Annotated in this window: 50 protein-coding genes and 1 pseudogene (2 of these 51 cut by a window edge); 34 read left to right on the forward strand and 17 right to left on the reverse strand. The window is 72.8% G+C overall.

The genetic code is table 11. The features are described from left to right. Positions 1-193: the 3' portion of a class II 3-deoxy-7-phosphoheptulonate synthase gene (locus ACFYPM_RS17800; protein ID WP_387197654.1), read on the forward strand. The gene continues 1,214 nt to the left of window position 1, outside the view; 193 of the gene's 1,407 nt are visible here — the last part of the coding sequence; the start codon falls outside the window, past its left edge; the stop codon is at positions 191-193. A 108-nt stretch (positions 194-301) separates the two neighbouring features. Beyond that, a complete protein-coding gene (locus tag ACFYPM_RS17805; RefSeq protein WP_387197657.1) occupies positions 302-1,336 on the forward strand; it encodes a threonine aldolase family protein in 1,035 nt (344 codons plus the stop codon). Between the two features lie 66 nt (positions 1,337-1,402). Here ACFYPM_RS17805 and ACFYPM_RS17810 read toward each other — a convergent pair whose 3' ends face one another. Both ACFYPM_RS17810 and pknB read right to left on the reverse strand, forming a co-directional pair. After that, the gene (locus ACFYPM_RS17810) at positions 1,403-2,272 is read right to left on the reverse strand and encodes a deoxyribonuclease IV (protein WP_387197660.1); all 870 of its coding nucleotides are present in this window, start codon (positions 2,270-2,272) and stop codon (positions 1,403-1,405) included. Then, a complete protein-coding gene (gene pknB, locus ACFYPM_RS17815) occupies positions 2,272-4,254 on the reverse strand; it encodes a Stk1 family PASTA domain-containing Ser/Thr kinase (RefSeq protein WP_387197663.1) in 1,983 nt (660 codons plus the stop codon). Before pknB ends, ACFYPM_RS17810 begins: the two co-directional genes overlap by 1 nt. 177 nt (positions 4,255-4,431) lie before the next feature. On the opposite strand from pknB, the gene ACFYPM_RS17820 reads away from it, so the two are divergent. Next, entirely contained in the window at positions 4,432-4,821 is a 390-nt protein-coding gene (locus tag ACFYPM_RS17820; RefSeq protein WP_357250966.1) for an Rv2175c family DNA-binding protein, read from the forward strand. A 142-nt stretch (positions 4,822-4,963) separates the two neighbouring features. On the opposite strand, the gene ACFYPM_RS17825 is transcribed toward ACFYPM_RS17820, so the two are convergent. The 3 genes from ACFYPM_RS17825 to ACFYPM_RS17835 all read right to left on the reverse strand — a co-directional run bounded on the left by ACFYPM_RS17825 (position 4,964) and on the right by ACFYPM_RS17835 (position 7,499). After that, entirely contained in the window at positions 4,964-6,046 is a 1,083-nt protein-coding gene (locus ACFYPM_RS17825; protein ID WP_387197666.1) for a polyprenyl synthetase family protein, read from the reverse strand. 57 nt (positions 6,047-6,103) lie between these two features. Next, on the reverse strand, positions 6,104-6,523 hold the full coding sequence (locus ACFYPM_RS17830) for a helix-turn-helix domain-containing protein (protein ID WP_387197669.1): 420 nt from the start codon (positions 6,521-6,523) through the stop codon (positions 6,104-6,106). 199 nt (positions 6,524-6,722) lie between these two features. After that, entirely contained in the window at positions 6,723-7,499 is a 777-nt protein-coding gene (locus tag ACFYPM_RS17835; protein WP_387197672.1) for a GntR family transcriptional regulator, read from the reverse strand. 932 nt (positions 7,500-8,431) lie between these two features. On the opposite strand from ACFYPM_RS17835, the gene metF reads away from it, so the two are divergent. Together metF and ACFYPM_RS17845 are read left to right on the forward strand one after the other, a co-directional pair. Continuing rightward, entirely contained in the window at positions 8,432-9,349 is a 918-nt protein-coding gene (gene metF, locus ACFYPM_RS17840) for a methylenetetrahydrofolate reductase [NAD(P)H] (protein WP_357250975.1), read from the forward strand. A 44-nt stretch (positions 9,350-9,393) separates the two neighbouring features. After that, entirely contained in the window at positions 9,394-10,083 is a 690-nt protein-coding gene (locus tag ACFYPM_RS17845) for a CDP-alcohol phosphatidyltransferase family protein (RefSeq protein WP_387197675.1), read from the forward strand. Positions 10,084-10,093: 10 nt separating this feature from the next. Here the strand turns inward: ACFYPM_RS17845 and ACFYPM_RS17850 are convergent, their stop codons facing one another. From ACFYPM_RS17850 to ACFYPM_RS17875, 6 genes are read right to left on the reverse strand one after another with little or no spacing between them, the layout of a single operon-like run. Continuing rightward, positions 10,094-11,581 (reverse strand): phytoene desaturase family protein, encoded by a 1,488-nt coding sequence (locus ACFYPM_RS17850; RefSeq protein ID WP_387197678.1) that lies wholly within the window; start codon positions 11,579-11,581, stop codon positions 10,094-10,096. A gap of 11 nt (positions 11,582-11,592) precedes the next feature. Further along, on the reverse strand, positions 11,593-12,717 hold the full coding sequence (locus tag ACFYPM_RS17855) for a glycosyltransferase (RefSeq protein ID WP_387197681.1): 1,125 nt from the start codon (positions 12,715-12,717) through the stop codon (positions 11,593-11,595). Further along, positions 12,714-13,634 (reverse strand): carotenoid biosynthesis protein, encoded by a 921-nt coding sequence (locus ACFYPM_RS17860; protein ID WP_387197684.1) that lies wholly within the window; start codon positions 13,632-13,634, stop codon positions 12,714-12,716. Before ACFYPM_RS17860 ends, ACFYPM_RS17855 begins: the two co-directional genes overlap by 4 nt. Continuing rightward, complete coding sequence (locus ACFYPM_RS17865; protein WP_387197686.1) at positions 13,631-14,182, reverse strand: GNAT family N-acetyltransferase; 552 nt, start codon at positions 14,180-14,182, stop codon at positions 13,631-13,633. Before ACFYPM_RS17865 ends, ACFYPM_RS17860 begins: the two co-directional genes overlap by 4 nt. Next, positions 14,179-14,949 (reverse strand): monooxygenase, encoded by a 771-nt coding sequence (locus tag ACFYPM_RS17870; protein WP_387197688.1) that lies wholly within the window; start codon positions 14,947-14,949, stop codon positions 14,179-14,181. The genes ACFYPM_RS17865 and ACFYPM_RS17870 overlap by 4 nt, the downstream gene beginning before the upstream one ends. Positions 14,950-15,005: 56 nt before the next feature. Next, the gene (locus ACFYPM_RS17875; protein ID WP_387197690.1) at positions 15,006-15,494 is read right to left on the reverse strand and encodes a YbaK/EbsC family protein; all 489 of its coding nucleotides are present in this window, start codon (positions 15,492-15,494) and stop codon (positions 15,006-15,008) included. 444 nt (positions 15,495-15,938) lie between these two features. Between ACFYPM_RS17875 and ACFYPM_RS17880 the strand changes: the two genes are divergently transcribed. The 9 genes from ACFYPM_RS17880 (at position 15,939) to ACFYPM_RS17920 (ending at position 26,509) form a co-directional block, all read left to right on the forward strand. Continuing rightward, a complete protein-coding gene (locus tag ACFYPM_RS17880) occupies positions 15,939-16,388 on the forward strand; it encodes an SAV_6107 family HEPN domain-containing protein (RefSeq protein WP_387197693.1) in 450 nt (149 codons plus the stop codon). Positions 16,389-16,499: 111 nt separating this feature from the next. Next, complete coding sequence (locus ACFYPM_RS17885) at positions 16,500-17,225, forward strand: hypothetical protein (protein ID WP_387197696.1); 726 nt, start codon at positions 16,500-16,502, stop codon at positions 17,223-17,225. Beyond that, positions 17,222-18,979, forward strand: coding sequence for a DNA polymerase Y family protein (locus ACFYPM_RS17890; protein WP_387197699.1), 1,758 nt, complete (start codon positions 17,222-17,224; stop codon positions 18,977-18,979). Before ACFYPM_RS17885 ends, ACFYPM_RS17890 begins: the two co-directional genes overlap by 4 nt. A gap of 123 nt (positions 18,980-19,102) precedes the next feature. Then, positions 19,103-22,468 (forward strand): error-prone DNA polymerase, encoded by a 3,366-nt coding sequence (locus ACFYPM_RS17895; RefSeq protein ID WP_387197702.1) that lies wholly within the window; start codon positions 19,103-19,105, stop codon positions 22,466-22,468. A gap of 93 nt (positions 22,469-22,561) precedes the next feature. Next, positions 22,562-22,738, forward strand: a complete 177-nt coding sequence (locus ACFYPM_RS17900; protein WP_387197705.1) for a hypothetical protein — start codon at positions 22,562-22,564, stop codon at positions 22,736-22,738. An 18-nt stretch (positions 22,739-22,756) separates the two neighbouring features. Next, positions 22,757-23,506, forward strand: coding sequence for a methyltransferase domain-containing protein (locus ACFYPM_RS17905; RefSeq protein WP_357251011.1), 750 nt, complete (start codon positions 22,757-22,759; stop codon positions 23,504-23,506). Next, entirely contained in the window at positions 23,503-24,672 is a 1,170-nt protein-coding gene (locus tag ACFYPM_RS17910) for an alkaline phosphatase family protein (protein WP_387197708.1), read from the forward strand. Before ACFYPM_RS17905 ends, ACFYPM_RS17910 begins: the two co-directional genes overlap by 4 nt. Positions 24,673-24,734: 62 nt before the next feature. After that, positions 24,735-25,994, forward strand: coding sequence for a DNA polymerase IV (locus ACFYPM_RS17915; RefSeq protein ID WP_387197711.1), 1,260 nt, complete (start codon positions 24,735-24,737; stop codon positions 25,992-25,994). Positions 25,995-26,110: 116 nt separating this feature from the next. Continuing rightward, complete coding sequence (locus ACFYPM_RS17920) at positions 26,111-26,509, forward strand: DUF3040 domain-containing protein (RefSeq protein ID WP_387197714.1); 399 nt, start codon at positions 26,111-26,113, stop codon at positions 26,507-26,509. Positions 26,510-26,800: 291 nt separating this feature from the next. Here the strand turns inward: ACFYPM_RS17920 and ACFYPM_RS17925 are convergent, their stop codons facing one another. From ACFYPM_RS17925 to ACFYPM_RS17935, 3 genes are read right to left on the reverse strand one after another with little or no spacing between them, the layout of a single operon-like run. After that, the gene (locus ACFYPM_RS17925) at positions 26,801-29,278 is read right to left on the reverse strand and encodes a transglutaminaseTgpA domain-containing protein (protein WP_387197717.1); all 2,478 of its coding nucleotides are present in this window, start codon (positions 29,276-29,278) and stop codon (positions 26,801-26,803) included. Between the two features lie 16 nt (positions 29,279-29,294). Beyond that, positions 29,295-30,593: a DUF58 domain-containing protein gene (locus ACFYPM_RS17930; protein WP_387197720.1), complete on the reverse strand. Its 1,299-nt coding sequence runs from the start codon at positions 30,591-30,593 to the stop codon at positions 29,295-29,297. Between the two features lies 1 nt (position 30,594). Beyond that, a complete protein-coding gene (locus ACFYPM_RS17935; protein WP_387197722.1) occupies positions 30,595-31,647 on the reverse strand; it encodes an AAA family ATPase in 1,053 nt (350 codons plus the stop codon). A 402-nt stretch (positions 31,648-32,049) separates the two neighbouring features. Here ACFYPM_RS17935 and leuS point away from each other — a divergent pair, with 402 nt between their 5' ends. After that, complete coding sequence (leuS, locus tag ACFYPM_RS17940; protein ID WP_387197725.1) at positions 32,050-34,890, forward strand: leucine--tRNA ligase; 2,841 nt, start codon at positions 32,050-32,052, stop codon at positions 34,888-34,890. A gap of 392 nt (positions 34,891-35,282) precedes the next feature. Here the strand turns inward: leuS and ACFYPM_RS17945 are convergent, their stop codons facing one another. Genes ACFYPM_RS17945 through ACFYPM_RS17955 form a run of 3 tightly spaced genes read right to left on the reverse strand, consistent with a single transcriptional unit; the run spans position 35,283 to position 37,919 of the window. Continuing rightward, positions 35,283-35,966, reverse strand: coding sequence for a TVP38/TMEM64 family protein (locus ACFYPM_RS17945; RefSeq protein WP_387197728.1), 684 nt, complete (start codon positions 35,964-35,966; stop codon positions 35,283-35,285). Continuing rightward, complete coding sequence (locus ACFYPM_RS17950) at positions 35,963-36,682, reverse strand: glutamine amidotransferase (protein ID WP_357374275.1); 720 nt, start codon at positions 36,680-36,682, stop codon at positions 35,963-35,965. The genes ACFYPM_RS17945 and ACFYPM_RS17950 overlap by 4 nt, the downstream gene beginning before the upstream one ends. Next, on the reverse strand, positions 36,672-37,919 hold the full coding sequence (locus ACFYPM_RS17955; RefSeq protein ID WP_357251425.1) for a MurT ligase domain-containing protein: 1,248 nt from the start codon (positions 37,917-37,919) through the stop codon (positions 36,672-36,674). The genes ACFYPM_RS17950 and ACFYPM_RS17955 overlap by 11 nt, the downstream gene beginning before the upstream one ends. Positions 37,920-38,274: 355 nt before the next feature. Here ACFYPM_RS17955 and mraZ point away from each other — a divergent pair, with 355 nt between their 5' ends. The 19 genes and pseudogenes from mraZ to ACFYPM_RS18050 form a co-directional block, all read left to right on the forward strand. Further along, positions 38,275-38,706 (forward strand): division/cell wall cluster transcriptional repressor MraZ, encoded by a 432-nt coding sequence (gene mraZ / locus ACFYPM_RS17960; protein WP_357251037.1) that lies wholly within the window; start codon positions 38,275-38,277, stop codon positions 38,704-38,706. A 205-nt stretch (positions 38,707-38,911) separates the two neighbouring features. Next, positions 38,912-40,021, forward strand: a pseudogene (gene rsmH, locus ACFYPM_RS17965) (16S rRNA (cytosine(1402)-N(4))-methyltransferase RsmH). Beyond that, positions 40,011-40,616 (forward strand): hypothetical protein, encoded by a 606-nt coding sequence (locus ACFYPM_RS17970; RefSeq protein ID WP_387197733.1) that lies wholly within the window; start codon positions 40,011-40,013, stop codon positions 40,614-40,616. The pseudogene rsmH and the gene ACFYPM_RS17970 overlap by 11 nt, the downstream one beginning before the upstream one ends. A 3-nt stretch (positions 40,617-40,619) precedes the next feature. Further along, positions 40,620-42,827 (forward strand): peptidoglycan D,D-transpeptidase FtsI family protein, encoded by a 2,208-nt coding sequence (locus tag ACFYPM_RS17975; RefSeq protein ID WP_387197736.1) that lies wholly within the window; start codon positions 40,620-40,622, stop codon positions 42,825-42,827. Between the two features lie 91 nt (positions 42,828-42,918). Next, positions 42,919-44,442 carry a UDP-N-acetylmuramoyl-L-alanyl-D-glutamate--2,6-diaminopimelate ligase gene (locus ACFYPM_RS17980; RefSeq protein ID WP_387197739.1) on the forward strand — a complete coding sequence of 508 codons (1,524 nt, stop codon included), beginning with the start codon at positions 42,919-42,921 and terminating at the stop codon, positions 44,440-44,442. Continuing rightward, entirely contained in the window at positions 44,439-45,836 is a 1,398-nt protein-coding gene (gene murF, locus ACFYPM_RS17985; RefSeq protein WP_387197742.1) for a UDP-N-acetylmuramoyl-tripeptide--D-alanyl-D-alanine ligase, read from the forward strand. The genes ACFYPM_RS17980 and murF overlap by 4 nt, the downstream gene beginning before the upstream one ends. After that, positions 45,833-46,957 (forward strand): phospho-N-acetylmuramoyl-pentapeptide-transferase, encoded by a 1,125-nt coding sequence (gene mraY / locus ACFYPM_RS17990; protein ID WP_357251051.1) that lies wholly within the window; start codon positions 45,833-45,835, stop codon positions 46,955-46,957. The genes murF and mraY overlap by 4 nt, the downstream gene beginning before the upstream one ends. Positions 46,958-47,357: 400 nt before the next feature. Then, the gene (locus tag ACFYPM_RS17995; RefSeq protein ID WP_387197746.1) at positions 47,358-48,800 is read left to right on the forward strand and encodes an FtsW/RodA/SpoVE family cell cycle protein; all 1,443 of its coding nucleotides are present in this window, start codon (positions 47,358-47,360) and stop codon (positions 48,798-48,800) included. Further along, positions 48,800-49,906, forward strand: a complete 1,107-nt coding sequence (murG, locus tag ACFYPM_RS18000) for an undecaprenyldiphospho-muramoylpentapeptide beta-N-acetylglucosaminyltransferase (protein ID WP_387197749.1) — start codon at positions 48,800-48,802, stop codon at positions 49,904-49,906. The genes ACFYPM_RS17995 and murG overlap by 1 nt, the downstream gene beginning before the upstream one ends. Continuing rightward, the gene (murC, locus tag ACFYPM_RS18005) at positions 49,903-51,468 is read left to right on the forward strand and encodes a UDP-N-acetylmuramate--L-alanine ligase (RefSeq protein ID WP_387197752.1); all 1,566 of its coding nucleotides are present in this window, start codon (positions 49,903-49,905) and stop codon (positions 51,466-51,468) included. The genes murG and murC overlap by 4 nt, the downstream gene beginning before the upstream one ends. Continuing rightward, a complete protein-coding gene (locus ACFYPM_RS18010; protein ID WP_387197755.1) occupies positions 51,465-52,283 on the forward strand; it encodes a cell division protein FtsQ/DivIB in 819 nt (272 codons plus the stop codon). The genes murC and ACFYPM_RS18010 overlap by 4 nt, the downstream gene beginning before the upstream one ends. A 245-nt stretch (positions 52,284-52,528) precedes the next feature. After that, entirely contained in the window at positions 52,529-53,644 is a 1,116-nt protein-coding gene (gene ftsZ / locus ACFYPM_RS18015) for a cell division protein FtsZ (RefSeq protein WP_387197758.1), read from the forward strand. A 9-nt stretch (positions 53,645-53,653) separates the two neighbouring features. Continuing rightward, a complete protein-coding gene (locus tag ACFYPM_RS18020) occupies positions 53,654-54,397 on the forward strand; it encodes a YggS family pyridoxal phosphate-dependent enzyme (protein WP_387197761.1) in 744 nt (247 codons plus the stop codon). A 189-nt stretch (positions 54,398-54,586) separates the two neighbouring features. Continuing rightward, positions 54,587-55,279, forward strand: coding sequence for a cell division protein SepF (locus ACFYPM_RS18025; RefSeq protein ID WP_387197764.1), 693 nt, complete (start codon positions 54,587-54,589; stop codon positions 55,277-55,279). Between the two features lie 31 nt (positions 55,280-55,310). After that, positions 55,311-55,616, forward strand: coding sequence for a YggT family protein (locus tag ACFYPM_RS18030; protein ID WP_030334503.1), 306 nt, complete (start codon positions 55,311-55,313; stop codon positions 55,614-55,616). Positions 55,617-55,660: 44 nt separating this feature from the next. Next, a complete protein-coding gene (locus ACFYPM_RS18035; protein ID WP_357251070.1) occupies positions 55,661-56,467 on the forward strand; it encodes a DivIVA domain-containing protein in 807 nt (268 codons plus the stop codon). A gap of 80 nt (positions 56,468-56,547) precedes the next feature. Next, a complete protein-coding gene (locus ACFYPM_RS18040) occupies positions 56,548-57,282 on the forward strand; it encodes a hypothetical protein (RefSeq protein WP_387197767.1) in 735 nt (244 codons plus the stop codon). 10 nt (positions 57,283-57,292) lie between these two features. After that, on the forward strand, positions 57,293-57,598 hold the full coding sequence (locus ACFYPM_RS18045) for a DUF167 domain-containing protein (RefSeq protein ID WP_387197770.1): 306 nt from the start codon (positions 57,293-57,295) through the stop codon (positions 57,596-57,598). Positions 57,599-57,620: 22 nt separating this feature from the next. Beyond that, positions 57,621-57,671 carry the start of a potassium/proton antiporter gene (locus ACFYPM_RS18050; protein WP_387197772.1) on the forward strand. The gene runs 1,449 nt beyond the window's last position, so 51 of the gene's 1,500 nt are visible here — the first part of the coding sequence; it begins with the start codon at positions 57,621-57,623; its stop codon lies off the right edge, out of view.

A 57,671-nucleotide genomic window follows, 5' to 3' on the forward strand; every position in this document is an offset into this window, starting at 1 on the left:
GGGGCTGGACACCCACCCCGGTGGCCTGCACGTGGAGTTGACCGGCGAGGACGTCACCGAGTGCCTGGGTGGTGCCCAGGGCATCGAGGACCTCGACCTGCCCGACCGGTACGAGACCGCCTGCGACCCCCGCCTGAACACCCAGCAGTCGTTGGAGTTGGCGTTCCTCGTAGCGGAGATGCTCCGTGGCTGACGCGAGGAGCGAGCCTGCGAGCCCCGCAGTCGGCAGCCGGAGGGACAACAGTGGCTGACGCGAGGAGCGAGCCTGCGAGCCCCGCAGTCGGCAGCCGAAGGGAATCTCATGGCTGATCTGTTCGTGGACCTGCGTTCCGACACGGTGACCCGACCTACGGCCGGGATGCGGGAGGCGATGGCCACCGCCGAGGTCGGTGACGACGTCTATGGCGAGGATCCGACAGTCAACGCGCTGGAGGCCGAGGTCGCCGCGCTGTTCGGGCACGAGGCGGCGCTGTTCGCTCCGAGCGGGTCGATGGCCAACCAGATCGCCCTGCAACTGCTGGTGTCACCCGGCGACGAGTTGCTCTGCGACGCCGACGCGCACGTGGTGACGTACGAGATCGGCGCCGCTGCCGCGTACGGCGGTATCTCCTCGCGGACCTGGCCCGCGGTCGGCGCGGACATCGAGCCGGAGAGGGTGGCCGCGATGATCCGGCCGGACGGCTACTTCGCCGTCCCCACCCGCGCGATCGCCGTCGAGCAGACCCACAACCGTGGCGGTGGCGGGGTGATCCCGCTGGCCATCCTGCGGGACCTGCGCGGGGTCGCCGACGACGCGGGCGTCGCGTTGCACTGCGACGGCGCCCGGATCTGGCACGCGCACGTCGCCGACGGGGTGCCCCTGATCGAGTACGGCCGGCTGTTCGACACGCTGTCGGTGTGTCTCTCCAAGGGCCTCGGCGCTCCGGTCGGCTCGCTGGTGGTGGGCAGCGCGGAGAAGATCGAACGGGCCCGGATGATCCGTAAGCGGATGGGCGGCGGCATGCGTCAGGCCGGCATCCTCGCCGCCGCCGGCCGGTACGCGCTCGCACACCACGTCGACCGGCTGGCCGATGACCACGCGAGGGCGGCTCGGCTCGCCGAGGCCGTCGCGCCGTTCGGTGTGCTGGCCACCACGGTCCGCACCAACCTGGTCGCGCTGGACCTGACGAAGCACGCACTGGACGCGCGTGCCCTGGCCGCCGCCGCGCGGGCCGAGGGCGTACTCGTGTCGGTGCTCGGCCCCCGTACCGCCCGCCTGGTCACCCACCTCGGCCTCGACGACGCGGACATCGACCGCGCGGTAGCGGCCCTGCCCCGCATCCTCACGGCGTCCTAACCCCCCACCCCGCCCACCCCTGGCCCATGATCACCAGGGCGGGGCGGGGGGAGTGGAAGCCCGGCGTTAGGGGTGGGTTAGGCGGGTTAGCGTCGCGATGTCGGCGGTGTGGCCCAGCTGTTTCTCGCTGGGGGTTTCCACCACGATCGGGACGCCTGCGGTCGCCGGGTGGGTCATCAGCTCGGCGAAGGCGGGCTCGCCGATGGTGCCCTTGCCGATGTTCTCGTGCCGGTCCCGGGTGGAGCCGCACAGATCCTTCGAGTCGTTGGCGTGGACCAGCCGCAGCCGGTCCGCGCCGACCGTGGCCACCAGGGTGTCCAGGGTCGCCGTCATGCCGCCCTCGGCGGCCACGTCGTGGCCGGCGGCCCAGGCGTGGCAGGTGTCGAAGCAGACCCCGAGCATGGGGTGCCGGTCCACCGCGTCCAGGTAGGGCCCGAGCTGTTCCACCCGGGAGGCCAGTGACCGGCCGCCGCCGGCGCTCGGCTCGACGAGCAGCATCGGCCCACCGGCGTCGGCGGACCAGTCGAGAAGCGGCAGCAACTCCCGGCGGACCTGTTGCATCGCCGCCTCGGCGTGCCCCTCGTCCACCGAACTGCCCGCGTGAAAGACCACCGCCCGTGCGCCGATCGCGACGCCCCGACGCAGGGCGTGGGCCAGGGTCTGTGCCGACTTCCCGACCGTCTCCGGGGTGGGCGAGCCGAGGTTGACAAGCAGCGAGGCGTGGATGAACGCCGGAATGCCCCGCTCGGCGCAGCCGTCACGAAACAGGGCGTCCTGCACGGGGTCACCGCTGGGCAGCGCCCAGCCCCGTGAGTTGGAGACGTAGACCTGCACCACCTGGGCGCCGGTCGCGTCGACGTACGGCAGGGCGGCCTTGGCCAGCCCGCCGGAGGTCGGCGTGTGCGCGCCCACCGGACGCGAGGTGACCGCCGGCATCAGAAGCACGTGAGGGTGACCGGGGTGCCCGGCGGCACCTGCGAATTCTCGCCCGGGATCTGGATCCGGGCCACGGCGTTGGGGTTGACCACGACCGTCACCGGGAAACCCTGGCTCTCCAACGCCTGCTTGGCCTGCTGACACGGCAGGTCGATCACCCGGGGCACGACGATCGCCGCCGGGCCCTTGCTGACGTCCAGCTTGACCTGGGTGCCCTTCTCCACGCCGGCGCCGTCGGCGGGGCTCTGGCCGAGGATCTCGTCCCTGGGCTTGTCGGAGTCCTTGTAGGTCTCCGCCAGCACCAGGTTGAGCCGGGCCAGGGTGGCGCGAGCCTCGTTGAGGTTCTTGCCCACCAGGTTGGGCACCGTCACCGGTGCTCTGCCCCGGCTCAGGATGACGGTGATCTTCGCGCCGGGTTTGACCTCGGCGCCCACCTTGGGGGAGGTGTCCAGCACGACCCCGGCCGGCAGGCTGTCGTCGTAGCGGGGGGCACCCTTGGCCACCACCAGTTTCACGTTGACCAGGTCCGCCTCGGCGAGCTCGAACTCCTTGCCGATCACGTCCGGCACGGGGAAGCGTTCCGGGCCGAGAGAGAGGGTCAGGGTGATCGCGTCACCCTTGACGATCTTGGTGGAGGACGCCGGGTCCTGCTTCAGCACGCTGTCCTTCGGGGCCTGCTCGTCGAAGCGTGGCTCACCGTACTTGAGGGTGAGCCCGGCACGCTCGGCCTGCGTCTGTGCCTCGGCCTTGCTCAGGCTCACCAGCTGTGGGGCGTCCGTGTAACGGCCGACGCCGAACCACCAACCCCCGATCGCGGCCACCAGGCCGAGCGTCACCACCACGGCCGCGACGGCCAGCCGGCCGCGCGGGCTGGCCAGCAGCGTGCTGCGCAGCGCGGTGAGCCGGGATCCCAGCCCCGCTTCGGGCTCCGGGGCGGCCCGTCGCCGACCCGGCCCCTGGGCGGCGCCCTCGGGCAACCGCGCCCAGGACGGGCGGTCGGAAGGGCGGACCGTCGCGACCACCATCGTCGGCTGGGAGAGCGGCTCGCCGCTCACCGGGCGGAGCACGGCGGTGTGACTGTTGGCGTCGCCCAGGCGATCCCGGGCGACCTGCACCTCGGCCAGCAGCGCGCCGGCGTCGGCGGGCCGCGCGTTGGGATCGCGCCGAGTGGCCCGCTGCACCAGGTCGTCGAGGACCGGCGGCAGGCCGGGCACCAGCGTCGAGGGTGCCGGTACGTCCCGGTCGACGTGCTGCCAGGCGACGTCCACCGGGCGGTCCCCGTCGTACGGCACGCGGCCGGTGAGCATCTCGAACAGCACGATGCCGGCCGAGTAGACGTCGGTGCGGGGATCGGCGCGGCCCTCGGTGACCAGCTCCGGGGCGACGTACGCCACGGTGGCCATCAACTGGTTGCCCTGCTCCTCGTCGGCGCTCGCCTCGACCGCCCGGGCCAGCCCGAAGTCGGCCACCTTGACCACGCTGTCGACCAGGTTGGCCACACCGCCGGTGGGGGCCTCGGCGACCAGCACGTTCTCCGGCTTGACGTCGCGGTGCACCAGGCCGGACCGGTGTGCGGCGGCGATCGCGGCGAGCATCTGCTCGGCGATGGCCAGCGCCTCGTCCGGGTTGAGCCGGCGTCGCTCGGCCAGCACGTCGCGCAGCGTACGGCCGCGGACGTACTCCATCACCAGGTACGGCAGACCGGCGTGCGTGCCCTGGTCGTAGACCGCCACCACGTTCGGGTGGGTCAGCCGGGCGATGGTCTTCGCCTCGTCGGTGAACCGGGCCACGAAGTTGGCGATCCGTGCCCTGGCCTCGGGGGCCTGGGTCGGATGGATGATCTTTACAGCGACGGTGCGCTCAAGGCGCTCGTCGGTGGCGGTGTACACGGTCGCCATGCCACCACGGGCCACGCGACCGCGAATGCGGTAGCGCCCGTCGATCAGCGAGCCCAGCAACGTGTCGGCGACCTGAGTGTCCATCGGCAGGGAGTCTATGTGTCCAGGGGGTGAAGGTTGAACAGGATGCTACAGCCGGACGTCGAACGGGTCCGTCCCGCTGCGCTCACCGCTGCCTTATCCGCGGGTCAGCGGCGCCACGAGAGCGGTCGTCCGGGGTGCCGGTGGCCCGTCGCGACGGTGGCGTGGCAGGGTGGTCGGGTGACCGAACCCGTACCCGACCAGGCCGTGCCCAGCCTGGAACTCGCCGGACCCGCCGACCCGGCCGGCTGGCTGACCCTGCCCGACGTCGCCGAGCGCCTCGACGTGTCGATCAGCAAGGTGCACCAGATGATCCGTGACCGGGAGTTGCTGGCGGTCCGCCGCGACGGCATCCGCCGCATCCCGGCGGACCTGGTCGCCAACGAGACCGCGCTCAAGCACCTGCCCGGCGTGCTCAACCTGCTCACCGACAACGGCTACGACGACGAGGCCGCCCTGCGCTGGCTGTACGAGCCGGACGACACCCTCCCCGGCAACACGCCGGCCGCAGCCCTCTCCGGCGACCAGGCCCGCGAAGTAAAACGCCGAGCCCAAGCCCTGGGCTTCTAGCCCTCCACCCCCGGCCGCCCCGGCCGTTTCTATGCGTCGATCATGAGGTTATTGCCACGACAGGCCGAGGCGAGTGGCGATGACTCCGTGATCGACGCGCAGGAACGGGCCAGGGGCGGGGACGCAGGGGCGGGGGCCGGGGTTAGTCGGCTCGGCGGGTTGCGGCTATGGCCAGGTCTACCAGGGCCTGGCGGGCCTCGGTGTCCAGGTCGACGGCGGTCAGGGCCGTCAGCGCGGCGTCGGTCAGCGTGACGATCCGCTGCTCGGTGCGGGCCAACGCCCCGCTCGCGGTGATCAGCTCGCGGAGCCGAGCCACTCCCCGCTCGTCCAGCTCAGGGTCGCCGAGTTGGCCCAGCAGCAGCTCACGCCCGGCGTCGTCGGTGGCCTCCACGGCCGCCGCCACCAGGTAGGTGCGCTTGCCCTCGCGCAGGTCGTCCCCGGCCGGCTTGCCGGTCAGCGCCGGATCACCGAAGACACCCAGCACGTCGTCGCGGAGCTGGAACGCCTCACCCAGCGGCAGCCCGTACGCCGAGTAGCACGCCCGTACGTCGGCCGTCGCGTCGGCCAGCGCGGCGCCGAGCAGCAGCGGCCGCTCGACGGTGTACTTCGCCGACTTGTACCGGGCGACCTTGCTGGCCCGTTCCACCGAGGTGTCGCCGGTGACCTGCGTCAGCACGTCGAGGTACTGCCCGACGGTGACCTCGGTGCGCATCTCGTCGAAGACCGGTCGGGCCCGCGCCAACGACCACAGGTCCAGCCCCGCGGAGTGCAGCAGCTCGTCGGACCAGACCAGGCACAGGTCGCCGAGCAGGATGGCGGCGGCGTCGCCGAAGCCGTCCGGGTCACCGCCCCAGCCGGCCTCCCGGTGCCGTGCGGCGAACCGCCGGTGCACCGCGGGCTCGCCGCGTCGGGTGTCGGAGCGGTCCATCAGGTCGTCGTGGATCAGGGCGCTGGCCTGGACGAACTCCAGCGCGGCCAGGGCGGTGAGCACCTGGTCGCCGTCGAGCCCGCCCGCGCCCCGAAACCCCCAGTACGCGAATGCCGGGCGAAGCCGCTTGCCGCCGCCGAGCACGAAAGCCTCGATCGCCTCGGCCACCGGGGCCAGGGCGTCGTCCACGGCAGCGAGTCGTACGCGTTGGCCGGTCAGGAACTCGCTGAGGGCTTTGTCGATGCGCTGCCGTAGGCCGGCGCGGTCGACGGGAGAGACGGGGGCAGCGTGGGTCACGTACCGACGCTAGCCGGTCGCCCCGGTCCGCGCCCCAGTGCCACGCTTAGGCCTGTGTCAAAGCCCCTGGCCGGACCGCCGCCTGGCCTCCGCCTCGGTTCGACCGAGGACTGTGACGCAGGCCCTGGTCCCGTCGGTGCGACCGGGACCGGTGCGCCCCGCCGGTCGCGTGCCGGCCGCCGCCGTGCGGCCCGGTCCGGGGGCGCGCGTCGAGCCGGCCCGGCGGGTGCCCGCGGCGGCCTCGGTGAGGGTCACCAGCGGCACGTCCAGGACGACGGCGAGCCAGCCCAGCCAGAACCCACCGGGAACACGACGCTGTCGTTCCCACCGGGACACCTCGTGCCGGCTCAACGTCGGCACCCCGGCGGCGGCGCACAACTCGGCGGCGGCGCGCTGCTGGCTCCAGCCACGGGCCAGCCGGCACCGGGCCAGCAGCGGGCCGAGCTGCGTCGGGCGCGACGATCGGGGCGCGGTCATGGGTCCTCCTGGCGGGCGTCGGCGGTGACGACCCCGCCCGGACGGACCGGTGTCACCGCGTGGTACTGACCCCCGCGCGGGATCTGGGCGCCGCCCCCGCCGCCCTCCCACGCCACCCATTCCTACCTCCGGGGTACGACGCCTTCCGCCCGCCGGACAGCGCGGCACTGTCCGCGAGGTGAAAAACGTCAGGAGCGGCTCAAGTAAGATCAATCCAATAGTCAAGGTCGACCAGGTCGGCACGCCTCACAATGTGTGCCACCTCAACCACCCGCTCGCCAACGTACGTCTGTCGAGTGATCACTACTACGTGAACCCCGGCGGGGATGCGTAGGGCTTCAACCTCATCAGGCGAAGGCAGCCGCCATCGTGGACGTTCACGGATGCCGGTGATGGTGTGCCCGAGGCTGTAGAGCTGCGACGTGTTGCCGCCCGGCCATGGCTCCTTATCGGGATCGGCAACCGGAGTGCCAGCAACCATGTCGAGCAGTAGGCATGAGACCGACATCTGTTGCGGCGCACCATGAGTGCGAAAGAGCAGGTGACGTTCGAGCAGCATCGTGCCTGGCGCTACGCCGAACAACTCGGCTACCGCCTCAGTAGCCGACACCTCGCGAAAGTCCTTGTCCAGACTGTAGGCAGCCCAGTCGACCTGCTGATCGGCGGTGAAAGACGTCCCAAGCTCACCGCTGCGAACCTGCTCAAGCTCCTTGCGGTACCGCTCGGAGGCGAGCCTCCGCACAGGCATTACCGGCCTGGCGTAGGTGCCGCGTCCCACCTCTGTCATGACCAAGCCCTCAGACCGCAGCAGCGCCAGGGCTTCACGAACGGTTCCCCGTGCGACTGAGAAGTCGGTCATCAGGGTTGATTCACTGGGCAACAAAGAGCCAGGTGGGATCGCGCCGGCCTCGATCCGGCGGCGCAGTTCGTCGGCGACCAGCCGGTATCGGCGGGGTGGTACGTGCGGGGTAGGCACGCCCGTCACCGTACTCCCGATCTTCCTAAGTGCTCACGTGCCACGACACGAACATTACCCGTCTAGACAGGTTGCACAGACAGGTTTACGGTTGCGATGTGGCCGGCACGCAGAGTGATCTAGGGGTAGGCGCTCCGTGTCGGCCACCCAAGGACTCTCGGGAGGCAGCACCGTGCGCCGTTGGAAGTGGTTTCAGAGATCTGACGAGCCGATCGACGTTGTCGAACGCTCCGCCTATCAGCCTCTAGCGTGCGGCCCTCCCGCGTCGCGACAAAAGCCAGATGAGACCACCGGCAAGCGCCAGGCCGCGAAGCGCCGTAACCAACGAGACGGCCATCATGATGCTTGAGGAGATCAGACCAGAGCCACCGTTCTTGGTGATCATGGCTGGGTTCATCGTCGATCTACACAACCGAGCCAAATGCCCCGCTTGCCGTCCTGATGGTTCCTGCTCGAAGCTGGACGAAGCGGGGAGGACGTTGAAGATCTGGCGTGCAAGGAAGTCCCGGTGAATGCCGGTGACGTCCTGCGGCTAGACCGAGCGTGCAGCGTTCAGTTCATGCGACCCATCACCGTCCGGGTCATCAGGAAACTCGACTGGATCACCTATGACGGTTGGTGCTGGATCGACTGCTACCAGCTCGACGACACGGGCGACGCTGTCGCGCGACGCTCTCTGTTCCTGATGCCCGAGCACGTGGAGTACATCCCTTCTCCGCCGCCCAGGCCAACCCCCACCCTGCGTAAGCCGGTAATCAGAAAACCCCTGAGGGTTGGCTAGACGCCCCTCTGTGCGGCGAAGCGTCACGCCACCCCTTCCTACCTCCGGGGTACGACGCCTTCCACCCGTCGGACCCGGCAGTCGGTGCGGTAGGTGACCGCGCTGTGGAAAGCACCTGGGCCGCTGTGGCGTCGCCCGCTAGAGTCGGGTCGTGGCGCTCGGTCTTCCCTCGGTACTCCCCAATCCGCAGCCGGCGATCGGGGAGCTCATTCGTGAGCGCCAACCGACCTTCTCGTTCGAGTTCTTCCCGCCCAAGACGGAGGCGGGGGAGACGCTGCTCTGGCAGGCCATCCGCGAGCTGGAGTCGCTGCGCCCGTCATTCGTGTCGATCACCTACGGTGCGGGCGGTTCGACCCGGGACACCACCGTGTCGGTGACCGAACGGATCGCCACCGACACCACCCTGCTGCCGATGGCCCACCTGACCGCGGTCAACCACTCCGTCGCCGAGCTGCGACACGTGATCGGCCGGCTCGCCGGGGTGGGGGTGCGCAACGTGCTGGCGGTGCGCGGTGACCCGCCAGGCGACCCCGGCGGGGAGTGGGTCCGCCACGCCGAGGGCGTGGACTACGCCGAGGACCTGGTCCGCCTGGTCCGCGACGCCGGTGACTTCAGCGTGGGCGTGGCGGCCTTCCCGTACAAGCATCCCCGCTCACCCGACGTGGCCAGCGACACCGCGCACTTCGTCCGCAAGTGCCGGGCCGGCGCCGAGTTCGCGATCACGCAGATGTTCTTCGACGCCGACGACTACCTGCGGCTGCGGGACCGGGTGGCCGCCGCCGGCTGCGACACCCCGATCCTGGCCGGGGTGATGCCGGTGACCCAGATCGGCACCATCGAGCGGTCCGTGCAGCTGTCCGGCGCGCCCTTCCCGCCGGCGCTGGCGGCCCGCTTCGAGCGGGTCGCCGACGACCCGGAGGCCGTTCGCCAGCTCGGTGTCGAGCAGGCCAGCGAGATGAGCCGCCGACTGCTGGACGAGGGTGTGCCGGGCATCCACTTCATCACCCTCAACCGGTCCACCGCGACCCGTGAGGTCTGGCAGAACCTGAAGGTCGGCGCGCGGGTGTGAATGTCCCACCTGCGACACCTGATGCCCGGCACGACGGTTGATCCGTGGTGGGCACACAGCTGAACTGGGACCAGTACGCCACGGCGTGGGCGCGGTTGCACGGCGGGTTCGACCCTCGGGTCGCGGCGCCGGTGGTGCGCGCCTGGCTGCGGTTCGCCTACCACCTGGGGTACGTGCTGGGGCGGCTGCGGGTCAGCCCCACCGCGGTCACCGTGGCCGGGGTGGTGCTCTGTTTCTGCGTACCGTTGCTGGTCACCCGGCCGGGAGACGGGCCGTTCCTCGGTGCGTTGTTCGTGCTGCTCGCCGCCGTGGCGGACAGCGTGGACGGTGCGGTGGCGGTCGCCACCGGCCGCACCACCCGGCTCGGCTACGTCTACGACTCGGTCGCCGACCGGCTCGGTGAGGTGGCCTGGCTGCTGGCGTTCTGGCTGGTCGGCGCGCCGGGAGCGCTCGTCGTCGCGGGTGGCGCGCTGTCCTGGCTGCACGAGTACGTGCGGGCCCGGGCGGTCGCCGCCGGCATGCGCGACATCGGCGCGGTCACCGTCGGGGAACGCCCCACCCGGGTCTCGGTGGCGCTGGCCGGTCTGGTGGTCGCCGGGCTGGCCGGGCTGATCGAGGCGGACCTGGCCGCCGGCACCATCACCATGGCGACCGCGGTGTGGGTGCTGCTGGCCGGCTTCGGCCTCGGGCAACTGCTCTCCAGCATCCGGCGCGCCCTGCTCGACGTCGGCTGAGCGGCTGGCCCTACCAGGCGGGGCCGATCTCGTCGGCGACGATCTGCGCGGAGAGGGTCACCATCGGCAACCCGCCGCCCGGGTGGGTGGAGCCGCCCACCAGCCACAGCCCGTTCGCCGGGCCGCGGTTGGCGGGGCGGAGCAACCCGCCGGCGGTGCCGTAGATCGAACCGCCCGGCGTGCCGGTCGCCGTGCCCAGGTCGGCGGGGGTGCGGATCTCGCGGAACAGCAGCCGGTCGCGCACGTCCACGCCGCGCCGGGCCAGCACCTCCAGGATCCGGTCGGCGTACGCGTCGGCCAGGCCCGGGCGTCGCCAGTCGACCGCGCCCGCCGCGCTGCCGTGGCGGGGGGCGTTGACCAGCACGAACCACGCCTCGTGCCCGGCCGGACGGACCATCGGGTCGTCGGCCACGGTGACGAACACCGTCGGGTCGACCGCCGGCCGGGCCCGTACGCCGCGCCCGGGGTTTCCGAAGACCGCGTCGAACTCCGCGTCGTAGTCGTCCGGAAAGAAGACGGTGTGGTGGGCCAGCCCGGTGCTGCCGGAGACACCGAGCAGCAGCACGAAACCGGCGAGGCTGCGGTCGGTCAGCCCGGCCAGCCGGCGCGGGTGCGGCAGCAGGTCACGGTAGACGGTCAGCGCGTCGGTGTTGGCCACCACCACGTCGGCGGGCACCGGCGCGGTGACGCCGGCGAGGCGTACCCCGTGCACCCGGCCGCCGGTGGCATCGATCCGGGTGACCGTGGCGTCGGTCTGCACGACCACGCCGAGGTCCAGGCAGCGGGTCAGCAGCGCGTCGGCGAGGGTGCCCAGCCCACCGCGCAGGTACCAGCCACCGAAGGCCAGCTCGGCGTAGGGGACCGCGACCAGCGCGGCCGGCGCCCGGCGTGGGTCGGCGCCGGTGTAGGTGGCGTACCGGTCCAGCATCATCCGCAGCCGCGGGTCGGACAGGTGCCCGCGACCCAACCCGCGCAGGGTGCGGCCCGGGGCGATGGCGGCCAGGTCGCCGAGCCGCCAGGCCAACGACGCGAGATCGCGGGGGGAGTCGACGGTACGGCGCAGAATGTCGCGTTCGGAGGCCCGCCACACCCGTTCGGCGCGGTGCCACAGCCGCTGCCATTCGACCGCCGCCCGGTCACCGAGGGCGGCCCCGATCCGGGTGGTGAACTCCGCCGGGTCGGCACACGAGTCCAGGGTCGGGCCGCCGCCGGGAAAGACGTGCCGGACGATCGGGTCCAACGGGACCAGGTCCAGGTATTCGTCCAGCTTCGCCCCGGTCGCCTCGAACAGGTCGTGGAAGACCTGGGGCAGGGTGAGCAGGCTCGGCCCGGTGTCGAAGTGGAACCGACCGGCCGGGGTGTCGTGCGCGTACCGGCCGAGCTTGCCACCGACCGTGTCGGCGGCCTCGAAGACGGTCACCTGGTGCCCGGTGGCGGCCAGCCGGGCGGCGGTGGCGAGGCCACCCACCCCGGCGCCGACGACCACGATGCGCGCCATGCCACGCCCTCCTAGCTGACCGGGCGGCCCCGCCAGGTCAGGCGGCGTCGCTTTCGCAGATGGTACGACCGTAGGGTCAACCAACCGAGGACCACGACCGACACGGGGTGTGCGAGCGCGTCGGGCCACCACCGGCCGCCGGTCGCCCGGGCGGTGAGCACCCGTCCGGCCACTCCGAGCAGATATGCGATGAGCGCAACCACTGACACCCGGGGAGCTGTCGAGGCGAACCCCAGCGCGATCAGTGGCGGGGCGGTGTAGAGCAGCAGCAGCGCCGCCACCACGGCCGCCGCCGCGCCCGGGTGCCCGAACGACGCCCAGAGCGACTTCGCGTACCCGTCGCGCAGTTGCGGCCAGTCGTCGTACATCCGGCAGGTGGCCAGCCGGGAGCCGTCGGCCAGGGCGATCCGGCCGCCGGCGCGCTTGACCGCCCGGGCCAGCTCGACGTCCTCCAGGATCTTGTCGGCGACCGCGGCGTGCCCGCCGGCGGCGGTGTAGCCGGCCCGGTCCAGCACCAGGAACTGCCCGCCCGCCGCAGCCAGCGACGGCCGCCGCGAGCGCTCCATCGCGCGCAGCGGCAGGAAGGTCAGCCACAACCACTGCAACAGCGGCTGCACCAGCCGGTCGGCCGCCGTCGCCACCACGATCCGGGGGTACGGCGACAGCAGCGTCACGCGGGCGTCGCGTAGCTCGGTGACGGCCGCCGCCACCGCGTGCGGGGCGAGCACCACGTCGGCGTCGACGAAGACCAGCGCGGTGGCGTCCGGGTCGGCCCGGGTGGCCAACTGCCAGCAGGCGTGCGGCTTGCCCAGCCAGCCCGGCGGCGGGGCGACCCCGGTGAGCAGCGTGACGCGGGGGTCGTCGCCGACCACCGCGCGGACCACGTCGGCGGTGCCGTCGGTGGAGCCGTCGTCGAGGACCACGATGCGCAGCCCCGGCACACCGCGTTGGGCGAGCAGGGCGCGCAGGCAGGGCGTGACCCGGGTGGCCTCGTCGCGCAGCGGCAGCAGCACGGCGACCGGCTCGGCGAGGGCGTCGGGTCGGTCGGTGGGCCGGCGCAGCCAGCGGGTGGCGTTGAGCCAGGTGTGCCCGGTCAGCGCGGCGACGGCGACCAGCAGGGCGAGCAGGACGGTCATCGGGTCGCGTCGACGCCGGAGCGGTGCGGCTGGTGGTCCTCCCGGCGGATGTCCCGGCCCCGGCGGGCACGCAGCAGGGTCACCGCCAACGGGACGGCGGTCACCGACATGCCGGCGGCCCCCCAGAGCGCCGACGCGGGCAGGTCGAGGAAGACCGCGTGGGCCAGGATGCTGGAGAAGTACGTCCACAGGTAGAGCGCGGCCATCGGGTCGTCGCGCCGGTCGGTGTGCTCGGCGGCCGCCCCGGCCAGCGGACGCAGGGCGCTCATCATCAGCACCGCGAAGAGCAACCAGCCCAGGTAGTTGCTGACCGGAATGCCGGCCAGGCCGGGCAACGCCGCGGTGGCGTCCCGCCAGACCCAGTAGCCCTCGGCCACCATCTGCGGGTCGAGGAAGAGGTCCCAGGCGGCCAGCCCCACGGTGGCCAGCGCGATCCGCCGTACCCACAGCCCGGCCGACCCACCGCGGCCGGTCCACGATCCGCCGCCGTTGCCGGTCGGTGCGCCGTTGTCGCCGGCCCTCGCGCCGTTGCGGCTGGCGCGCGGCGCGCCGCCGCCGGTCAGCCGGACCGCCGCCAGCCAGGCCGGCCAGGCCATCCAGGTCCAGGCCAGCGGAATGATCAGCGGCACTCCGGCCAGCTTGGGACCCAGCTCCCCGGAGTAGTCGTAGCTGCCGAACGGCACACCGGTGGCCACCCCGATCGCCTCGATCGCGAACCCACCGCCGGTGGCCACCGCCACCAGCGCCGCCGCGACCCGCGGACCCCGGCTGAGCAGCGCGTGGCCCACCGAGAGCAGCCACCCGAGTACGACGGTGGCCACGGTGAGCCCGGCCCTGGTGGCGCCGGTGGTGAGCGGGTAGCAGATCTGGGCGAGCACCAGGACGGCGAGCAGTGTCCAGGAGATCCGCCGGGTCATGACGCCGGTGGCTCGAGCGGCAGATCCCGACCGAGTACGCCGAACGGTCGCTCGTCGCCGGGGAAGTGGAAGTTGCGCAGCACGTCGACGAAGCCGAAGCGTCGGTACAACCGCCAGGCCCGCGAGGTCTGCTCGTCGGCCTCCGGGGTGGACAGCAGCGTGGTGTCGCCCTCGGCCATGCCGAGCAGCGCGCGCAGTTGGCCGGTGCCCAGGCCGTGGCCCTGCGCCGGTGGCCGGACGTGCAACTCGACCACCTCGAAGCAGTGGGTGAGCCAGCGCGTACGGGTCGGGGTGTCCAGCGCCCGGTGCACCTGGTCGTGCCACCACTGACCGGAGGCGCCCAGGTAGCCGTAGCCGAAACCGGCGAGGTGCCCCTCGCTGGTCAGGCTGGCGACCGCCCGGAAACCCGGCCGGCGGACGTGGGTGGCGATGTAGCCGCGTCGGGCCTCGAGCAGGTCGGTGCGGTATCCCATCGCCTCGCCGTAGACGGCCACCACGTCGTCCAGCCGCCGGACGAGATCGTCCGGCGTCCAGCGCACCAACCTCATGCCCGTCCACCCTTCACCGTTTCCGGGCCACCGTCGGCGACCCACCCGAGCACCGACCGGTCGCCGACCACGTCGCGCACCTCGAACCGGGCGAACAACTCCTCGGCGTACCAGCCCGCGGTGTGGGTTCGCATGATCGCCGCCCGGTGCTCCGGGTGACGGTACGCGAACGCCACCAGGTCTGTCGGGTCGCGCCACACGCTCACCGTGCCCTGCCAACCCAGCGGTGCCTCCCCGACCCCGAACCGGGCCAGCAACCCGGGCGCGTCGCGCAGAGCGGCGGCCACCGGCGGGATCGCCCGCCAGAAGGTGGCCGCCCGGCGTACCCGCAACCGGGCCCGGGTCAGCGCCAGTACCGGGCCGGTGACCCGGCCGCCCGCGGGCTCGCCGAACGGTCGTTGACCGGACCACTCGCCCCGGCTGGTCAGCGGACGCAGGTCGACCCGGGCCTGGGCGCGGGCGATGCGGGCCCAGGCGCGGCCGACCGGCGAGTCGTCGAAGTCTGCCGCCGCGGCGGGGGAGTCCCAGACGGTCAGCGCCGCCCACCGGGTCAGGTCGGCGTCGCCGGGTCCGAAGCCGGTGCCGGTCCCGGTGCCCAGCAGCTTGCCGAACCGGACGCCCGGGTGGGTCCGCAGCCGGCGCGGGTCCACCGCCATCCGGGTCAGCGCCCGGGGCAGCGCGCCGGGGGAGGTCCGCCAGACGTGCAGGGTGACCAGCTCCGGTACGGCGCTGCCGGGCTCACCGGTTGGCTCGCTCCGCTCGCTCACGTCGCCGCTTCGCGGCGGCGCGAGCGCGTCGCCGCGGTGCCTGCTGGCTCGCTCGCTCACGCCACCTCGGCCGGGGTGCCGGCGGTGATCCGCAGCAGTTCGGCGTAGGTGGTCGGAAAGACCGCCTGCGGTACGCCACCCGCCGCCCAGATCTCGGGGTACGTCGCCAGCGCCGTGTCCACCAGGGTGCGCAGCGGGTGCGGGTGCCCGAGCGGGGCGACCCCGCCGATCGGCTGCCCGGTGTGTGTCCGGACGAACTCCGGGGTGGCCCGGCGCAGCCGGGTGACCCCGATCGACGCGGCCAGTCCGGCGGTGTCCACCCGGTGCGCGCCGGAGGTGAGCACGAGCAGCGGCGCGTCGTCCGCGTCGAAGATCAACGAGTTGGCGATCTGGCCGACCTCGACGTCGAGCGCCTCGGCGGCGGCCACCGCCGTGGGCACCGCGTCGGGCAGCAGACGGATCGTGCTGGGCTCACCGGCGCCGTCGAGCGTGCCGGCGGCGGTGAGCGCGTCCTGCACCGCCCGTACGTTCGGGTGTGGCTGCATCCCGCCATTCTTCCCGGTCCGCTGGCGCCCGGTTCAGTCGGCCGGCACGGGCGGCGCGTCACACGTTGCATTTTCGTCGGAGGGGAGGTGTACTGTCAGCAGCAGTTAGAACGAGTGTTCGATTGCCTCGAACGCCCGTTCCAACCAGCCGGAGCGCGGCGTTTCGCGGCGCCAGCTCCGGCCGGTGTGGCTCCGCGGGCCGCACCTGGGTTTCCGGGCAGTCGCGAGCCTGGTCCCGACAGGCAGGAGCGTCGCTCGCCGCCCACGACCCCCGGGCGGCGGGCGACGCACCCGCCGGTACGCCGGCCGGGTGTGGTGTGGGGAAGCGTCCACACCCGGCCGGCCACACCCGGTGCGTCTTCCTCCGCACCACCCGACCTCGGCGTCTCGTCGGTGGCATCAGCCGCCGGAGCGACGTCTCGGCCACGTGGAGGAGAGACACCCATGCCGATCAACCCGGCTCAGGCACCGACGGTGCCGGCGCACGTGCTGCCGCACCGCACCCCCGCCCAACTCCTCATGTTGGCGCGGCGCGGGCTGGTCGAGGCCGGCCAGACCCGACCCGACGGCCTGCGCTACGCGGCTGCCCACCTGGCGGCGCTGCGGGCGGCGGCTGCCCTGCTCGCCGCCCGGGCCCGGCCCGCGCCCAGTCGACGCAACCGGATCACCAGTGTCTGGGTCCTCCTCTGCGCCGTCGCTCCGGAGCTCGACGAGTGGTCCCGATTCTTCGCCGCCGGAGCCAGCAAGCGTGCCGCCGCCGAGGCCGGCATCCCCCGGGTGGTCAGCGCCCGGGAAGCCGACGACCTGCTCCGCGCCGCCGAACAGTTCGTCACGGTGGTGGAGACCGCGCTCGGCGTGGCCCACCAACCGGCCCTGGATGGCCTCGCCGCATGAGCCCGCCGTGCCACCGACCGCCCCGCGGGGGGAGCCGGGCGGGCGGTGGCACGGCGTGCCGGTCCTGAATGTGATCCACAGCAGCAGCAGCAACGACGGGGGGTTGGTCCAATGGCGGGCCGCATGGTGGTCGGTTCCGCCGCACTGGCCGATCTGGTGCGCCCGGCGAGCGCACCCGACCCGGTCGGTGGCCATCGGGTGCTGCCGGTGGCACCCGAGCTGACCGGTCTGCTGCCCAACCGAGGCCTGCGCCGGGGGAGCACCATCGCGGTCGCCGCCGGCCAGCCCCAGCGCAGCGGCGGCACCTCGCTGATGCTGGCCCTGCTCGCTGAGGCGTCCCGGGCCGGCTCGTGGTGCGCCGTGGTCGGTGTGCCGACGTTCGGTGCGGGTGCGGCCGCTGAGCTGGGCATCGCCCTGGACCGGCTGGCCCTGGTGCCGAATCCCGGCCCGGAGTGGGCCACCGTGGTCGCCGCGCTGATCGACGGGGTGGACGTCGTGGTCACCACCGTGCCGGCCACGGTCTCCGCCTCGGTCGCCACCCGGTTGGCCGCCCGGGCCCGGCAGCGCGGCAGCGTGCTCGTCCCGTACGGCCGGTGGGACGGCGCGGACGTGACACTGCGGGTGGTCCGTGGAGTGTGGGAAGGGCTCGGTCAGGGCCGGGGGCGGCTGCGCCGCCGGGAGGTCACCGTCTCGGCGCGCGGGCGCGGGGCGGCCGCCCGACCCAAGGAGATCAAGGTCTGGCTCCCGGGTGACGAGCTGACCCGGGTCATTCCCCGCACGGTGCCGTCAACCGCGGGCCGACCGGCCGCGCCGCTTGCCCTGGTCGGTCGGGGGTGACCGGTTCTCCACCACGCACCCTGCTGTTGTGGTGCCCGGACTGGCCGGTGCTCGCCGCCGAGATCGTCGACGGGGTGCCGGCGACCAGCCCGGTGGCCGTGCTGCACGCCAACCGGGTGGTCGCCTGCTCCGAGCGGGCCCGCGCCGAGGGGGTACGCCGAGGTCTGCGTAAGCGGGAGGCACAGGGTCGCTGCCCGCAACTCACCGTCGTGGAATACGACCCAGGCCGGGACGCCCGGGCGTTCGAGCCGGTGGTGGCCGCGGTGGAGGAGTTGGTCGCCGGCGTGGAGGTGGTCCGTCCGGGCGCCTGCGCGGTGGCCGCCCGGGGGCCGGGCCGCTACCTCGGTGGTGAGGAGGCGGCCGCTGAGCGGATCATCGAGCATGTCGCCCAGTCGTGCCTGGTGGAGAGTCAGGTAGGCATCGCCGACGGGGTGTTCGCGGCCGGGTTGGCCGCCCGCGCCGGCCGGGTGGTGGCACCGGGCGGGACACCGGAGTTCCTGGCCGGGTTGCCGGTCGAGGCGCTCGGCCGGTCGGCGTTGGCCGACCTGCTGCGCCGGCTGGGGGTGCGTACCCTCGGCGACTTCGCCGCGTTGCCGGCCGGCGACGTGGTGGCCCGGTTCGGGTTCGACGGAGCGTTGGCCCACCGGCTCGCTGCCGGGCGCGACCACCGACCGCTCGCCGTCCGGCAGCCACCGGCCGACCTGACGGTGACCGCCGGGTACGACGAACCGATCGACCGGGTCGACGCGGCGGCGTTCGCGGCCCGGGCGTTGGCCGAACAGTTGCACGAGGGGCTGGCCGGGCGCGGGCTGGCCTGCACCCGGCTCGGCATCGAGGCGGTCACCGAACACGGTCAGGAGTTGCACCGGGTGTGGCGGCACGATGGCCTGCTCACGGCCGCGGCCATCGCCGACCGGGTGCGCTGGCAACTCGACGGTTGGCTCTCCGGCAGCAACGGCCGTACCGGCGCACGACCGGCCCGGCCGACGGCCGGCATCATCCGGTTGCGGCTGGTCCCGGACGGGGTGATCGCCCAGGCCGGCCTGCAGGTCGGCCTGTGGGGGGAGGCCGGCGAGGAGCGGGACCGGGCACACCGGGCGTTGAGCCGCGTGCAGGGCATCCTCGGCCCGGAGGCGGTGGTCACCGCTGTGCTCGGCGGCGGTCGCTCCCCGGCCGACCAGGTGCGACTGGTGCCGTGGGGCGACGAACGTCTCCCCACCCGTCCCGGCCCGGCGCCGCTGCCCGGCGAGGCGGTCGCGCGCTCTGGTTCGGTGCCGTTGTCGGGTGAGGCGGTCGCGCGTTCTGGTTCGGTGCCGCTGGCCGGTGAGGCGGTCGCGCCGGTGCCGCTGGCCGGCGGGTCGAGCGCCAGCGGCGCTGCCCGGGCCGTCGGTGCCGGTCGGCCTGCTGCCCGCGGCACGGGCGGGGTGCCGCCGTGGCCCGGACGACTCCCGGCGCCGGCGCCGGCGGTGGTGCTGCCCAGCCCACTCGCCGCGACCGTGCACGACGCCGCCGGCGAGCCGGTGGTGATCAGCGCGCGGCTGGCGGTGAGCGCCCCACCGGCTCGGTTGGTGGTCGGCACCGGTCAGCCGGCGGAGATCGTGGGCTGGGCCGGCCCGTGGCCGGTGGACGAGCGGTGGTGGGCCCCGGCCGAGGCCCGCCGTCGGGCTCGGTTCCAGGTCAGCCTGGCCGACGGCGCCGCCCTGCTGCTGGCCGTCGAGGCCGGGCAGTGGCTGGTGGAGGCGATCTATGACTGAGCACACGTCCCCTGGCCGTGATCGACTCGACATCCTGAGAACCGCGGTGTCCCGCCTGTGCGGACCGCCCGATTTTCAGGAGGCCGAGTCGATCAAGCTCTGGCCGGGCGAGGTGGCGGCCAGGTGAGCTTCCACAACCCGAAGATGCCCTGGTCGGAGTTGGAGCGGGTGCTCTCCGGGCGGGCCGGCGGCGGGCGGTCGCGTGAGGAGCGGCACCTGCACGTGGTGGACCCGCTCGCCGTGGACGCCGACGGGGGAGACTCCCCGGCCTGGAGCCGCCACCGTGAGCCGTACCAGCCGCCGGAGCTGACCCGTCCGGACGGCGTGGTGCCCTACGCGGAGCTGCACGCGCACACCAACTTCAGCTTCCTCGACGGTGCCAGTCACCCGGAGGAACTGGCCGAGGAGGCGGCCCGGCTGGGGCTCACCGCGCTCGCCGTCACCGACCACGACGGCTTCTACGGGGTGGTCCGCTTCGCCGAGGCGGCTCGGACGCTGGGCCTGCCGACCATCTTCGGCGCGGAGCTGTCCCTCGGGCTACCCGGCCCGCAGAACGGCGAACCCGACCCACACGGCGCGCACCTGCTGGTGCTCGCGCACGGCCACGAGGGGTACGCCCGGCTGGCCACCACCATCGCCCGCGCCCAGCTACGCGGCGGGGAGAAGGGCCGCCCGGTCTACGGGGAGCTGGAGCAGGTCGCCGAAGAGCTGCGTGACCACGTGCTGGTGTTGACCGGTTGCCGCAAGGGGCACGTGCCGGGGGCGCTGCTCACCGAGGGCGTGGACGCGGCGGCGCGCGAGTTGGACCGGCTGACCGCGCTCTTCGGCGCGGAGACGGTCGCGGTGGAGCTGACCGACCACGGTCATCCCGTCGACGCCGACCGCAACGACGCGCTCGCCGAGCTGGCCGCCGCGGCCGGGCTGCCGACGGTGGCCAGCAACAACGTGCACTACGCCAGCCCCGGTCGGCGTCGGCTGGCCACCACCGTCGCCGCCGTCCGGGCCCGCCGCAGCCTGGACGAGATCGACGGCTGGCTGCCCGCCGCGGCCACCGCCCACCTGCGCAGCGGCGCGGAGATGGCGGCCCGGTTCGCCGCGTACCCGGGTGCGGTGGCGCGGGCCGCCGAGTTCGGCGCCGAGTTGGCCTTCGACCTGCAACTGGTCGCGCCGCAGTTGCCGGCGTACCCGGTGCCGCCGGGGCACACCGAGATGAGCTGGCTGCGCAAGCTGACCGCCGACGGCGCGCACGAGCGCTACGGGCCGCCGCAGGCGCACCCGGCGGCGTACGCGCAACTCGACCACGAACTCAACATGATCGAGGAGCTGGGCTTCCCCGGCTACTTCCTGGTGGTCTACGACATCGTCTTGTTCTGCCGTGAGCAGGACATCTACTGCCAGGGCCGGGGGTCGGCGGCCAACTCGGCGGTCTGCTACGCGCTGCGGATCACCAATGTGGACGCGGTCCGGCACCGGCTGCTCTTCGAGCGGTTCCTCGCCCCGGAGCGCGACGGCCCACCGGACATCGACGTGGACATCGAGTCCGACCGCCGGGAGGAGGTGATCCAGCACGTCTACACCCGCTACGGCCGGGAACACGCCGCCCAGGTCGCCAACGTCATCTCCTACCGACCCCGGTCGGCGGTGCGGGACGTGGCCAAGGCGTTCGGCTTCTCGCCCGGTCAGCAGGACGCCTGGAGCAAGCAGATCGACAGGTGGGGATCGGTCGCCACGGTCGACGTCGAGAACATCCCCGAACAGGTGGTGGAGTACGCCAACGAGTTGCAGACGTTCCCCCGGCACCTGGGCATCCACTCCGGCGGCATGGTGATCTGCGACCGGCCGGTGATCGAGGTCTGCCCGGTGGAGTGGGGGCGGATGCCTGGGCGCAGCGTGCTCCAGTGGGACAAGGACGACTGCGCGGCGGTGGGCCTGGTCAAGTTCGACCTGCTCGGGCTCGGCATGCTCTCCGCCCTGCACTACGGCTACGACATGATCGGCGAGAGCCTCGACCTCGGTGACATGACCCTGGACGACCCGGAGGTCTACGACATGCTCTGCCGGGCCGACTCGGTCGGGGTGTTCCAGGTGGAGAGCCGCGCCCAGATGGCCACCCTGCCCCGGCTCAAGCCCCGCGAGTTCTACGACCTGGTGGTCGAGGTGGCGCTGATCCGCCCCGGCCCGATCCAGGGCGGTTCGGTGCACCCGTTCATCCGGCGCAAGAACGGCCAGGAGCCGGTGACGTTCGCGCACCCGCTGATGCGCAACGCCCTGGAGAAGACCCTGGGTGTGCCGCTGTTCCAGGAGCAGCTGATGCAGCTCGCCATCGACCTGGCCGGCTTCGACGCGGCCGGGGCCGACCAGTTGCGCCGGGCGATGGGCGCGAAACGGTCGGTCGAGCGGATGACCCGCATCGCCGACCGGCTCTACGCCGGGATGGCCGAGCGGGGTATCACCGGCGAGCTGGCCGACGACGTCTACCGCAAGCTCACCGCGTTCGCCAGCTACGGCTTCCCGGAGAGCCACGCGATGAGCTTCGCCTACCTGGTCTACGCCAGCTCGTGGCTCAAGCGCTACCACCCGGCACCGTTCCTGGCCGCGCTGCTCAACGCCCAGCCGATGGGCTTCTACTCCCCGCAGACCCTGGTCGACGACGCCCGCCGGCACGGCGTGGAGGTGCGCCGGCCGGACATCAACGCCAGCGGGGCGGTGGCGGTGCTGGAGTCCACCCCGGACACCCGGTGGGGCAGCGGGCCGGGGGAGCCGCCGCACGCCTGGGGGCTGGGCGGCCCGGCCGTCCGGCTCGGCCTGTCCAGCGTACGCACCCTCGGCGCCGACGTGGCCGAGCGGATCGCGGCGGACCGGGACGCCGGTGGGCCGTACCGGGACATGTCGGATCTGGCCCGGCGGGTCGGTCTCACCGCCGCGCAACTGGAGGCGCTGGCCACCGCGGACGCCTTCGCCTGTTTCGGGCTGACCCGGCGGGAGGCGCTCTGGGCCGCCGGCGCGGCGGCCCAGGACCGGCCGGGCCGGCTGCCCGGCACGGTGACCGGCGCGGCGGCGCCCACGCTGCCCGGGATGGAGGCGGTGGACCGGCTGGTCGCCGACGTGTGGGCCACCGGGCTGTCCCCGGAGAGCCATCCGGCCCGCTTCATCCGGGGTCAGCTCGACGTGCTCGGCGCGGTGCCGATCGCCCGGCTGGGCCGGGTGGAGCCGGGGCAACGGATCCGGGTCGGCGGCATCGTCACCCACCGGCAACGTCCGGCGACCGCGGGCGGGGTCACCTTCCTCAACCTGGAGGACGAGACGGGGATGCTCAACGTCACCTGCTCGCCGGGGTTGTGGCAGCGCTACCGGCGGGTGGCCCGGACCAGCGCCGCGCTTGTGGTCCGGGGGCGGTTGCAGCGGCACGAGGGGGTGACCAACCTGGTCGCCGACCGACTGGACGCCATCGAGCCGCCGGTCAGCCCCGCCTCCCGTGACTTCCGCTGATTCAGTGATCCACATTACGGTTTCCTGGGTCGTTGGGCGGGAGAATCGTCCCGAGCGGGCAGAGCCGCCCGTGATCCGTGAGGGAGAACGACAGTGACGGGAAATCACGCGTACATCGGTGGAATCGCCAACGCCCGGCGGACCCGGCTGGGCACCGGCTGGGTGCCGTCGCACCTCGCCGACCCCCGCGAGTACGAGGTGACAAACGGTCCGGTGGCCAACGAGCGCCGGTCCCGGGCCGAGGACGAGGCCGAGGGCGCCGACTCCTGATCTACTAGGCTCGACCGGGTGGAGCAGACCCGAGGCCGGTTCGCCGAGCCGCCGCTGACACCCCGTACCGCCGTGATCTGGTCGGTGCTCCGCGCCGAGCTGGACCGGCGCGGCGACGCCGAGCTGACCGTGCTCGACGTGGGCGGTGGCACCGGCGGTTTCGCCGTTCCGCTGGCCCGCGCCGGGCACCGGGTCACCGTGGTCGACGCCAGCCCCGACTCCCTCGCGGCGCTCACCCGTCGCGCCGCCGAGGCCGGGGTGGCCGACCGGATCGCCGCGGTGCAGGGCGACGGTGACGCCCTCGCCGGGCTGGTCGAGCCGGCCGGCGTCGACCTGGTGCTCTGCCACGCCGTGCTGGAGGTGGTCGACGACCCGACGCCGGTGGTCGCCGCGCTGGCCACCGCGCTGCGTCCCGGCGGCGCGGCAAGTGTCCTGGTCGCCGGCCGGGCCGCCGCCGTGCTGGGCCGGGCGATGAACGGGCACCTGGACGTCGCGACCGCCCTGGCCACCGATCCGGCCGGCACGGCCGGGCCGCGCGACACACTGCGCCGGCGCTACGACGCCCCCGGGGCCGCCGCGCTGCTCGGCGCCGCCGGGCTGGTGGTCGAGGAGATCCACGGGGTACGAGTGCTGGCCGACCTGCTGCCGGCCGCGGTCGCCGACGGGCAGTCCGCCGCCCTGGTCGAGCTGGAGCGCGCGCTGGCCGCCCAACCGCCGTACCGGGACCTGGCCGCCCAACTGCACCTGTTCGCCCGCCGACCGGCATGAGCGACGACCCGCCACCCGGGCCGCCGCTGGCGGTCCTCGGGCCGCACCACGGCGGTGGCCGTCTCGCGGACGTGCTGCCCAGCGCGCTCGCCGTGCTCGGCGTGCCCGGCTCGGCCGACCCGCTCGGGCTGGCCCCCACGCTGGCCGGGGTGCGCCGGATCGCCGTGCTGCTGGTCGACGGGCTCGGCTGGTACCAGGTGCCGACCGCCGCCCCGTACGCGCCGACGCTCGCCGGGCTGGCCGCGACGACGGCCCGGCCGCTCATCGCGGGTTTCCCGTCCACCACCCCGACCAGCCTGGTGTCGCTGGGCACCGGTGCGCCGCCCGGCGCGCACGGGGTGCTCGGCTTCACCGTGCGGGTGCCCGGCACGGACCGCGTGCTCACCCACACCGACTGGGCCGGGGATCCGTCGCCGCTGAGCTGGCAGCCGGTGACCACCCAGTTGGAGCGCGCCCGCGCCGCCGGTGTGACGACGACTGTGGTGAGTCGGCCCGAGTTCGGCGGCAGCGGGTTGACCCTGGCCGCCAACCGGGGCGGCGACTTCCGGGGCGCCGCCGGTGGGGACGCGGTGGCCACCGCCATGCTGGCCGCGCTGTCCGCCGGCGCCGGGCCGACGCTGGTCTCCGGCTACCACGCCGACCTGGACCGGCACGGCCACGTCAGCGGCGTCGACTCGGCACCCTGGCGGGCCGCCGCCACCGAGGTGGACGCGCTTGTCGCCCGACTGGTCGACGGCCTCCCGCCGGACGCGGCGCTGCTGGTGACCGCCGACCACGGCCAACTCGACATCCCCGCCGAGCACCGCTTCGACCTGGACGCCGACCCGCGCCTGCGCGACGGGGTCCGGGTGGTCGCCGGTGAGGCCCGGGTGCGGTACCTGCACGTCGCGCCGGGCGCGCTCGACGACGTGGTGGCCGCCTGGTCGACCGTGCTCGGTGCCGCCGCGCGGGTACGCACCCGCGACGAGGTGGTGGCCACCGGCTGGTTCGGGCCGGTGTCCGAGGACCACCTCGGGCGGATCGGTGACGTGGTGGTGATCTGCAACGACACCTACGCGGTCATGGCCAGCCGCACCGAGCGGCCGATGGCGTCGAAGCTGGTGGCGTACCACGGGTCGGACACCGCCGCCGAGCTGACCGTGCCGCTGCTGGTCGTGCGCGGCTGACCGACGCACGGTCCGGCCCGCCGGCGGCTGGTGATGTCGTACCTTCGGGTTAACCTGCCCGGATGGGCCGCAGTCAGTCGTTGCCCCGGGGCGGGGATCCGCGCTTCGGGCCGGATGCCGACGACTCCGGCAGCCCGATCCTGCACGTCGACATGGACGCCTTCTTCGCCGCCGTCGAGGTGCGCCGCCGACCGGAGCTGCGCGGCCGGCCGGTGGTCGTCGGCGGGGTGGGGCCGCGCGGCGTGGTCAGCTCGGCCAGCTACGAGGCCCGCCGTTACGGCGTGCGCAGCGCGATGCCGACCAGCCAGGCCCGGGCGCGCTGCCCGCACGCGGTCTACCTGCCACCGGAGTTCAGCGCCTACACGGCCGCCTCCCGGGCGGTGATGCAGATCTTCCGAGACGTCACCCCGCTGGTCGAGCCGCTCTCCCTCGACGAGGCGTTCCTCGACGTGAGCGGCGCCCGCCGGCTCTTCGGCGCCCCGGCCGCCATCGCCCGACTGATCCGCCAACGGGTCGCCGACGAGCAGGCGCTCACCTGTTCGGTCGGGGTGGCGCCGAGCAAGTTCGTGGCGAAACTCGGTTCCACCCGGGCCAAGCCGGACGGCCTGCTGGTGGTGCCCTCGGGGCAGGTGCTCGACTTCCTGCACCCGCTGCCGGTGGACGCGCTCTGGGGAGTGGGGGAGCGGGCCGCCGAGTCGCTGCGCAGGCTCGGCCTGGCCACCGTCGGCGACCTCGCCGAGGCCCCGTTGGGCATGCTCCGCAAGGCGGTCGGCGCGGCGTCGGCGGCCCACCTGCACGAGCTGGCCTGGGGACGGGACCAACGCCGGGTCAGCCCCGAGCACGTCGACAAGTCGATCGGCGCCGAGGTGACCTTCGACGTCGACGTGGCCGACCCGCTGGAGATCCGCCGCGCGTTGCTCGCGCTCAGCGCCAAGGTCGGCGTCCGGTTGCGCGGCTCCGGGCAGGTCGGGCGCACCGTCGCACTCAAGGTGCGGCTGGCCGACTTCCGGACCGTCAGCCGTTCCCGCACCCTCGACGTGCCCACCGACACCGCCCGCGAGATGTTCGACACGGTCTGGGCGCTCTACACCGCACTGGACCCGGGCGAGCGGATCCGGCTCGTCGGTGTCCGGGTGGAGGGGCTCGCCCCGGCGAGGGGCGCGCCCCGACAGCTCACCCTCGGCGCGCCCGAGCGCGGTTGGCGGGAGGCGGAAGCTGCCGCCGACGCCGCCGCTGCCCGATTCGGGCGGTCCGTCATAGGTCCGGCCAGTCTGATGGGCGACCGCGACGCTCAACGAAAGGAAAATCCACCCCACCCGTAGGTCGTCCCGCTTTCCGACGCGCGACCCCCCTCGTAGACTTGCGGGTAAGCAGTCGGATGGCTGCCACGGTCTGTCGGCCCGAGTGGGCCCGACCAACGTGACCGGGGAGGAGTGCCGTGCCGCTCTCGGAGCACGAGCAGCGGCTGTTCGAGCAGATCGAGCGGTCGCTTGCCGAGGACCCCAAATTCGCCTCGGCCGTGCGCGCCAGCGATCCGCGCTTCCATGCGCGGCGTCGCCTGCTCGTCGCCGCCGGCGTCATCATCGCTGGCCTGGCTCTACTGGTCTACGGGGCGGTGATCAAGACTCCACCGCTGGCGGTGGCGGGCTTTGTCGTCATGCTGGCCTCGGCCGCGTTCGCGGTGCAGTCGCACCGGCGAGCACAGTCACCCGACCTGCACGTGGTGGGCGGCACGACAAGTCGTCGTCGTCCCCGCGGTGCCCGGTCCGGTCGCCGGTCGTCGCTCCTGGACCGCATGGAGGACAGGTGGCGGCAGCGCCCGGAGGGGCACCGCTGAGTCAGTCCCGCCGCTGAGGCGGGCCGAACGCCGCGACGAGCGGGTCGCCGGGCACAGCTCCCGGCGACCTCCGTCGCATCCGCGCGCCCCTATCCCATTTCCGCTGCCCGCAGCGCCCTGCTCATGCGTCGACCCCGCACGTCCTGATCCTGCGCTTGGCCTTGATCGAGCGGGTCGACGGCACCCGGAGTCGGCGGGGCAGGCCTGATGTGGCGGGACGGGCTGTCGGGCGGGGTGGCGGTCGGTGGACCGCCACCCCGGCCCTGGACGGGCGTCGCTAGGCTCGGCAGGTCAGCGGGCCGCTCGGTCCGCCAACAGCCGTCGAGGGTTCCAGCGCAGCAGCCGGTACCGGGCTCGCCCGGTCAGCGCCACCATCCGGCCGGAGGTGTCCGCCATGGTGGTCCGCCAGCGCAGCAGCACCGACGGCGGCAACACGGCGGCGACCAGGCGGGTGCGTCGGTCGGCCCGTGCGGCGAGCGCCCCACGGACCGCGCGTAGCGCCGGCAGCAACCGCTCGCCGGTCAGCGGGTCCCGTGCGTAACGGGCCCGCTCCTCCGCCTGGCCGAGCAGCCGCGCCGACCCGGTCGCGGCGGTGTCGTCGCCGAGGGTGTCGCGGACCAGCCGGTCCGCGGTGGCCCGGGGCGTCTCGGTCAGGTCGACCGGGACCCGGAAGTCCACCATCGTGTCGAGCAGTTCCGCCCAGGCGGCGTGTGCGTCCGCGCGGGCACGGTCGGCGTCCACGCCGACCACCACCACCCGCGACCCCGGCTCGACACCGTCGCCGGCGGCTGCCGTGGCGGCCATCGCGGTGCTCGCCGGCTGGCTACCCCGTCGACGGCGCAGCATCAGCCGGCGCAGCGCGGGAATGGCGAGCAGCGCCAGCAGGGCCAGCAGGCCCGCCGTCCACCACGGCCAGACCGGTGGCTGCTCGGCCGGCGTGGTGCCGCCCAGGGACAGCCCGTCGTCGACGTCCCGGTCGGCGTTGTCCGGCCCGGCCGGCCCGGCCGACTCCTCCGGGCCCGCCGGGGCGTCCGTGACGCCGGTGCCCGGGGTGGACGGCTCCGGCGCGTCAGTGTCCGGCGCCCAGGCCGAGCGGGTGGACCCGGGCACCCCGTACGTCGGGGTGGCGTCGAACGGCACCCAGCCGAGCCCGTTGAAGAAGACCTCGGTCCAGGCGTGCAGGTTGAGGTTGGTCAACGTGAACGTGTCACCGTCGCGCTTGCTGCCGTTGGTGAACCCGAACGCCACCCGGGCCGGAATGCCCGCCGAACGGACCAGCCAGGCCATCGCGGCGGCGTACTGCTGGCAGTAGCCGACCTTGTTGGTGAGGAAGTTGACGATGTCCTGCCCGCTGCTGCCGCTCTCGGTGCTCAGCCGGTAGCTGAAACCGTTGTCCGCCGAGAAGTGCTGGTAGATCGCCAGCACCTTGTCGTAGTCGGTGCGCTTGCCCTGGGTCAGGCCCTTGACCAACTCCTCCACCTCGGGCACCGGCCCGGGGGTGGCGGTCATCTGCCGGCGGACCGGGTGGTCGGTCGGCAGCGATTGGGCGGCCCGCAGGGTCGCCGGCGTGTACGTCGAGCGGACGTAGTCGAAGGAGTACTTCCGGCCGCGGGAGTTCTCCCGGTTGGAGAAAACGACCTGCTGGTTGGGGTCGTAGCGCCAGTTGCCGCTGAGGTCGTCGGTGCGCACCGGCTCGGCGTACACCGGCATGAGCGACATGCTCAGGCTCTTGGTGACCTCGACGGTGGCCCGGTAGCTGGTCTGCTGCACGCCGGGGCGGGCCCGCTCGGCCGGGTTGGGCAGGTCCCGGTTGGCCGGCTGGCCGCTCGGGCTGCGCGCCTGGAAACCGGTCGGACGCAGCTCGTCGGCCACGGCGTAGCGTAGGTAGAACGGGTCGCGCTCCGAGGTGGTGACCTTGACCAGGTCGGCCACCTGGGACTGGTTGAGCTGACCGGCGAGCGAGGCGAAGAGGTCGATCCGACCCGATGTGCCGCCCGAACCGGACCCGTTGCCGGTGCCGTCGCCCGGACCACGACTGAGGGAGTCGAGGATCCCGCCACTCATGCCGGGCACCGCCAGCGGCAGCGCCACCGCCAGCGCCACCCCGACCACCGCGAGCCGACGGCCAGCCGACGCCAGCGGCGAGGCCTCCCACACGTCGACGTCGCGGCCGTCGCCGGTGAACCGACGCCCGAACCTGCGTACCCGGTCGACGTTGTCGGTGACCAGCAGCCAGAGGTAACCGGCGGCGCCCACCACGAACGGCGTCGCGGGGACGCTGTCCACGTAGACGGCGACCGGCACCGAGTAGATGGCGAGCATCGGCAACCCCGCCAGCGCGGGCCGGCGCAGCCCCACCGCCAGGACATCCACCAGTACGGCGACCGCGCCGACGCCGAGCACGGCGATGAACAGCAGCGGGTCGGTGTCCGGGACCTCGACCCCGTACCTGCGCATGTCCTGCAGGGAGGCGTTGAGCAGGTCGGCGAAGTGCGCGAACGTGCTCGGCGTGGGCACGATGGCGAGCAGTTCCTGGTTGCTGGGGAACATCCAGGTCAGGGCGAGGGCCAACCCGGCCAGCATGCCCAGCACCTGACCCCACAGTGGCGCCCGGACCAGCCTGGTCAGCGCGGCCGCCCCGGCCACCACGGCGACCGCGATGATCGACTCGACGAGCCACGTCCAGCTCTGGAAGATGGCCGACAGCGGCGCGGCGGCCAGCAGCGTGGCCGTGGCCGCCACCAGGCCGATGTGGCGACTGGCGATCATGAGGGGACCCTTCCGTTCATCGCACGCCGCCGGCGACCGTCTCCGCCAGCGCGGCGCGCAGGGCGAAGCCCTGGGAGCCCCGACCGGTCTGCGGCCACAGCGTCGGCAGTCGGGCACCGTGGTCGACGCCGACGACCCGCCAGCCACTCTGCAACATGGCGAGGACGGCGGCGGCGTGCGCGTGCTCCGCCTCCGCCCGGGCCTTTTCCGGCAGGCTGAGCCAGGTGGAGCTGTTGAGCAGGAAGCCGATGCAGGTGGCGCCGTTGCCCCGCAGCCCGGCCAGCAGCTCGGCCTCGGCCACGCTCACCGTGCCGAACAGCCCGATGATCAACCCGCCGTCGGCGCGCTGACGGACCCGCTGCACGAGACCTGTCACCTCGGCGCGCTGATCGAGGCGCACCTCCGCGAGGTGGTCGAGCAGCGCCCCGTCACCGCCGGCCTCCGACGCGTCCACGTCGACGCCCGAGCCGGTGACCAGGCGCAGCTTGTAGCCGGCCTGGCGCAGGTGGACGGCGATGCTCGCGGCGGCGGAGACGGACCACTCGAAACTGGCCGTCGGCCCCTCGCCGCGGTGGCCGTACGCCCGGGTGTCCAGGACGACAGTGGCTCGGCTCTCCCACGGCTGCTCCTCGCGGCGCACCATCAGCTCGCCGGTACGCGCGGTGGACTTCCAGTGCACCCGACGCAGGTCGTCGCCGCGCCGGTACTCCCGGGTCGCCGCGTCGTCCTCGCCGTGCACCGCCACCGACCGGGCGCGGCTGTCGCCGCTGCCCGCGTACTCCCCGGGGAGCCGGACCGACGGCAGCGGAGCGACCTGCGGGATGACCGTCAGGTGGTCGGTGCTGGGGAAGGACCGGGTGAGCTCGCAGAGGCCGAACGGGTCGGTTATCCGGACCACCAGCGGACCCACGTCGTACCGGCCCCGCACGTCGGCCCGCACGGTGTACGCCACCGAACTCGCCTGGTGCGCGCCGAGCCGCTCCAACACCACCCGGGGTCGGCTGCCCAGGGCGTAGGGCAACCGGTCCTCCAGCAGGAGCGTGCCGGTCGGTAACCGGGAGAGGTTCTGCAGACGCAGCACCACGCGGGAGTTGGCACCGACCGGAACCCGGTGCGGGTCGAGCGAACGGTTGCAGGCCAGCTTGTAACGGCTGCGCCCGACATAGGCCGCGGCCAGCAGCGGCAGGATGGCCAGCAGCACCGCCACCCGCAGCAGGTCCCTCTCGCCGAGGATGCCGGACGAGATCGCCGCCGCGGCCGCGGCGGCGAGGAAGGAGCGCCCGCGGGTGGTCAGCCCGCGCAGCCCGGCACGCACGTCATGGCCTCCGCGGCTCGTAGGGCGCGCGACCGTTGCCGGAGGCGGGCCGGGTGTCGTACTGGTTGCGCTGCCGGTCGTGCGGCAGCGGCAGGCGGTGCACCAGCTCGGAGACGATCGCGTCGGTGGTGCGCCGGGCGAGCTGCGCGTCGGCGGTCGGGATGATCCGGTGCGCGAGCACCGGCACCGCCAGGGCCTGCAGGTCGTCGGGGAGCACGTAGTCGCGGCCCTCCAAAGCGGCGACCGCGCGGGCGGTGCGCAGCAGCTGCAGGGTGGCCCGGGGAGAGGCGCCGAGCCGCAGGTCGGGGGCCTCGCGGGTGGCGGTGACCAGGTCGATCGCGTACTGCTTGACCGCGTCCGCGACGTGCACCTGCCGGACGGTGGCGATGAGCTGCCGGACGATGTCCGCGTCGGAGACCGCGCGCAGCTCGTTCAGCGGGTCGGTGGCACCGTGGCCGTCGAGCATGGCCAGCTCGGCGTTGGCGTCCGGGTAGCCCATCGCGATGCGGGCGGTGAACCGGTCGCGCTGCGCCTCGGGCAGCGGGTAGGTCCCCTCCATCTCGATCGGGTTCTGGGTGGCGATGACCATGAACGGGGTCTGGAGCTGGTACGTCACCCCGTCGACGGTGACCTGCCGCTCCTCCATGCACTCCAGCAGCGCCGACTGGGTTTTCGGCGAGGCGCGGTTGATCTCGTCGCCGACCACCAGGTTGGCGAACACGGCACCGGGACGGAACTCGAAGTCGTGTGTCTCCTGGTTGTAGACGCTGACCCCGGTGACGTCGCTGGGCAGCAGGTCGGGGGTGAACTGGATCCGTCGTACCGTGCAGTCGATGGACCGCGCGAGGGCCTTGGCCAGCTTGGTCTTGCCGACACCGGGAACGTCTTCGATCAGGAGGTGACCCTCGGCGAGCAGGACGGCCAGGGCGAGCCGCACGGTGGCGGTCTTACCCTCGATGACCTGCTCGATGTTGGCCACGATGGCCTCGCTGGCGGCGCGGAACTCGTCGTGCGGCAGTAGGCCGCCCACCTCGTCCCAGGTCTGTTGTGTCACGGGCCTCCTCCTCGTCGCCGTCACGGCAGCTCTGTTGAGAGCACCTGGACCCGCCGTTGGGTTCGCGACGTCGAGCCTCGTTTGCCGCAGGAATCTCACTAGCCTCTCAGGCTAACCATGTTTGTCGTTATCGCCGACCCCCGCAGGTAGTCCGTCGGTTACGCCCCGATATTCGCCGCCTCGGGGGACCCGGCCCGCGTACCCCTGCGGCCGGCGGGGTGGGCGGCCGGCGCGGTACACTGCCGAACATGGCCGGAGTCTTCCTGCTTCTTACCGGGCCGTGCTGATGCGCTGAGCGCAGCGACAGCACGGCGGCCCCTCCTGTGCGAGGGGCATTTTTGTGCCCGTCGCCGGCCCGGCCCGGCGACGCCGAGACGAAGCGAAGCGAAGCGAGGAGAGACGATGAGTGAGGCAGCCGCACCGGCGGGCGACATTCCCCCGTTCCGGTACACCGCAGCCCTGGCCGACGAGATCGAGGTCCGTTGGCAGGACACCTGGGCGCGCGAGGGCACCTTCCACGCACCGAACCCGACCGGCCCGCTGGCCGACCCGACCCACCCCCGCGCCGGCGCGGAGAAGCTGTACGTGCTGGACATGTTCCCGTACCCCTCCGGAGCCGGCCTGCACGTCGGCCACCCGCTGGGCTACATCGGCACCGACTGCTACGCCCGCTACCAGCGGATGGCCGGTCGCAACGTGCTGCACGCGATGGGCTTCGACGCGTTCGGCCTGCCCGCCGAGCAGTACGCGGTGCAGACCGGCACCCACCCCCGGACCACCACTGTCGCGAACATCGAGCGGTACAAGGCGCAACTGCGCCGGCTGGGGCTGGCGCACGACGAGCGCCGCTCGGTGGCCACCATCGACACCGACTTCTACCGCTGGACCCAGTGGATCTTCCTGCAGATCTTCAACTCCTGGTACGACCGCGACGCCGGCAGGGCCCGTCCGATCGCCGAGCTGATCGCCGAGTTCGAGGGCGGTAACCGGCCCACCCCGGACGGCCGGGCGTGGGCCGAGCTGAGCGTCGCCGAGCGCCGCCAGGTCGTCGACGACCACCGCCTGGCGTACGTCTCGCACGCCCCGGTCAACTGGTGCCCCGGGCTGGGCACCGTGCTGGCCAACGAGGAGGTCACCGCCGACGGGCGCTCCGACCGGGGCAACTTCCCCGTCTTCAAGCGCAACCTGAAGCAGTGGAAGATGCGGATCACCGCGTACGGCGACCGGCTGCTGGACGACCTGGACGCCCTGGACTGGCCCGAGCCGATCAAGCTGATGCAGCGCAACTGGATCGGCCGCTCCACCGGCGCCCACATCGACTTCCCCACCGAGCAGGCACCGGTGCGGGTGTTCACCACCCGGCCGGACACCGTCTTCGGTGCCACCTACATGGTGCTGGCGCCCGAGCACGAGCTGGTCGACCCGCTGGTGCCGGCCGCCTGGCCGGACGGCACGAGGGACGCCTGGACCGGCGGGCACGCCAGCCCCCGGGTGGCCGTCGAGGCATACCGCAAGGCGGCGGCGGCCAAGACCGACGTCGAGCGGCAGTCCGACACCAAGGAGAAGACCGGCGTCTTCATCGGCGCGTACGCCACCAACCCGGTCACCGGCGGGCAGATCCCGATCTTCATCGCCGACTACGTGCTGGCCGGCTACGGCACCGGCGCGATCATGGCGGTGCCGGCGCAGGACGAGCGGGACTGGGCGTTCGCCGAGGTCTTCGAGCTGCCCATCGTGCGTACGGTGCAGCCGGCGGAGGGCTTCGACGGCAAGGCGTACACCGGGGACGGCCCGGCGATCAACAGCGCCGCGCCCGAGGGCGGCCTGGACCTGAACGGCCTGGGGGTCGCCGACGCCAAGGCGGCGACCATCGCCTGGCTGGAGGCGAACGGGCACGGCACCGGCGCGGTGACCTACCGGCTGCGCGACTGGCTGTTCTCCCGGCAGCGGTACTGGGGTGAGCCGTTCCCGATCGTCTACGACTCCACCGGCGCGGCCATCGCCCTGCCGGAGGAGATGCTGCCGGTCGAGCTGCCGGAGGTGGACGACTTCTCCCCGAAGACGTTCGACGCCGACGACGCCAACAGCAACCCGGAGACCCCGCTGTCGCGGCGGCGCGACTGGGTCGAGGTCGAGTTGGACCTGGGTGACGGGCCGAAGCGCTACACCCGCGAGACCAACGTGATGCCGCAGTGGGCCGGCTCCTGCTGGTACGAGCTGCGTTACCTGGACCCGACGAACAGCGGGCGGTTCGTCGACGCGGAGAACGAGCGCTACTGGATGGGCCCGCAACGCGAGGGCGACTGCGGAGGCACCGACCTGTACGTCGGCGGCGCCGAGCACGCCGTGCTGCACCTGCTGTACGCGCGGTTCTGGCACAAGGTGCTGTTCGACCTGGGGCACGTGTCGTCGTTCGAGCCGTTCCGCAAGCTGTTCAACCAGGGCATGATCCAGGCGTACGCGTACACCGACTCGCGCGGCAGCTACGTGCAGGCCGAGGAGGTCTTCGAGCGCGACGGCGCCTACTACCTGGGTGACCTGGCGGTCAGCCGCGAGTACGGCAAGATGGGCAAGTCGCTGAAGAACGTGGTGACCCCCGACGACATGTGCGCCGCCTACGGCGCGGACACCTTCCGGGTGTACGAGATGTCGATGGGCCCGCTGGAGGTGTCCCGCCCCTGGGAGACCCGGGCGGTGGTCGGCTCGTACCGGTTCCTGCAGCGGGTCTGGCGGGCCGTCGTCGACGAGCAGACCGGCGAGCCGCGGATCACCGAGGATCCGGCCGACGAGGCGGTCCGCCGGCTGCTGCACACGGTGATCGACGGGGTCCGTGGCGACATGGACGGCATCCGGTTCAACACCGCGATCGCCAAGCTGATCCAGTTGACCAACGGGCTGACCGGTCTGTCGGCCACGCCGCGTGAGGTGGCTGAGCCGCTGGTGCTGATGGTGGCGCCGTTCGCCCCGCACCTGGCCGAGGAGCTGTGGCGCAAGCTGGGCCACGACACCTCGCTGACGTACGCGGACTTTCCGACCGCCGACCCGGCGCTGCTGGTGGCCGACACGGTGACCTATCCGGTGCAGGTCAACGGCAAGGTCCGTGGCCGCGTCGAGGTCCCCGCCGACGCCGCCGAGGAGACCGTCCGCGCGGCGGCCCTGGACGCGGTGGCCGCGGCGCTGGCGGGCAAGGAACCCCGCAAGGTCATCGTGGTCAAGGGCCGCATGGTGTCCGTGGTGGCGTAACACGCCCCGCGCCCCCCCCCCCCCCCCCGCGCCCCCCGCCCCACGCCCCCGCGATCTTGCACTTTCGGTCCCTGATTTGCCCTCTCGTGAGCGGTATGTCGGGACAGGAACTGCAAGATCGCGGGGGATCAGAGGGTCGGCGCCGCCTGGACCACGGCGCTGTGGGTCTGCTGCGTCAACGTAGCTGAGCACCTGCCGGCCGCGGTCGTCGACGCCCAGGTGGCGGGGCGCGAGGTCCGCGTCCACTATGGCCAGGTGACGCAACAGCGCGCCGACGAGGTCCAGGTTGACGGGCGGGATACGTCGTACCGTGTCTCCGATCCGGACCACGTCGGCGACGAACCCGCCGGACCGGGGCTGATCGGCCCGGTTGGCGGTCTGCTCCGCGGTGGTCAGACCGGCATGCGTCGGCGTCGGCGCTCGGCGCGCCACCACTGATGGATGAGCACCAGGCTGGCAATCAGGCCGAGGCTGGCGGGGGCGGCGGCGTACCAGTTGATGTGGCCTGGGGAGCTGACCGCGGCGCCGATCGCCGCGTAGCCGAAGGCGGTCGGCGCGGAGGCGATGACGCTTCCGGCCAGGAACGGCAGCACCCGGGCGCCGGTCGTGCCGTAGCCGTAGCTGACCAGCCCGAAGCCGGCGATGGGTAGCAGCCGGACGGTGACCACACCGACCACGCTCTGCCGGGCGAACCAGCCGTCGAGGCGGGCCAGGCGACCACGGACCCGTTCGGCCACGAACTCCCGGCCGAGCAGCCGGCCGACCGTGAACCCGATCGCCGCGGCCACCAGCGCGGCGCCCAGGGCGTACGCGGCGCCCTCCAGCGGGCCGAAGATCGCGCCCGCGGCGAGCGTGACGAAGGTCCGGGGGACCAGGGCCACCAGCAGCAGCGCGCCGCCGAGGATGGCCGCCACCGGGGCGAGGTCACCCAGCCGGTCGGCCAGCAGGGGTAGCTGCGCCGGATCCGGCCGGGGCACCAGGAGCAGCAGGAGCCCGCAACCGCCGATCAGCAGGACGAGCAGGGCGAACCGGGCGGCCGACGGCTGGCGGAGCAGCCGCCGGACGGCTCGGATCATGCCCGGGCGGGGGCCACTGCGGAGCGGCGCTCGTTGCGGAGCCGGTCCGACCAGGTGTCGTCCAGTGGAGGGAGTTGGTGTGCGCCGGTGGCCCAGCGCAGCAGCAGGTCGGCCAGGGCCGGGTTGCGGGCCAGTGCCGGGCCGTGCGAATACGTGCCCAGCAGCTTGCCGCGCCATGCGCCCTCGGTGGCGCCGTCGTTGCCGACCCCGGTGCTGACCCGGGCCAACGGGGCGACCTCCGGACCGAGATGGGTGCGACCGCCGTGGTTCTCGAAACCGGTGAGCGGGGGCAGACCCAGCCGGGGGTCGATCTCACCGGCCAGCTCGCCGACGGCCCGGCTCTCGCCCCGGTCGGACTGCAGGTCGAGCAGCTCCAGCCCCCGACACTGCACACCCTTGGCGAAGAAGGAGGTGCCGAGCAGTTGGTAACCGGCGCAGACGCCGAACACCACCGACCCCTGGGCGACCGCCCGGTGCAGGCCGCCGTCGGCGATCAGCCGCTGCGCGCCCAACGCCTGCGGGCCGTCCTCGCCGCCGCCGACCAGGTAGATGTCGGCGGTCGCGGGCAGCCGCTGGTCGGAGCGGACCTCAAGCACCTCGACCGGCATGCCGCGTTGGCGGGCCCGGCGGGCGAGGATCAGGGCGTTGCCCCGGTCGCCGTAGGTGGACAGCAGGTCGGGATAGATCCAGACGATGCGCAGGCTCTCAGATGACACGGTCCAACTCCGCTCGGATGTCCTGGAACGCGGTGTAGTTCGCGATGACCTCCAGCCGCCCGGGCGGGACCGACCGGAGCGCGTCGTCGAACGTGCGGACGTGCTGGAACGGGACGTCGTTGACGTCCAGTCGAACCGCCAGGTCGTATGCCCGGTCGCCGGTGATCAACACCTGCCGGCCGCGGAGCGGGGCGAAGTCGACGTCGTAGAGCCAGGAGGTGTCCAGACCGTCGGGGTCGCGCGCGTTGATGGAGAGCAGGGTCGGCGCGTCGTCGGCCATGTCGAACGCCTCCAGCCAACTGGCCGGGTTCTTTGCCAGCAACAGCCGGATGTTGCGCCCGTCCTTGTCGACCTGCGCGTAGCGGCCGGCCACCGAGGTGACGATGCCGAGGCGGGACACCGCGTCGACCGGGCGTACGCCGAACTCGGCGGCCACCGCCAGCGCGGTCGCCGCGTTGCCGAGGTTGACCTTGCCGGGCAGTTGGAGGGAGACCTTGTGCCAGGCCCCGGTGGGGTCGAGCACGCCCTCGTCCTCGACGACCCAGTTCGGCTCCGGTCGGCGCAACGGGCAGCCGGTGCACCACCACTGCTCGCCGGAGCGCTGGATGGTGGAGCCGCACTCCGGGCAGACCCAGGAGTCGTCGTGCCAGCGCTGGCCGGCGCTGAACCAGGTCACCGGCGGCGGGTTGATGCCCCGGGCGGGGTCCCCCGGCGGGGTGGCCGCCCAGACCACGAGCGGGTCGTCGGCGTTGGCCACCACCCGGACGTTCGTGTGCCGGACCAGCGCCGCACGCCAGAGCTGCGCCATCATGGCGACCTCCTTGGCGCGATCGAGCTGGTCGCGGGAGAGGTTGAGCAGCGCGACCACGTGCGGCTCGGTCGCCTCCAGCACCTGTGCGAGGTAGTGCTCGTCCACCTCCAGCACCGCGTACGGGGTGCTGCCGGCCTTGGCCAGTGCCGAGGTGTGCCCGCTGGGCATGTTGGCGCCGAACGAGTTGGTGGCGACCCGGCCGAGCACGCCGACCGCTGCGGAGGTCAATCGGGTGGTGGTGGTTTTGCCGTTGGTGCCGGAGACGAGCGCGATCGCACGCCCGGCCGACAGGTGGGCCAGCAGGTCCGGGTCGATCTTCAGGCCGATCCACCCGCCGATCACCGAACCGTCGCCACGGCCGGCCGCCCGGGAGAGCGCCGCGGCGGTCCGTGACACGGAGCTGGCCACCTTGGCCCGTAGGGGCATTTTCGCGTCCGTCACGCGAGCGAGGTTACCGGACCGTCCGCCCCGCCAGATCGCCGCCGACGGTGAACCGTTCGGCCGTGGCGGCGGTGCGGGTGGCCGGGAGGACCTCCACCGGACGGAGTCGATCTATGTCGGAAAGCGGACCACGCCGGGGGGCCGCTGCGGCCCTCCACTCCGCTCCACCCCTCGTGACGTGCAGTTTTACCACCGGATCGGACACGCCGCGCGGGCGAATCTGGTTGCAGGTGGAGGGAAGTGGAGTAGAGTGGGGACCAATGGTGAGGCCGGGAGGGCTCACCGGCCCGGGGGGTCAGCGGCGCCGCGAACGCCGCTCAGGGGCGAGGGGGTAGGGCCGGTGTTTCTCGGCACCCACACTCCACGCCTGGACGAAAAGGGCCGGTTGATCCTTCCGGCCAAGTTTCGGGATGAGCTGGCGGGGGGTGTCGTGGTCACCAAAGGGCAGGAGCGCTGCCTCTACGTCTTCCCGACCCCTGAGTTCCAGCGGATCGCGGACCAGTTGCGCGCGCAGCCGATGACGCACAAGGCGTCCCGGGCCTACAGCCGGGTCTTCTTCGCCAGCGCGCACGACGAGGTTCCGGACAAGCAGGGTCGGGTAACCATTCCGGCCCACCTGCGGGCGTATGCCGCGCTGGACCGCGACCTGGTCGTGATCGGTGCGAGCACGCGGGTGGAGATCTGGGACAAGGCAGCCTGGGAGACCTACCTCGCCGACAGCGAGGACGACTTCGCCGACATCTCGGAGGGGGTGCTGCCCGGCGGTCTGTAGGGCGGAACGGCGCCCGACGTACTGCGAGATCTCCAGCCGCTTTCGAGTTCCTGGCACCCCTTCCCCGGTGCCAGGCGCACGATCCAGTCATCGGGCGACGGTCCGGTGTCCGGCGGGAGCGGATGGGGATCTGGCGGTACGACGGCAGCGCCGTCCGACGACAGGCGCACGAGGAGAACGGACGTTTCAACCAGTGGGGGTCACCATGGGGGAGTTGCGCGGCACGCACGTGCCGGTGCTGCTTGAGCGGTGTCTTGAGCTGCTGGCCCCCGCGCTGGGTCGAGGCGGCCGGACGGTCCACGTCGACGCGACGCTCGGCCTGGCCGGGCACGCGGAGGCGGTGCTCGAGGCGCACCCGGAGACGGTCCTGATCGGGCTCGACCGGGACACCGAGGCGCTCGCTCACGCGCGGGTCCGGCTGGCCCGGTTCGCCGATCGGGTGCACCTGGAGCACGCCGTCTACGACGAGTTGCCCGAGGTACTGGACCGGCTGGGCTATCCGGGCATCGACGCCGTCCTGTTCGACCTGGGTGTGTCGTCGTTGCAGTTGGACGCGCCCGACCGCGGGTTCGCGTACGCCCAGGACGCGCCACTGGACATGCGGATGGACCAGACCCGGGGGGTGACCGCCGAGGAGGTGGTCAACACCTACGCGCATCCGGACCTGGCCCGGGTGCTGCGGGTCTACGGCGAGGAGAAGTTCGCCGGCCGGATCGCCTCGGCGATCCTGCGGGAGCGGGAACGCGGGCGGATCACCTCGTCGGCGCGGTTGGCGGAGCTGGTCCGGGAGTCCATCCCGGCACCGGCCCGACGAACGGGCGGTCATCCGGCAAAGAGAACGTTTCAGGCTTTACGGATCGAGGTAAACAGAGAGCTGGCAGCGCTGGAGACAGCGTTGCCATCAGCGCTCGACGCACTGACCGTGGGCGGTCGCATGGTTGTCCTGTCCTACCACTCCCTGGAGGACAGGCTCACCAAGGTGGCGCTCGCGGACCGGGTCCGCAGTAAGGGCCCGGTCGACCTTCCGGTCGAGCTTCCCGGGTCCGGTCCGACGTTCCGGCTGCTCAGCCGGGGCGCCGAACTGCCCGGGGAGGCGGAGGTCGCCGTGAATCCGCGGGCCGCCTCGGTGCGGCTGCGGGCAGCGGAACGACTCGACCCGAACGCGACTGAGCAGGGGCGGACCGACCGCGAACGGTCTCGCCGACGGGTGAAGGGAATGCACCAACCGGGCACGGGGTCCGCCTGATCCGTGGGGGGTCAGGGGCACCGGGACGGCAGAGGGACGGACGTTGAGGGGGAGGGACATGAACATTGACAAGCGCGGCCGCCGGGACGTCACCGGCGACGGGCAGCGCGCACCGCGGTCGGGGGGCCGGACCGCGGCGGAGCGGGCTCCGCGCCTCGGAAACGGTACGCCACGCATCGATCGAGTGAACCGGCAGGGGGAGACTCGCGCCCGGGGGGCGCGCGAGTTCCCGACCCAGGGCGCCACCGCGCTGCGGCCGGTCGAAACGGCCGGCAGTGCCGCCAAGGCGCGTCCGCCGCGGCTGCGGGTGGCGCCGCCGCCGCCGATGTCGGTGCCGCGCGCGCCGTTCGCGGCGCTGATCGTGGTGCTGGTGGTCGGTGGGGTGCTGGGCATCCTGGCGATCAACACCAAGATCAACGAGAACGCGTTTCGGCAGGAGCGGTTGCAGCAGCAGCAGGCTCGACTGGACCTGGAGAAGCAGCAGTTGGACAAGCAGATCGCCGAGTACGAGGCGCCGGGCAACCTGACCGCCGAGGCGCGGCGGCTGGGCCTGGTGGACGCTGGCGAGCCGGGTTACATCCGGCTGCCGGACGGCAAGACCATCGGCGTGCCGCAGCCGGCGACCGGTAAGCCGTCGGTGACCAGCCAGGGTGCGGGAGGCTGACCCGTGCCACGAAGGTCGGACGAGCCGCGCCGGGACCCCACGGGGTCCCGGCGCGGTTCTTCGCGTGACGCCAGCCCCACCGACTCCGAGCCGCGCACCGGCGAGCCCGGCATCGGGGGCATCTCCGGCGCCCGCGCGTACACGCCACGGGGTCGGACCGTCCGCGACGAGCGCGGCACGCCACCGCGCGCGGTGGGCGCCGAGCAACGGCGCACGCCGCGCAGCACCCGTTCCGGCGATCCGTTCCGGCCGGCGTTGCAGGTGCTCGACGGTGGTCGGGCCGCCGCCCGGGCCGGTCGCCGCGACGCCCCGGCCGCGGGACGGGGTGGCGTGGTGCGCACTGTCGCGCCGCGTACCCCCCGAGGACCGGGCGTCGACGAGCCGCCGCCGCGCCGACGGACCACGCCGCGCGCGCCACGCCGCGCCGACCGCCCGGCGGCCCGGCGGCCGTCCCGCAAGCCACCGCGCCCGCCGAAGCTGGCCGACTCGCGGCTGCGGCTGCGGCTGGGCACCGCCCTGGCCCTGACGTTGTTCGCGAGCATCGGGATCCGGCTGATCTTCCTCCAGGCCGTCGACGCCCCGGCGTACGCCGGCGGCGGCGTCATCGACCGCACCCGCACCGTGGAACTGCCGGCGGCGCGGGGCGCGATCTACGACCGCACCGGTGCCCCGCTGGTGCGCAGCGTCGAGGCACGGTACGTGTTCGCCGATCCCCCCGAGGTGGAGGACCCGGCCGGCACCGCCCAGGCGCTCTCACCGCTGCTCGCCATCCCGGCGTCGAAGCTCACCGGGCTGCTCAAGCCCCGCAAGTTGGAGAACGGAAACGACTCCCGATTCGTGTACCTGGCCCGGGGGGTGGAGATCTCCACCGCCGAGCAGGTGCAGGCGCTTGAGTTGCCGGGGATCGGGGTGCACCGCGACGAGCGTCGCGAGGTGCCCGGGGGTGACCTGGCGGCCAACCTGATCGGCTTCACCAGTCAGGACATGGTCGGGTTGGAAGGGCTGGAGGCCCGCTACAACGACGTGCTCGCGGGTCAGGACGGCAAGCGGAGGTACGAGGCCGGCCGCCGTGATCTCGATGCGGCGATCCCGGGCGGCTACAGCCTGACCACGCTCGCCAAGCCGGGCAGCTCGCTGAGTCTCACCATCGATCGTGACCTGCAGTTCCGGACGCAGCGGATCCTCAGCGAGGGCATGGCCCAGGTGCGGGGCGGCACCGGCGCGGCCGTGATCATCGAGATTCCCTCCGGGGAGGTGCTGGCCCAGGCCAGCAATCCCACCTACAGCGCGGCGAAGCCGTTGCCGAGCGACCCGGTCGCCCGGGAGGACGCGGCGACCAGCTTCGTCGTCGACCCCGGCTCGGTGCACAAGGCGATCACCTACGGCGCGGCCCTCCAGGAGGGGGTGATCACCCCGGACACCACGCTGCCCGTCCCCAACAACATCACGATGGGTGACACCCGGTTCTCCGACACGCACCCGGCCAACGGCAAGCGGATGAGCATCCCCGGGATGCTCGCCTACTCGTCGAACGTCGGCACCATCACGATCGCCGAGAAGCTCGGCCCGGACCGGTTGATCGACTACCAGAAGCGGTTCGGGCTGGGCAAGCCGACCGGCGAGGGGATGCCGGGGGAGGCCGGCGGGCGACTGCTGCCGGCCGACGAGTGGAGCGCATCGTCGCACGGGTCGGTGCCGATCGGGCACAGCGTCGACGCCACGCCGCTGCAGATGGCCGCCGCGTACGCCGCCATCGCCAACAACGGCACGTACGTGCAGCCGCACCTCGTCAAGGAGGTGATCGGCCCGGACGGCAAGCGCACCCCCGCGCCCGCCCCGGTGACCCGGTCGGTGCTCAGCCCGCAGAACGCGGCGGCCCTGCGCACCATGCTGGAGGCGGTCACCACTGTCGACCACGCCACCGGCGTCACCGCCGCGGTCCCCGACTACCGGGTCGCCGGTAAGACCGGCACCGGCTCGCGGCTGGTCAACGGCAAGATAGCGCCCGACACGGTGTCCTCCTTCATCGGCATGGCCCCCGCCGAGAACCCCCGCTACGTGATCGCTGTCTTCGTGTACTCGCCCGACGGTGGGGGCGCGGCGATCGCCAATCCGGCGTTCCGCGACATGATGCAGTTCACGCTGCGTCACTATCGCGTTCCGCCGTCCACCGGCGGTTCGGCACCCAAGTTCGTGGTCTATCCGCGCTGAGCAGCGATGGCGGGACATCATCGGTGAGTGCCGACGAACCACCGGGGCGGCTGTACGGCCGGAACCGGACGACCGGGTAGGGTCTGACGCCGTGCCTGGCAATCCACGTCCACTCACCGTGACCGGAGTCCGGCTCGGTGCTCTCGCCGTCCGGCTCGCCGTCGACCTTCCGGCGGACGCCGCCACGGTGAACGTCACCGGGGCCACCCACGCCAGCCAGGAGGTTCGCCCCGGCGACCTGTACGCGGCGTTGCCCGGCGCCCGTCGGCACGGCGCGGAGTTCGCCGCCGCCGCCGCCGAGGCTGGCGCGGTGGCCCTGTTGACCGACCCGGCCGGCGCCGAGCTGGCGGCGGCCAGCGGCCTGCCCGCCCTCGTGGTGCCCGACCCCCGCGCCGTCCTCGGCGAGCTGGCCTCGGCGGTCTACGGCGACCCGACCGCCGCGCTCACCGTGGTCGGCGTGACCGGCACCGCCGGCAAGACCTCCACCGCGTACCTGGTCGAGTCGGGGTTGCGGGCCGCCGGGCACACCACCGGGTTGATCGGCACCGTGGAGACCCGGCTCGGTGACCTGGTGGTCGACAGTGTGCGCACCACCCCCGAGGCGACCGATCTGCACGCCATGCTGGCCACCGCCCGCGAGCGTGGGGTCACCGCCGTGGTCATGGAGGTCTCCAGCCACGCGCTCGCCATGGGCCGGGTGGGCGGTGTCCGGTTCGCCGTCGGGGGGTACACCAACTTCGGCTCCGACCACCTGGACTTCCACGCCGACAGCGACGACTACTTCGCCGCGAAGGCCCAGCTCTTCGACGGGCGCTGCGCGGTCGAGGTGCTCAACCACGACGACCCGGCGTTGCAGCCGCTGCACAGGCCGGCGACCGTCACCTACTCGGCGGCCGGTGACCGGGGCGCGACCTGGTGGGCCGACGGCGTGGACGGCGAGGGATACGCCCAGCGCTTCACCGCGCACGGCCCGGACGGGGTGGTCCTGTCCGCCGGGGTGGCGCTGCCCGGCCGGCACAACGTGGCGAACGCGTTGCTGGCCATCGCCGCGCTGGTCGGCGTCGGGGTGGACCCGGTGACTGCGGCGGCAGGGGTGGCCGCCTGCGGTGGCGTACCCGGGCGGTTGGAGCTGGTCGACAGTGCCGGGCCGGTGCGCGGGGTGGTCGACTACGCGCACAAGTCGGACGCCATCGTGGCCGCGCTCGCCGCGCTGCGCGAGCTGAGCGTCGGCCGGTTGATCTGTGTGATCGGCGCCGGCGGAGACCGGGACCGCGGCAAGCGGCCGGTGATGGGCGCGGCCGCCGCCGAGGGCGCCGACGTGGTGCTGGTGACCGACGACAACCCGCGTACCGAGGACCCGGCGGAGATCCGCGCCGAGGTACTCGCCGGGGCGTACCGGGTTGGCACGGCCGCCCGGATCATCGAGGTGTCCGGTCGGCGCGCCGCGATCGACGAGGCGGTCCGGTTGGCCGAGCCGGGCGACGTGATCGCGCTGCTCGGCAAGGGGCACGAGCGGGGCCAGGAGGTGGCGGGCGAGGTGTTTCCGTTCGACGACAGCGTCGAGTTGGCCGACGCGTTGCGGGCCCGCTTCGGAGACCTGGCGGGTCGGCGATGATCGCGCTGAGCCTGGCCGAGGTCGCCGCGGCGGTCGACGGGCGGCTGGTGGGCGCCGACCCGGCCGCCACCGTCACCGGCTCGGTGGAGTTCGACTCGCGCAAGCTGCGGCCCGGTTCGCTCTTCGTGGCCTTCCCGGGGGAGAAGGTCGACGGGCACGACTACGCGGTGACGGCGGTCCAGGCCGGGGCGGTGGCGGTGCTCGGCAGCCGCGAGGTGCCCGGGGTGCCGATGGTGCTCGTCGACGACGCCCTGACCGCGATGGGCCGGCTGGCCCGCGCCGCGGTGGACCGACTGCCCGGATTGACCGTGATCGGCGTGACCGGTTCCTCCGGCAAGACCACCACGAAGGACCTGATCGGGCAGCTCACCACCCGGCTCGGGGCCACGGTGGCGCCGCCCGGGTCGTTCAACAACGAGCTGGGGCACCCGTACACCGCGTTGCAGGCCGGGCCGGACACCCGCTACCTGGTGATGGAGAAGGGCGCGCGCGGGATCGGGCACGTCCGTTACCTGTGTGAGCTGGTGCCGCCCCGGATCTCCGTGGTGCTCAACGTCGGCACGTCGCACATTGGCGAGTTCGGCTCGCAGGAGGCCATCGCGCAGGCCAAGGGCGAGCTGGTCGAGGCCCTGCCGCCGGACGGGCTGGCCGTCCTGAACGCCGACGACCCGCGGGTGGACGCGATGGCGAGCCGGACGCGGGCCCGGGTGGTCCGCTACGGCGAGGCACCCGACGCCGACGTACGCGCCGAGGACGTCACGCTCGACGAGCGGGGGCACCCGTCGTACACCCTGGTCACCCCGGAGGGGCGCGTGCCGGTGCGGCTCGGGCTGGCCGGCCGGCACCAGGTCGGCAACACCCTCGCCGCGGCGGCGGTGGCCCGTGAGTTGGGCATGCCGTTGGCGGACCTGGCGCCGGCCCTCGCCGAGTTGGGGCTGGTGTCGACCCGCCGGATGGACGTCTTCGACCGCCCCGACGGGGTGACCGTCATCGACGACTCGTACAACGCCAACCCGGCCTCGATGGCGGTGGCGGTGCGGGCGCTCGCCAGCATCGGCCAGGGTCGGCGTACCGTCGCGGTGCTTGGTTACATGGCCGAGTTGGGTCCGTTCGAGTACGACGGCCACGCCGAGATCGGCCGCCTCGCGGCTGACCTGGGTGTCGACCGGCTGCTCGTGGTGGGCGAGCCGGCCGCGCCGATCCACGAAGGCGCGACAGCGGTAGCGAACTGGGGAGGAGAGTCGGTGTTGCTCACCGATCAGGCGGCGGCCGTCGAGGTGCTGCGGGGCGAACTACGACCGGGTGACGTCGTCCTGGTCAAGGGCTCCCGGTACCGGACCTGGGAGGTGGCCGACGCCCTGCGCGCCGACGCCGGCGCGGAGTCCACCCGATGAGGGCGGTCATCGTCGCCGTCGGGGTGGCCTTCATCGTGTCGCTGTTCGGCACCCCCCTCGCGATCAAGGTGTTCACCCGGCTCAAGGCCGGTCAGCCGATCCGGTCCGACGGCCCGGCCATGCACCAGGGCAAGAAGGGCACGCCCACGATGGGTGGCGTGGTCTTCATCCTGGCCACGGTCATCGCGTACGTGGCCGGGCACCTGGCGCTGACCACCCTGCCGGACAAGCAGATCGCGCAGGTGGAGCCGACCATCACCGCGCTGGTGCTGCTGGGGCTGATGGTCTTCTCCGGCGCGGTCGGTTTCCTCGACGACTTCCTCAAGGTGCGCAAGCGCAACAGCGCCGGTCTGAACAAGCGCGGCAAGCTGCTCGGTCAGATCCTGGTGGGCGCGCTCTTCGGCGTGGTCGCGTTGTGGTTCCCGAGCACGATGACCGACGGATCGGGCAAGGCGACCAACACCGAGACGGTCGGCAGCACCACGCTGAGCTTCATCCGGGACATCGACGCCCTGGAGCTCAGCAAGGTCGGTGCGGTGATCATCTTCATCTTCGTGGTGATGGCCACGACGAACGGCGTGAACCTCACCGACGGTCTGGACGGTCTCGCCACCGGGGCCTCGGTCATGGTGCTGGCCGCGTACGCGTTGATCGCGTTCTGGCAGTACCGGCACTGGTGCGCCGACCCGAACTACACCCAGCCGTACTGCTACGAGGTCCGCGACCCGTTGGAGATCGCGCTGATAGCCGGGGCGGCGGCCGGGGCCTGTGTGGGCTTCCTCTGGTGGAACACGTCCCCGGCGCGGATCTTCATGGGCGACACCGGGGCGTTGGGGCTGGGCGGTCTGATCGCCGGCATGGCGATGTCGACCCGTACCATCCTGCTGCTGCCGATCATCGGTGGGCTCTTCGTGATCATCACGATGTCCGTGGTGATCCAGATCATCTCCTTCAAGACCACGGGTAAACGGGTCTTCCGGATGTCACCGCTACAGCACCACTTCGAGCTGGCCGGCTGGAGTGAGGTCAACATCGTGGTGCGCTTCTGGATCATCGCCGGCATCGGCGTGGCCATTGCCCTGGGCCTGTTCTACAGCGAGTTCCTCGCCAACATGACCTGATCTCCACCCCGTTCTAGCGGGTCACCGTCCGAGCCGTGACCGTGCGTCGCCGAGGTGGCGAGGCTTTCGGCGACTCCTTTGCTCTGCTTCAACGACCGCAACACCCGGTGTCCGGATATCGGACGCGGGGTGTTGCGCGGGTTGAAGCAGAGCAAAGGCGCCACGCGGAGGTGCCGCCCCCCGGGTCCGACACGCCCGGAGCGTCGTTGTGGGCCGCTCGGGCGCGCCCAGCGGTGATGATGTCGGGGTGGGGGAGGATTCAGGCATCGACGACAGGACAGCCGGCCGCCCGCGACGGTCACCCGGCGCGGCACGAACCGCGGAGGCCGTCGCGCAGCCGGACGACACGCGCGGCCCGGAACCGCCCGCGACACCGCGCACGACGGAGCCGACGCCGTCCGTGCCGCTGCGCGGGCTGGACGCGGCCGGTGGGCTCGCCGCGCTGCGCGGTCTGCTGGACCGGCCGCTGGCCTCCTACTACCTGCTGTTGTCCAGCGCCGGCCTGCTGCTGCTGATCGGGCTGACCATGGTCTTCTCGGCGACCAGCGTCAGGGACTACGCCCAGGACGGCAACGCCTCGGCCTCGGTGACCAAGCAGGCGATCTTCGCGGTGATCGGCATCGGGGTGTTCTGGGCCTGCCAGCGCCTGCCCGCCAGCACCTACCGGTCGCTGGGCCGGCCGCTGCTGTTCACCGCGATCGGGCTGCTGCTGGTGCTCAACCTGCTGCTCGCCTATGCGCGCCTGACTAAACAGGACTCCGCCCGGATCGGCCCGATCGAGGCGCGGCTGCTCTGGCTGTTCATCGGCGGGATCCAGGTGCAACCCTCCGAGCTGGCCAAGATCGCGTTGGTGCTGTGGGGCGCGCACGTGATCGCCCGCAAGGGCGCCGCGCTGGGCTGGTGGCGGGAGTTGGCCACCCCGCTCTTCCCGGTGATGGGCCTGCTCTTCGTGCTGGTCGGCTACAACGACGTGGGCACCATGCTCTGCCTGCTGGCCCTGGTGGTCGGTCTGCTCTGGGCCGCCGGTGTACGGATGCGGGTCTTCGGCGCCCTGACCGTGGTCGGTCTGCTCGGTGTCGGCCTGCTCATCGCGGTGGCCTCACTGGGTGCCGGCTCCGGCGAGAAGGGCGCGGACAACTACCGCCTGGCGCGACTGACGCTCTTCCTCAACCCACCGCCGCCGGACAAGTGCGGAGACCCGTGTTACCAGGTCTACCAGGGTCGGCTGGCCATCGAGCACGGCGGCTGGTTCGGTGTCGGGCTGGGCAAGGGCAGTCTGAAGTGGGACTGGCTGCCCGAGGCACACAATGACTTCATCTTCGCGATCATCGCCGAGGAACTGGGCGTGATCGGGTGCGTCGTCATCCTCAGCCTGTTCGCGGTTCTCGCGTACACCGGGTTGCGGATCGCCCGGCGGGTCGACGATCCGTTCCGCCGGCTCGCCGCCGCCGCCGTCACCACCTGGCTGGTCAGCCAGGCGGTGATCAACATCGGTGGGGTGGTCGGGCTGCTGCCGATCACCGGCCTGCCGCTGCCGTTCATCTCCGACGGCGGAAGCGCCCTGGTCGTGACGTTGGCCGGCATCGGCATGCTGGCCTCCTTCGCCCGGGCCGAACCCGATGCGGCCAGAGCCCTGCATGCCCGTCCGCCGGCCCGCTGGGTCCGACTACTCTGGGCCCCGTTGCCGCCGCTTCCCGGCCGGCGTCGCCGACCGGCGACGCCGCCCGCTGGCCGAGGGTCCGTGCCCCGGTCCCGCGAGCGGCGCCATGACGACCAGGCCGCACCGCGCGGGGTCCGACAGGACCGCAGCCGCGGCGGTACGGCGAGCGAGAGGAGACGCTGATGGGTCCGCTGCGTTCGGTGGTGCTCGCGGGAGGTGGCACCGGGGGGCACATCTACCCGCTGCTCGCCTTCGCCGACTGCCTGCGCCGACACGACCCGGGCGTCCGGATCACCTGCCTCGGCACACCGCGCGGCATGGAGAACGACCTGATTCCGCCGCAGGGCTACGACCTGCGGCAGATCCCGGCGTACCAGCTGCCCCGGTCGGTCAACATGAACCTGGTCCGTACCCCGGGCCGGATGTGGACCGCGGCCCGCGCCGCAGGCAAGGTGATCGACGAGGTCAAGGCCGACGTGGTCGTCGGCTTCGGCGGGTACGTCTCGGTGCCGGCCTACCTCGCCGCCTGGCGCAGGGAACTGCCCATGGTGATCCACGAGGTCAACGTGCCACCGGGCGTGGCCAACCGGCTGGGCATGAAGTTCACCAAGAACATCGCCGTCGGCTTCCCGCACCAGCCGAGCCAGGCCGAGTCGCTGCGCGACGCCACGATCGTGGGGGTGCCGCTGCGGCGCACCATCGCGGGGCTGGACCGGTACGCGCAGCGCAACGCCGCCCGCGCCCACTTCGGGCTCCGCCCGGACCTGCCGGTGCTCTTCGTCTCCGGCGGCTCGTCGGGCGCCCGCTCGATCAACCTGGCGGTCTCCGGGGCGGCCAAGGAGTTGGCCCGCAACGGCGTGCAGGTGCTGCACGTGATGGGCGCGCGCAACGAGCCGGTGCCGATCCCCACCGACCTGCCGGTGCCGTACGTGGTGTTGCCCTACCTCTCCGAGATGGAGCTGGGCTACGCCGCCGCCGACCTGATGCTGGCCCGGGGCGGGGCGATGACCGTCGCCGAGGTGGCCGCGATCGGGCTGCCCACGATCTACGTGCCGTACCCGCACAGCAACCAGGAGCAGCGGCGCAACGCCTTGCCCGTGGTGGAGGCCGGCGGCGGGCTGCTCGTCGACGACGCGGAACTCACCCCGGACTGGCTGGAGCGCACCGTCATCCCACTCATCCGGGACCCGCAGCGGCTGGCCGCGACGGGCGCGGCAGCGGCGGCGTACGGGCGGCGTGACGGTGACGAGGCACTGCGGTCCTTCGTCATCGCGGCGGTGGCCCGATGACCGCGCAGTTCACCCCGGCCGGCACGCTCACCGCGGAGGACCTGGGGGCCGTCCACCTGATCGGGGTGGGTGGGGTGGGCATGCTCGGCGTGGCCCGGCTGCTGCTCACCCGGGGCATCCGGGTCTCCGGCAGCGACCTGCGGGAGTGGCCCTCGCTGGAGGGGCTGCGGGCGCTCGGCGGCACCATCCACCTCAGCCACGAGGCGAGCAACCTCGACGGTGTGGACACCGTCGTCTACTCGTCGGCCATTCCGCGGGACCACCTGGAGCTGGTCGAGGCGCGTCGGCGCGGCCTGCGGGTGCTGCACCGCTCGGAGGCGCTGGCCGCGGCGATGACCGGACGTCGGGCGGTGGCGGTGGCCGGCACGCACGGCAAGACCACCACCACCTCGATGGTGACCATGGTGCTCCAGCAGGCAGGCGTGGACCCGTCCTTCGTGATCGGCGGGGAGATCTCCGAGGTCGGCTCGGGCGCCCACCACGGCACCGGCGAGCACTTCGTGGTCGAGGCCGACGAGAGTGACCGCTCGTTCCTCATCTACCGCCCGTACGTCTCGATCATCACAAACGTCGAGGCCGACCACCTGAACACCTACGGCGACTACGCGACGCTGGAGGCGGCGTTCGTGGAGTTCGCCCGCCTGACCGACCCGGAGGGGTTCATCATCACCTGCGCCGACGACCCGGGCGGTCGGCGGCTGGCCGAGAGCCTGCGTGCCGGGGGGCGGCGGGTGTTCACCTACGGCGAGGCCGCCGACGCCGACCTGCGGTTGACCGAGATCGTCTCCTCCGCGCGCGGGGTTCGCTACCTGGCCGCGATCGACGGTCGCTCGCTCGGCGAGTTCCGGCTGCCGGTGCCGGGGCGGCACATGGGCCTGAACAGCGCCGCCGCGGTGCTGGCCGCGTACCTGCTGGAGCTGCCGCTGGAGGCGGCCGAGGCCGCGCTCGCGGTCTTCCCCGGGGTGCGGCGGCGCTTCGAGCGCAAGGGTGTCGCGGACGGCGTGCTGGTCTACGACGAGTACGCCTACCACCCGACCTCGATGACCCTCGCCATGCAGACGCTGCGCGAGGTGGCCGGGGACGGCCGGTTGATCGTCGTCTTCCAGCCGTACCGGCTGTACCGCACCCGCGACAACCAGGCGGAGATCGCCGACGCGCTGGCCATCGCCGACGAGGTGGTGCTGCTGGAGGTCTTCGGGCCGGGCGAGCTGCGGCAGCCCGGCGAGGGTTCGGCGGCGCTGATCGCGGCCGTGGACCTGCCCGCCGACCGCAAGGTCTTCGTGCAGTCGTGGGAGCAGGCCCCGGTCGAGGTGGCCCGTCGCGCGCGTACCGGGGACGTGGTGGTCACCATGGGCGCCCCGCCGATCTCGCTGATGGGTGACGAGTTGCTGGTGGCCCTCGGTGAGCGTACGGCCGGCCCGGCACCGACCGCGGCCGTCGACCCGGCGGCCACGTCCCCGGCGATCGCTGACGCGGTGCCGGGTGGGAACACTGCCGGCGGCGACGGAGCGGCTCTCGGTGGCACCGCCGCGCCCGGCGGCGCGGCGCCCCTGGCCGGATGAGTCCCGGCCCGGCCCGGGGGCGGACCAGCGCCGCCGACGGTGGCGCCCCGCGTCGTGGTCCGGCGCGGCGGTGGCAGTTGGTCCGGGCGGGGCGCGACGCGGTACCGCCCTCGACTCGCCGGTTCATGGCTCGTGCCCGGCAGCGTCGGATGCGCGCGGCGCTGCCGTGGGCGGTGACGGCCGGGGTGCTCGCGCTGGCCGGGCTGGTCGCCTGGACGGTGCTCGGCACCGGGCTGTTCGGGGTCCGGGAGGTGCGGGTGGAGGGCGCCGGCCTGGTCACCCCGGTGCAGGTGCACGAGGCGGTCGGCGTGCCGGACGGGGTGCCGCTGGCCCGGGTGGACCTGGCCGCCGCCGCCCGCCGGGTCGGTGCGCTGCCGGCGGTGGAGCGGGCCACGGTCTCCCGGGACTGGCCCGGCGCGCTCGTGGTGCGGGTGACCGAGCGGACTCCGGTGGCTGTGGTGCCGCAGGGGGCGGCGTTCGCCCTGATCGACAGGAGTGGGGTGGCGTTCCGGACGGTGGACCGGCGTCCCGCCGATCTGCCGCAGGTGACGGTGGGCCGTCCGGCCGCCGACGACCCGGGCACCCGGGCCGCGCTGGAGGTCCTCTCCGCCCTGACTCCGCAGCTCCGGGCGGAGTTGGTGGACCTGCGGGTGGAGGGGTTGGCGCGGATCAGCCTGCGGTTGCGGGGGGACCGGACGGTGGTCTGGGGCGACGCGACCCGGGGCACGGACAAGGCGAAGGTGGCCACCGCCCTGCTGGACGAGGACGCCGCCCGGATCGACGTGAGCGCTCCCGATGTGGTGACCTTTCGCTGACCGGTGAGTGCCCGCGGAGGTGACCCGTCGCGCTCGGCTCGGCGACACGCCGGTCGGGTCCTTGGCTCCTGGCGCGGTGGCGCTTACGTTGCCCGGAAGAGGAACAGTGGTTGACATAACTGTAAGCCTCTAGTAGAGGGTGAGGGTTCACCTCTGAGCCTCGCTGGTGACAGCTGTCGTCGGCCGCTGGTCTGGCCACGCCGTAACCGGTCGGCCGAAGCCAATCTCGAAGGAAAGGACCGGAGATGACACCTCCGCACAACTACCTGGCGGTCATCAAGGTCGTCGGCATCGGGGGCGGCGGGGTCAACGCCGTCAACCGGATGATCGAGGTTGGGCTCAAGGGCGTCGAGTTCATCGCGATCAACACGGATGCCCAGGCGCTGCTGATGAGTGACGCCGACGTCAAGCTCGACGTGGGCCGGGAGTTGACCCGCGGCCTGGGCGCCGGCGCCAACCCGGACGTCGGCAAGAACGCCGCCGAGGACCACCGCGACGAGATCGAGGAGGTGCTCAAGGGCGCCGACATGGTCTTCGTGACCTGCGGTGAGGGCGGTGGCACCGGCACCGGCGGCGCGCCCGTGGTGGCCAACATCTCCCGCAAGCTCGGCGCGCTGACCATCGGCGTGGTGACCCGGCCGTTCTCCTTCGAGGGCAAGCGCCGCCAGGTGCAGGCCGAGACGGGGATAGACGAGCTGCGCAACCAGTGCGACACGCTGATCGTGATCCCGAACGACCGGCTGCTGGCCCTGGGTGACCGCAACATCAGCATGATGGACGCGTTCCGGACGGCGGACCAGGTGCTGCTCTCCGGTGTGCAGGGAATCACCGACCTGATCACCACCCCGGGTCTGATCAACCTGGACTTCGCCGACGTCAAGAGCGTGATGAGCGGCGCCGGCAGCGCGTTGATGGGCATCGGCAGCGCCCGTGGGGAGAACCGCGCGGTCGAGGCGGCCGAGGCGGCCATCTCCAGCCCACTGCTGGAGCAGAGCATGGACGGTGCGCGGGGCGTGCTGCTCTCCATCGCCGGTGGTTCCGACCTGGGCCTGTTCGAGATCAACGACGCGGCCCAGCTGGTCACCGACGCGGCCCACCCGGACGCCAACATCATCTTCGGCGCGGTCATCGACGACGCGCTCGGCGACGAGGTGCGGGTGACCGTCATCGCGGCGGGCTTCGACGGCGGCACTCCCGCGTACAAGGCGGCCGAGCCGACCCGCAAGACCAACACCAACCAGCCCGCGCCGCAGAGCACCCCGGTGCCGGCGCCGGTCAGCAACCCGACACCGGCCCAGTCGCCGCGGCGCGTGCTCTTCGACGACGTCGACGTCCCCGACTTCCTCAAGAACGGGTCCTGAGCACCGCCGATGACCGACAGCTCAGCCACGGTACGACCGGACCGGCACGCCGAACTGGCGGCCGGCCTGGCCCATATCAGGTCCCGCATCGCCGACGCCTGCGCGCAGGCCGGTCGGGACCGTGCCGAGGTCACGATGATCGCCGTGACGAAGACCTACCCGGCCAGTGACGTGGTGGCGCTGGCCGGGCTCGGGGTGACCGACGTGGGGGAGAACCGCGACCAGGAGGCGGCCGCCAAGGCCGCCGAGGTGGCCGCGGCGGGGGTACGTCCCCGCTGGCACTTCATCGGTCAACTGCAACGCAACAAGGCCCGCTCGGTGGTCCGCTACGCCGACGCGGTGCACTCCGTCGACAGTGTCCGGCTGGCCCGGGCGTTGGCCGCCGCGACCGCCGACCGGCAGACGCCGCTCGACGCCCTGATCCAGGTGAGCATCGACGGCGACGCGGCCCGGGGCGGGGCCCTGCCCGACTCGGCGGATCCGGGCTCCGGACTGGAGCCGGTGGCCGAGGCGATCGCCGACGCCCCAGGGCTGCGTCTGGTCGGGCTGATGGCGGTCGCTCCGCTGGGGTGGGAGCCGGAACGGGCGTTCGCCCGGCTCGCGGAGGTTACCGACGCGTTTCGGGCTGTCCATCCGGGAGCCACCGCACTGTCCGCGGGAATGAGCGGAGATTTCGACATCGCGATCCGATACGGCGCGACACATGTCCGCGTCGGTAGCGCGTTGCTCGGAATGCGTCCCACGCTGCGGTAGCCTGACCGCGAGACAAGCAAATTACATCAGTGTTGTTTCAGGGGCGGCGTCTCCTGTCGGGGGTCGTGCGCGCGACGCGAATCGCGCGCTGGGGGGATTGCGGTTCCGGTCCGATGGGCATGGTTGTCCACTCGCGACGGGCGACATGGCACGGGGGCGCGTGCCGCACGGCGGACGGAAGGGCGCGGGATGGGTGCACTGCGCAAGGCGGGGGTCTGGCTCGGTCTGGTCGAAGAAGACGACGAGCGGGCCTACGACGACGGTGGCTACGACAAGGGTGGCTACCGTGACTCGCGGTACCGGCAGAGCCGGTACGCCGAGGAGTTCGCCGACGAGGACGAGGACGACACCGAGGAGCCCCCGGCTCCCCGGCCGCGCGCCACCGAACGGGGTCGACTCTCCGAGCGGACGAGCGGGCGGTTGAGTGAGTCCGAGCGTGGTGACGGCGAGCGCGCGGAACGGGCCGAGCGGGCCAGCGTACGGTCGATCACCCGGTCGTCGGCGGGCGAGACGTCCGGCGCGCTGACGTACCACACCCGGGACAATCTGGCCCTCGCGCCGCAGGTCACGTCGCGGGAGCGGGCGCTGCCCGAGGAGGAGCAGCGGTACCAGATCACCACGCTGCACCCGACCACCTACCGGGAGGCGCGCACCATCGGTGAGCACTTCCGCGACGGCGTTCCGGTGATCATCAATCTCACCGAAATGGATGAGGCGGATGCCCGCCGTCTGGTTGACTTTGCGGCCGGGCTGGCGTTCGGCCTGCGCGGTACGATCGAGCGCGTGACCAATCGGGTGTTCCTGCTCTCACCGGCTAACGTCCAGGTCACCGCTGAGGACAAGGCCAAGATCGCTGAGGGCGGCTTTTTCAGTTTGAGTTGACCCCCGCCCGACCCGAGGGACGTCGCTGACCGTGTTGTCGATCTTACTGCAAGTGTTGTACCTGATCCTTTATGTCTTCCTGCTTCTTCTTCTGTCCCGGTTCGTGTTGAGCGCCGTCCTGCAGTACGGCCGGCGCTGGCAACCGGGCCGTGGCGCATCGGCAGGATTGGAATCCGTGTGGAGCGTCACTGATCCCCCTCTCAACGCGTTGAGGCGTGTGATCCCTCCGCTGCGAATTGGTACCGTGAGCATCGACCTGGCCTCCCTTGTGCTCCTGGTTATCCTGTTCGTGCTGATGGAGTTCGTGTTAGGGCCGTCGATCAGGGCATCTGCCTGATGACCGACGCGCTTTCGCGGCCGCAACTGACCCGAGGAGTTTCGATGCCGCTGACCCCGGCCGACGTCCACAACGTCGCCTTCAAAAAGCCGCCGATCGGCAAGCGGGGGTATGACGAGGAGGAGGTCGACGCCTTCCTGGACGAGGTCGAGCGCGAGCTCGCCCGTCTCATCGAGGAGAACAACGAGCTGCGCGCCCAGGTGGAGCGCGGCGGCCGTGGCGGTGCCCCCGCAGGCCCCGGCGGCGACGCCCGACTGGCGGCGGAGCTCAACGACGTCAAGGCCCAACTGGACCGGGTGCAGCGCGACAAGTCGGCGGCCGAGCAGGCTGCCCGCGCGATGCAGGCCGAGCTGGAGCAGGTCCGCGCGACCGGCGGCCCGGCCGGCGGCGTCACCGGTGACGGTGAGCAGCAGGCCCTGCGCGTGCTGATGATGGCCCAGCGCACCGCCGACGACCACGTGTCCGACGCGCGCCGCGAAGCCGACCAGCTGCTGTCCGAGGCCCGTGGCAAGGCCGAGGAGGTGACCCGCGAGGCTCGCGCGAAGGCCGACGCCCTGGAGCGGGACGCCCGCCAGCGGCACCAGGAGGCCATGGGCGGCCTGGACGCCAAGCGCACGGCCCTGCAGAAGCACATCGAGGAGCTCAAGCAGTTCGAGCGCGAGTACCGCACCCGGCTCAAGGCGTACCTGGAGAGCCAGCTGCGTGACCTCGACGGTCGTGGCCAGGGCCTGGAGGCCGAGATGACCCGCTCCGAGGCAGGCCGGGTCGCCGGCGGCAACGGGCTGGCCGCTGCGGGTCTCGCCGGTTCGTACGGCAGCGGGCGTTCCGGCGCCCTCGAAGCCGGACGCTGAGCGCCGGCCGGCGATCGTTCTCCGCCAATGGTGACGGTCGCCGGCCCTGTCTGGACGGCACGACGCGGCGGGGGTGAGCCGTGATAGTCGCAAGTCTCCTGCTCATCCTCGTCGCGGTGGTGCTCCTGGTGCTCGGCCTGGCCGGTGGCTCCAGCATCATGTTGATCATCTCCATCGCGGCCAGTCTGCTGGCCGCCGTGGCGTTGGTGGTGGGTGCCCGTCAGGCAGCCGCCAACCGCGCCACGGCGGATCCCGGTCGGACCGGCCGGCGGCAACCCGACGCACCCCGCACGGCCAGCCAGGCCACGCCGGGTGTCGCGTACGGGCCGCCGCTGGTCGGCCCGGAAGTGCCGGTCCAGCATGTGCCCACGACGGTTGGTACCGGCGGCACCGGGTGGCGGCAACCACCCGCGCCGCCGGTCGACCACGAGGCACCCGCTGACGCGCCGCTCGACGACGCGCCCCCGTTCGGAGCGTGGCCACCGTTCGGGACGCCGGCCGACCACACGTCCTCGCCGGTCCGCCCGGTCAGCCCGGCGACGTCGACCGACGACGATCTCAGCCACGGCGCCCCGGCCGCCGACGAGCCCGGCGAGCAACTGATCACCCCCGCCGAGGCGGCCCGGGTGGCGCGGCTCACCGACGACGTCGAGGTGGTGGACGGCCACCCCCGCTACCACCTCGCCAGTTGCCCGCATCTCGTCGGCCGGGTGCCCGAGACGCTGCCGGTCGCCGAGGCCGCCGAGCTTGGTTTCACCCCGTGCGCGACCTGCGCGCCGGCCACCGCCCTGCTCGCCGACGCCCGGCCGATCTGAAGCGGCTCCGGTGCCCGCGCAGGACACGCTCACCGTGGCGGTACGCGTGAAACCCGGCGCCTCGTCCGCCCGGGTGGGCGGCTGCTTCGACGGCCCGCACGGTCTCGCCCTCGTGATCGCGGTGCACGAGCCGGCCGTCGACGGTCGGGCAACCGAGGCGGCTCGCCGGGCCCTCGCCGCTGCTCTGGGTGTCCGGCGGTCCGAGGTCGTCCTGCGCGCCGGCGCGGCCAGTCGGGACAAGCTCTTCCTCGTCGATCGGCCCAGCCCCGACCTGTCCGGGGTGCTGTGCCGACTGCGCGACGGATCCGCCGAGTGAGGAACGCCCAGGCCGGGCAGCCGTGACGCCCGGGTTTGATATCGCGCTGCTGCTGGGAGCGGCCGTGCTGCTG

Origin of the sequence: Micromonospora sp. NPDC005203 (assembly GCF_042872705.1) — a bacterium.
Lineage (GTDB): Bacteria > Actinomycetota > Actinomycetes > Mycobacteriales > Micromonosporaceae > Micromonospora.

Excerpts from the sequence above, each read along its gene's own strand:
- ACFYPM_RS17805 (WP_387197657.1), top strand. The coding sequence starts at position 302 with ATGGCTGATCTGTTCGTGGACCTGCGTTCCGACACGGTGACCCGACCT.
- ACFYPM_RS17810 (WP_387197660.1), bottom strand. The coding sequence starts at position 2,272 with ATGCCGGCGGTCACCTCGCGTCCGGTGGGCGCGCACACGCCGACCTCC.
- pknB (WP_387197663.1), bottom strand. The coding sequence starts at position 4,254 with ATGGACACTCAGGTCGCCGACACGTTGCTGGGCTCGCTGATCGACGGG.
- ACFYPM_RS17830 (WP_387197669.1), bottom strand. The coding sequence starts at position 6,523 with ATGACCGCGCCCCGATCGTCGCGCCCGACGCAGCTCGGCCCGCTGCTG.
- ACFYPM_RS17850 (WP_387197678.1), bottom strand. The coding sequence starts at position 11,581 with ATGGCGCGCATCGTGGTCGTCGGCGCCGGGGTGGGTGGCCTCGCCACC.
- ACFYPM_RS17855 (WP_387197681.1), bottom strand. The coding sequence starts at position 12,717 with ATGACCGTCCTGCTCGCCCTGCTGGTCGCCGTCGCCGCGCTGACCGGG.
- ACFYPM_RS17860 (WP_387197684.1), bottom strand. The coding sequence starts at position 13,634 with ATGACCCGGCGGATCTCCTGGACACTGCTCGCCGTCCTGGTGCTCGCC.
- ACFYPM_RS17865 (WP_387197686.1), bottom strand. The coding sequence starts at position 14,182 with ATGAGGTTGGTGCGCTGGACGCCGGACGATCTCGTCCGGCGGCTGGAC.
- ACFYPM_RS17875 (WP_387197690.1), bottom strand. The coding sequence starts at position 15,494 with ATGCAGCCACACCCGAACGTACGGGCGGTGCAGGACGCGCTCACCGCC.
- ACFYPM_RS17880 (WP_387197693.1), top strand. The coding sequence starts at position 15,939 with ATGCCGATCAACCCGGCTCAGGCACCGACGGTGCCGGCGCACGTGCTG.
- ACFYPM_RS17885 (WP_387197696.1), top strand. The coding sequence starts at position 16,500 with ATGGCGGGCCGCATGGTGGTCGGTTCCGCCGCACTGGCCGATCTGGTG.
- ACFYPM_RS17910 (WP_387197708.1), top strand. The coding sequence starts at position 23,503 with ATGAGCGACGACCCGCCACCCGGGCCGCCGCTGGCGGTCCTCGGGCCG.
- ACFYPM_RS17915 (WP_387197711.1), top strand. The coding sequence starts at position 24,735 with ATGGGCCGCAGTCAGTCGTTGCCCCGGGGCGGGGATCCGCGCTTCGGG.
- ACFYPM_RS17925 (WP_387197717.1), bottom strand. The coding sequence starts at position 29,278 with ATGATCGCCAGTCGCCACATCGGCCTGGTGGCGGCCACGGCCACGCTG.
- leuS (WP_387197725.1), top strand. The coding sequence starts at position 32,050 with ATGAGTGAGGCAGCCGCACCGGCGGGCGACATTCCCCCGTTCCGGTAC.
- ACFYPM_RS17945 (WP_387197728.1), bottom strand. The coding sequence starts at position 35,966 with ATGATCCGAGCCGTCCGGCGGCTGCTCCGCCAGCCGTCGGCCGCCCGG.
- ACFYPM_RS17955 (WP_357251425.1), bottom strand. The coding sequence starts at position 37,919 with ATGCCCCTACGGGCCAAGGTGGCCAGCTCCGTGTCACGGACCGCCGCG.
- ACFYPM_RS17970 (WP_387197733.1), top strand. The coding sequence starts at position 40,011 with ATGAACATTGACAAGCGCGGCCGCCGGGACGTCACCGGCGACGGGCAG.
- murF (WP_387197742.1), top strand. The coding sequence starts at position 44,439 with ATGATCGCGCTGAGCCTGGCCGAGGTCGCCGCGGCGGTCGACGGGCGG.
- mraY (WP_357251051.1), top strand. The coding sequence starts at position 45,833 with ATGAGGGCGGTCATCGTCGCCGTCGGGGTGGCCTTCATCGTGTCGCTG.
- murG (WP_387197749.1), top strand. The coding sequence starts at position 48,800 with ATGGGTCCGCTGCGTTCGGTGGTGCTCGCGGGAGGTGGCACCGGGGGG.
- murC (WP_387197752.1), top strand. The coding sequence starts at position 49,903 with ATGACCGCGCAGTTCACCCCGGCCGGCACGCTCACCGCGGAGGACCTG.
- ACFYPM_RS18010 (WP_387197755.1), top strand. The coding sequence starts at position 51,465 with ATGAGTCCCGGCCCGGCCCGGGGGCGGACCAGCGCCGCCGACGGTGGC.
- ftsZ (WP_387197758.1), top strand. The coding sequence starts at position 52,529 with ATGACACCTCCGCACAACTACCTGGCGGTCATCAAGGTCGTCGGCATC.
- ACFYPM_RS18020 (WP_387197761.1), top strand. The coding sequence starts at position 53,654 with ATGACCGACAGCTCAGCCACGGTACGACCGGACCGGCACGCCGAACTG.
- ACFYPM_RS18025 (WP_387197764.1), top strand. The coding sequence starts at position 54,587 with ATGGGTGCACTGCGCAAGGCGGGGGTCTGGCTCGGTCTGGTCGAAGAA.
- ACFYPM_RS18035 (WP_357251070.1), top strand. The coding sequence starts at position 55,661 with ATGCCGCTGACCCCGGCCGACGTCCACAACGTCGCCTTCAAAAAGCCG.